The sequence below is a fragment of the Brevibacillus borstelensis genome (genome assembly GCF_037834415.1).
Classification (GTDB): domain Bacteria; phylum Bacillota; class Bacilli; order Brevibacillales; family Brevibacillaceae; genus Brevibacillus; species Brevibacillus borstelensis_A.
The window spans coordinates 1-57,671 of record NZ_JAUMSJ010000030.1 but is presented as its reverse complement, the minus strand read 5'-3'; the positions used below and the strand labels follow the sequence as shown (position 1 = coordinate 57,671).

Here is a 57,671-nt window from a genome sequence, read left to right as displayed (position 1 = left end):
ATACCAGAGCCATAAAGATGAGAAAGATGAAAACAGCTCCCCACACAGACACATCCCCCCTCCCCTTTTACTGCCACTATATGAAGAGAAGGTAGGATTGATTCGACCTAAAAACCGGTCGTGCAGCGCGGCTTTTGACTGACGGCAAACAGCTGGTCTATCACGTCTGCATATTCGGGCCGAGACAGCTTGGCCAAGCCGTACTGGTATAAGCTGTGAAAACGGACTGCGCCCATGGCGAGAGAAGAGAAGTCGGATATGTCCAGCGATACTTCCGCGTCTGCTCGTGCCGCCGGTTCCGCGAGCAGCTCAGGCTGCCCATTGTGAAAGCGAATCGGATAAGAGCTTTCGTTTTCCGGCAAGAAGCCGTCGCGAATATGGAAGGTAATCAGGCAGCTTTCGCGCCCCATTCGGCGATCGGCCATCTGACGGAAATAACCGGCTACATCAATAATCCGATACATGAGCCCTACGCCGGAAGCATGGCTTTCATGATAGTAAAAGGGAATCAGACGATCCGAGCCATTTCGCGGATCAGCGAGCAGAAAGTGAAAATCTTCTTCCTGCGTGTAAAACACAATCCGCCTGACCTGATCCGCCTGGCTCCGCAAAAAGGCGAGAAGGCCCCGCATCGCCTCCGGCGTTTCGCAGATAAACTCCCTGACATGCAGATCGTGGATGCTGGCGTTCTCCTGGTTCACCTGCTTGAATTGAAAGACCAAATAGCCGCTCAGATGTCCGTCTTTTCGATAGCCAAAGGCATTATGCTCCGGGCGGTCCAGAAAGGCGTCCAGCTCACGTGCCGTCTTTTCGATCATCCCGTGTGTTTTCGCCGCATAGCGGTTGTAGCAGCTCAGGATGTCGGCGCGATCTTCCTTGGCAAGGGATACGACGTCTTGTTTGTTTCCGGCAGGCAGGTCCAGCGGTGAAACCCGGTATTCATTCATCTTGGTACCGGCCCCGAACCCCATTTGTTTGTAGAAATCGACGCGAAACGGATAAAGGGAGACAAGACTGACTCCCCGATCCCGGTATGCCTGCAAAAAATGGAACAGCATAGTTTTGGCGATTTTTTCTTTCTTGTGCAAGAGGTCAACGGCGACCGTGCCGATCCCCCCGGTGAGCAGCCGTTTCCCGTGAACATTCATGTGAAAATCAAACCATTTCATCACACCGACCATCCGGCCGTCGCGATAACAGCCGACAAAGGAGGCCGCCTCGTCTTCCTCTATGCTTTCGCGTATCCGATTGATCCAGCGTTCCTTCACATCCAGCGCTTGCATTTCCAGTCTCGGATATGCCATTCCGACTATTCTGGCGAATTCCTCCGCTTCGGAAGGCTCCAATGCGCGAATCTCGTCCATCGCCCTTTCCCCCTATTCCTTGTCAGTTGCGATAATCAATTAAAAATATTTTATCGAACATTTCCGTCTTCTGGCAAGGAAAAAACGAACCGTACTTCTAAAAGCTGAATCCGCATGATCTGTATACTTTGGGTTATTTTTTCTATCGCTGGTTTGAAGGCAGTTCGTTAATTGGCAGTTTGAGCCTTGTGTAACCCCCACCAATCCCGCACTGTTCCTCGCTTTTTGGGGAGGCGAATAAGGAAAGGGCGTTCCGAAAGTCTCGCCGAGACCCGGAACGCCCTCATGTTGCGTCCATACGCTTTCTCATGATTTGCCTGCCAATTCTCTTACTGCCTCGAATACAGTCTGGTAGTAGTGCCGCTCATGTGCGACCAGGTCCGCCATGCCAACCTCTTCGCTGACTCCGGAAACGCTCCCGTCTTCGTCGCAGACGAATCCGCTCGCACGAACCGCAGAAGTCTCACCGTCAATCAATCTCATCAGCTCATCGAGTCTTATCCAGAGCAATCCGGTCAGCTCTTCCCGCTGTATTCGGTACGCTTCCAAAGGCTGGTCCGACTCATACCCGTATACGTGGCAAATCTCCCTGTCCACAATTCCCGGTTCGCTGGAAGCATCCCGGATGACGCCGATACGCTGCAAGCTCTCAAATGAGACAGCCAGTCCCAGCTCTTCCTCCAGCTCGCGGACACCGTCTCCTGGGCCTTCGCCGGCAAGCAGATGGCCCGCAGAAGTGATATCCAGCTTGCCCGGCGATGTATCCTTTCGGGGATGGCGTTTTTGAAAAAGCAGGTAGACTCGCTCCCCTTCCTTCCGGTATATCCAGCAGTGGAACGTCTGGTGCCACAGCCCGAGCCGATGCACTTCGCTGCGAGCTTCCGTACCGATCCATTGTCTGTTCTCGTCAAAAATATCCAGCGTTTCTTCTTTCATTTCTTTCACCTCTATCGAGCAAATTGCTTACGGGAGAGTGCGAAAACCGTCGACAACCACCTTGCCTGCAATGGGTTGCCATTTTCCAATTTTCCATGTCAGAAAATATAACATAATTCTGACATTTAGGGAAGTCTCATTTGTCGAGCCAATGTCCTGCTTTCTGTGAACACTTACTGATCCGAACGAAGAAACGCAAAAAAGAGCACCTCCCCAAACAGAAGTTCTCCCGCTATATGCGTGTTGTCAGGAGCGAGGTGGTCATTACCGGAAAACGCCCGAACCGGTCCGGCCAGATCCCGCCCAAAAAGCTGCTGCATGTGCCTAGAGAAAACCGACGCCGAGCAACGGCCCCGACAAGAGCCGCCTCCATCCCTTGCGCTCGATACAAGTAAATGGCCAAAAACGGCATGGTCATATAGGTTGCGAGTCGGGACAATTTTTGCGCAGTCTGCGTTCCCATCATACAACAAAAAACAGGCCCTTCGCCTGTCGATTCCAGGGAAGGGCCCGTTGGCCGTTTACGCCGCTTTGGATGTGGCTTCACGGATGTATTCCTTTGCTTTTGCCTGGTCAAACTGCCCTTCCCAGCGGGAGATGACAACGGCGGCAAGAGAGTTGCCGACGACGTTTACCACTGTGCGGGCCATGTCCAGCAAACGGTCGATTCCGGCGATGAAGGCGAGTCCTTCAAGCGGAATGCCGACAGATCCGAGAGTCGCCAGCAGGACGACAAAGGATACGCCAGGCACGCCCGCGATCCCTTTCGAAGTGACCATCAATACGAGCATCAGCGTAATTTGCGCGCTGATCGGCATGTGAATGTCATACATCTGGGCGATAAACAGGGCTGCCAGCGCCTGGTAGAGCGTGGAGCCGTCCAGGTTGAACGAGTAGCCCGTCGGAATGACGAACGACGTGATGGCTTTTGGACAACCAAGACGTTCCATTTTTTCCATGATCTTTGGAAGCACGGACTCCGAGCTGGCTGTAGAATAGGCCAGGAGCAGCTCGTCCTTTAAGATCTTGATGATGGAGAAAATCGAAATCCCGCTCATCCGCGCGATAGCACCGAGAACGACCAAAATGAAGAACAACATCGTAACGTGCACGAGAATGACCAGCTTCCCGAGCGGAACGAGCGAAGAAAGACCAAATTTGGAAACGGTTACGCCAATTAATGCAAAAACACCAAACGGCGCGAACTTCATGATCGTATTGACGACCCAGAACATGGCGTCCGCCACACCCTGGAAGAAGCGAAGAACAGGCTGGCCTTTTTCTCCCGCAGCGGCAACCCCGAGTCCAAACAGAACAGAGAAGAAGATGATCGCCAGCATGTCGCCTTTGACAATCGCTTCGAAGACGTTTTTCGGCACGATGTTGACAAAGGTATCAACAAAGCCGTGGCTTTGCGTCGATTCAGCCGTCTCCACGTATTGGTGGATATCGGTTTTGGTCAGATGCGTCATGTCAACCCCGACACCGGGATGGAACAGGTTGGCCGCAACAAGACCGACGATAATCGCAATCGTGGTAACGATTTCAAAATACAGAATCGTTTTTCCGCCGATCTTCCCCAGCTTTTTGATGTCTCCCACTCCCGCAACCCCGACGATCAACGTGGAGATGACGATCGGAACGACGATCATTTTGATCAGCCGGATAAAGATGTCGCCAATCGGCTGCAGGTAGCTCGCCACCGCAGGATTGCCGTAAAAGATAGCACCTACCAGAATACCAAGGAATAGACCGATTACAATCTGAATGGCTAACCCGAATCGTTTCATCCTGACACCTCGCTGTCCTTTCATAAATGTGTTTATCAGTACAAAATCGACAAGAATTTGTCGAAATTTGTCGAATCAACAATGATATAGTAGCAGACCCGGGTTTTTTTCCTCAATGTCAACAAATTCCTTTTCACACTTTCCGCCCGGCTTGCTGGCGCTATTTGGATGATGTTGAACATTTACATAGTTGACCAGTATATTTTTCGCTACGTTATCATAGCATAACTTTGACAAAATGCATGTTTTTTGTATTTTTATTTATTTTCTTATAATTTTGATATGGTTGAACTTGTAAGCAAAATTTGCAGGTCTCCCCTCTCCCTGGAAAAATAAAAAAACCGGAGCGTTCCTCCGGTTTGGGTACGATTTATCCTATCTAGACTGTCGTGTTCGCGATTCTTTTGTTTTACCCTGTTGTTTACGCTCCGGCCAGGCAATCGTCCTGCCGGTTTGCCATTTTACTGACAGAAACTCGCGTACCGCTCTTCCCTTCCAAAGCGAGGTCCGCCTTGTCGAGAGCGCAGATGATGGACGTACCGCCTTGTTTGGCAAAATTGCGTGCGGCCTCGATCTTCGGTCCCATGCTGCCCGCGCTGAACTGTCCTTCCGCGATGTACGCCTCCAGCTCGTCTACCGTCAAATCGGTCAAAGCCTGCTGGTTCTCCTTGCCGTAGTTGATGTAGACATGCTCGACGTCTGTCAAAATGACAAAGATGTCAGCCTGAATTTGCTCCGCCAGCTTGCAGCCGCTGCGGTCCTTGTCAATCACAGCCTCAACGCCCTCATACGTGCCGTCTTCCTTGCGAACGACAGGAATGCCTCCTCCGCCGCAGGATATGACGATGTGACCAGCTTTGATCAAGTCGACGATCGACTCGGATTCGACGATGTTGAGCGGTGCCGGGGACGGAACGACACGGCGCCAGCCGCGGCCTGCGTCCTCCTTGACTACCCAGTTTTTCTCTTCGCTCAGCTTCTTCGCCTCTTCCTCTGTGTAGAAGACGCCGATCGGTTTGTCCGGGTCCTGGAAGGCTGGATCGTCCAGCGCGACCTCGGTGCGGGTGACGACGCTGACCACATTTTTGCGAATCCCGAGACGCTTCAGCTCGTTGAACAGCGCCTGCTGCATCATGTAGGCGATAAATCCCTGGCTTTCCGCGCTGCAAACGTCCAGCGGCATCGAGGGAACGACGTGGCTCGCTTCTTCGTTTTGCCGCAGAATCGTCCCCACCTGCGGTCCATTGCCGTGGGTCACGACGAGATTGTACCCGTTTTGCACCAGCTTGGCGAGAAACTCGCAGCTTGTCTTTACGTTTTCGTACTGGTTCTGAAAAGTAGCCTCCTGCTTCGGCTGCAGGATCGCATTTCCGCCCAGAGCGACCAAGATTGTCTTTTTACCCAATCGAATCCTCTCCCATCCATAGACTTATCCACAAAATCAAACCCATTACCGTATCGATCCCCGATGTGTGGCCGACAGCCAGCGTTTCCTGCAGCGCTGACTGCAATTCCTCCGGGCTTCCTGCGAACAGCGCGTCCGCAAGCCTCCGAATCCGCGACCCAAAGCGGTTATCCAGCGCGTACAGCAAATACTCCTGGCTGACCTCGGTCGTCAGCCTTCTGCCTTCCTCCAGCAAGAGCTCCCGCAGGCCGTGGCAAAACGATTCGCAACGGGTTCCACCGTACACGGCACCGATCAAGCAGCCGACCAACAAATCGTCGCCGCTCGGAGTCAGTCCCTGCCCCCGTCCGATAACCTTTCGCAGAACCTGTTTGATCCGGATAGGATCTTCTGACAAAATGACGTTCTTCAGTTCGCCGGTCAGTCTGAAAAAATCAGGCGGCTCCTCTTGCAGCCCGAACAGGCAAAGGGCAGCGTCTTCCGCATTTACCCCAAATCCGGTCACAGCGCCGTCTGCGGCCAACTGCCCGATCAGACAGGCTGCATTCCGTCTGAGAATCTCCCCGGAAAAGGAGAGAGAGCGGGGCACCGAGGAAAACGGCACCCCGCCCGAGAGCGAAACCGTCAGACCAGACGCGAACCGAAACGTACCAGCTGCCTTATCCCAAGCAACAGCTTCCCCCAGGGTGATCATTGCCAGCAGCTCTATCATTTGCCGGTCTTGCAGCAGCACCCCGTAAGGCAAATCGCCTTGCCGGGACGTGCCCAGATGGACCAGCCGCTCTCCAAATTGCAGATTGGCGCTGCTGGCAAACACACTGTGGACCCTGCCCGTGGAGGGGCAGGTCCGCAGCACGCCTTGCAGCACATCGCTGTACGCCTGTGCGTTCATGGTCCGATCCGCAGTCTTACTCGGCGGAGACGCCGTATTTTTCCGCCAGGGCGACAAGCGCTTTTTCAAAGCACGCGAGCGGAGCGCGTACGGTCCCTGCACCGACCTGACCGATTCCCGCCTGCTTGTGCGCGATACCGGTGTTGATAATCGGGGTGATGCCGGTTTCGACGACCTTGCGAATATCGATTCCTACAGGAGCGCCTTGGAAGTTCCAGGTCGGGATCGGCAGGTTGGAGTTGTTGCCGATGCAAATTTCCTGCATTTCGTCACTGATCGCCAGCGCATCGTCGAAGCCGCCTGCGCCGACAAAGCGGGTAACGCCGGGCGCTGCGACCATGGTCATGCCGCCCACGCCAAATGATTCGGTAATCGCGCTGTCGCCGATATCCGGGTTGGCGTCTTCTTGGCTGTAGCCGGTAAAGAACAGGCCTTGCGGGGTATTGACCGGCGCTGTGAACCATTGATCGCCCATGCCGCTTACACGGATGCCGAACTCTTTCCCGTTGCGGGTCATCGCGGTCACGATGCTGCCTTCCTGAATGGTGCGGGCAGCGTCCATGACAGCTTTGCAATGAGCCATCATCACATTCAGATAGAACTGATCCGTGTCAGCAAGGAATTTGGCGACAGCCGTCAGGTCTTCCGGCGCAATATCGGCGCGCAGCAGATACGGCAGAATTTCCTTCAGGAACAGCGCGGATGCGGCGATGTTGCGTTGGTGGAACTCATCCCCCATGGTGATTGCCTTGGCAACGAGCACGTTCAGATTGAGGCCGCCGTCGGTCAGCTTCAGCGCTTTCGCGAGGCTCGGTCCGAGAACTTCGGCCATCCACTTCAAGCGGTTTACCACTTCTTCGCTGTACGCGCCGAAGCGGAGCACCTTGCCGATTCCTTCATTCATCGTGCAGTAGGCGCGGTTTCCGTCTGTCTTGTTTTCCACGACCAGCACGGCCATGTTTGCCGACGTGATGCCGCCCATCGGACCGACTGCATTGACGTGATGGCACGGAATGAAGGTGATTTCGCCATTTTGCAGAAGCGCACGGGCTTCCTGTTCGTTTTGCGCCCAGCCTTCAAACAGGGCGGCTCCCACGCAGGAGCCTTGCATCGGGCCGGTCATCTCTTCGTACTTGATCGGCGGACCTGCGTGCAAAAGCACTTTGCCGTTCAACTCCGGAATGACGCTTTTTGCCGTAACGACATCGATCAGGAATGGTTGTGCATCTGTGATTTTGGACACGACCGCTTGGTTTGCTTCGTCAATGCTGTTGTATTTCATAGCAATTCCTCCCAGATCAAGTTGTTGGTTATTTCAAAAGAGCAAGCAATTTCGCCAGTTTCTCGTTGCCGCCTGCGGCTGGAGCCCAATCGTACTGCACGACCTGGCCGCCGTACTGAAGAATCGTCTCCGAGAAATGGCGCAGACCGATATTGACCACTTTTGGCTTGGACGCAAGCAGGGCTTTGACCGCTTCCGAGACGGATGCCTCTTGGTTCTCCGGCGCTTTTTCGCCTTGGAGCTGTTTGACGATTTGGATAGCCAAGCGAACAGCGCTCGCGTTGCTTTCCTTGATGATGACGCCGACGTCGTTGAGCTTCTGCACCTGCTCGTCGTACTGCTGCGGGTCTTTTGCCGTCCCGGTGACAGAGGCGATGAACAGCACGCCGCGACCTGCTTTCGCCGCTTCTTCCTTGGCCTGTTCGATCGCGGAAACCAGCGCTTGCGCAGGGTCTCCGAATGCTCCGTAACCGATCACCACGTCGAGGAGGATGACCGCCGTCCCCGAGTCCTTCGCGGCGTCGACGATCATTTCCACGCGCAGGCGCGGGTCGATCATCGGGTGGGCGCGTCCCTGCGTATACGCGTCGTCTCCCAAGTCGATGACTTCGTGACCATCAAGCTTCAGCATGACGCCGTCCTGGTGATCGCTTTCATCCGCGCCTTCCAGCCCGTCGCTGATGAGCATGGCCGCCTCGTAGGCAAGCGTTCCGCCGGAGTACAGTCCCTTGATGTACTGTTGGGTTCCGGACGCCTTGATCTTGTCCAGTCCGGCAATCTCCGGCATGGCAGGCGCTTCCGCTTCCGCCGCGGCCTGCTGGGCCAGCTCCATCGCTTTTTTCGCCGTATCCTCCAGCGTCCAGGCGTAGTGGATATTCTGCTCCTGAGCCACCGCAGGCTTCTCGCCCATGAAGACAGCCACAACCGGCTTGCCGAACGTTTTCAAGACGGAGATCACGCGGTCGCGCACGGCAGGAGCCGGCGGTTTGGAAATTAGCACGATGACCTTTGTCTTTTCGTCTGCGGCCAAGCCTTTCAGCGAGTCGATAGCCGTGATCGCGCCGATGCCCTCAGAAAGGTCGCGGCCGCCTGTTCCGATCGCGTGGGTAATTCCTCCTCCCATGTGGTCGATCAGGGTGGACACTTCCTGAATACCCGTACCGGAGGCACCGACAATTCCGATGTTGCCCTCGCTCACGACGTTGGCAAACGCGAGCGGCACTTCGCTGACGATCCCCGTCCCGCAGTCCGGCCCCATTACCAGCAAGCCTTTTTCTTTCGCCAGTTCTTTTACTTCACGCTCTTCCGCGATGCTTACGTTGTCGCTGAACATGAAGACGTGCAAGCCCTTCTCCACAGCTTTTCTCGCTTCCTGGGCGGCGTATTTCCCCGGAATGGAGATCAGCGCCAGATTGGCGTCAGGCAGCTTTTTCAGCGCAGAATCCCACGTCCGCACAGTCGAAAATTTGGAGCCTTGCCCTTTGGAAGCCTGGTTTTTCAGGAAGTTGTCCACTTCGGCGACGACCTGGGCGATCATCTCCTCGCTGTCTGTGTCGATGACGATGCAGATGTCGCTTGGATTGGCCGCTTCCAGCTCGTCAGTATAAAGACCTGTGTTTTTGAAAATGTCCTTGTTGGCCGGTGTCCCCATCATGACGGAGATGCGGTTGATTCCCTCCATTTCGGAGAGCTTGTTGGTCAACAGCATCAGGCTGACAGAGTCCTGGTAGGAATTGCTCTTGATCACGGTGTATAACATGTCTTCCCCTCCGCTAACTCAGAATGGTTTAGGCTTGCGGCACTTTATTCTCTTTGGCGAACAGCATGGTGATGAAGCCCACACCCAAGAGGAGCGCCGCCAGATAGAAACCTGCTGCCATACTGCCCGTAATATCCGCCAGATAGCCGGTGATGTACGGAGCAATGATGGACGAGCACATGCCGATGAAGTTAAACAAGCTGAAGGCGGTGCCGTAGCCCTCTTTCGGTGCGTTGTCGGCCACGATCGAAACGAGGATCGGGTCAAGCGCCAGCTTTCCGGTCAAGCCGTAGAAGATGAGCGACAGGATCAAAACGGTGTAGTTTTGAATGTAGACCGTCAGCACGATGGAAAGAATCGCGCATGGGATCAGCATCAGAGCCAAAATTTTGCGCTTGCCCAGCTTATCCGAGATCCGGCTGATAACCAGCGCTCCGGGAATCGAGGCCCAGGCGACGAGCGAAGAGATGAAACCTACTTCGCTGCCTTGCATGCCGCGTTCCGTTTGCAGGTAGAACGGAAGCCAGGTCAGGATCATGAAAAAGCCGTACAGGGAGCAAAAAACAGTGATATAGGTAACGACCAGATTTCGGTTTTTAAACAGCTCGGACAGTTTTACCTTGCGTGCGGGAGCGGCGTTCTCGGCACTGTCTTCCGCTTTTTTCTTCGGCTCTTCCTTCACGATCCACCAGATGAGAAAGCCCACGATGATCGTCGGAATCAGGAAGAAGTAGAAAGGTGTCCGCCAGCTCATGTTCCACTCGAGCGTGATGATGCTGGCCGCAATCAGACCGATCGCGGTACCGAAAGCCTGACCGCTGTTGATAATGGCTGTACCCAGTGTGCGGTATTTGGTCGGAACCGCTTCCGAGGAAAGAGCGTACTGCGGGCCGTAGTAAGTGCCTTCGCCAACTCCTACCAATGCGCGGGCGATCAGGAAGACCGCGAAAGTCGTCGCCAGGCCGCTGATCCCTGTAAATACACCGAACAAAATAAATCCGGGAACGAGGATCAGTTTTTTTCCGATCTTGTCTCCCAACATGCCTGATGGGATCTGCATCGCTGCATAGGCAAAGAAGAAAACGCTATTGATAAGCCCGAGGTCGGCCTTGCTTAAACCAAATTCCGCCTGCAAGTTTCCCATGACCGGATTGAGAATGGTCCTGTCCGCATACATGAAGAGCCAACCGAGGAAAAACACGGCGACTACCTTGATCCAGTACGGGATGCCTGTGCTTGGCTTGGTCGCAACTGCTGCATCTGGCTGGGACATAATGTACCTCCTTTTTGTCATTCGTCTGTTGACTAAAGATTTCTCTGGCTGATCAACCACTGCCATGGTACCGCTTGCAGCATTACAATCGAATAAAACAGAAACGAAAAGCATTACAAAAACATTAAAAACGTCAGGAACATTCATTGCTTGCAAAACAAAAAACCTCGCAGCGCTCAATGTCGCTGCGAGGTTCACTATTGAGTTTACGATTTACGAAGCTTGTCCCCTTGGACAAATTTGCTGTTACTTGATCATATACCCGACGCCCGGATAGGTCACAATCAGCTTCTGATCACTGTCGATCTGCTTCAGTTTTTGGCGGATACGGGCGATAGCGACGCGAAGGTACTCGACCTCGTCCCTGTATTCGCTGCCCCACACTTCCCCCAGAAGCTGCTCATGGGTCATCACCTTGCCGCTGTTTTGCATCAACAGGATAAACAGGTTGTACTCTGTCTCCGTCAGCTTCAGTTCGGTCTCCTTTACCCAGATCCGGCGCTGAGCCAGATTGACGGTGACGTCCCCGCTGACCAGCTCGCTGGCCTCGGGCTCGATCGGCAGACGGCCTTCGTACCTTCTGAGGACAGCATTGACGCGGGCAAACAGCTCATCGAGGGAGAACGGCTTGGTCAAATAGTCGTCCGCCCCGAGGTTTAGCCCATACACTTTGTCATTGGCATTGCTGCGGGCGGTCAGAATGATGACCGGCACGTCGGAAAAGCTGCGCAAACGCTTCAGCACCTCAAACCCGTCCATCTCCGGCATCATGATGTCCAGCAGCACGAGGGTAGGATTGATCAGATCAAAGTTTTCCAGCGCCTCGGGACCGCTCAGACAAGTAGCCGTTTCATAGCCGAGCGACTTGAGGTTGGCCGAGATGAACCGGAGGATTTTCTTTTCGTCATCCACGATCATAATCTTCTGTTTCAGCATCTTTATCACCATCGTTTACCTTGTAGATTGGCAGAGAAACCGTAAACGCGCTCCCCTCTCCCGTCTTGCTTTGGACCGTGATCATGCCTCCGTGGGCCTCCATAATCCCCTTGCAGATCGCCAGGCCCAGTCCCGTGCCCCCGGTCCGCCTCGTCGCCGACACATCGACGCGGTAAAAGCGGTCGAAGATTTTGTCCAGATGCTCGGCATGTATTCCGATCCCGTTATCCTCTACGCGAATATGCACAAATTCTTCGTCTGCATCCGCGGAAATGCGTATCCGGGGCAGCTGGTCGTTGTAGCGAATCGCATTGGTGAACAGATTGACCAGCACCTGCTCGATCCGAAGCTTGTCTGCAAACACCGCAGGCAAGTCCTCGCGGATGTCCGCATCCAGCTGCGTTTCGGAGTGCTGTGCGGTACGAAGCCGCCCGACAGCCTTCTCCACGATTTTCGCGACGCGGATCGGCTCTCTCTGGATGCCCATGGCCCCTGCATCGATTTTGGAGATGTCCAGCCAATCGTTGACCAGTTCCTGAATCCGGCGTATGTCCTCGTGAACGCCTTCCAGCAGCTCCTGCTTGAACTCCTCGTCCCACTTTGCATCGGAGCGGAGCAGCGTTTCAATGCTTCCCTTGATGCTTGTGATCGGGGTTTTGAATTCGTGAGACGCCAGCGAGATCAAATCATTTTTCAGGCGATCCACTTCATGCTCCTTGGTAATGTCCCGCCACACGTAACCGCGGCCGAAAACGCGGTCTTCGCCGGATACCTGGAAGGCGGCGAGCTGCAAATACCGCTCCTTCCCGTTTTCCCGCATCTCCCGGCATACGACGACTACATTTTCTTTTCGGATCAGCTCGGCGTAGTCCATATTGGTAAAATTGACGCCGATCCGGCTGAACAATTCGCTTTCCTTCATGCCCGCGACCTCTTCTTGCGGTATGCCGAACATCTCGGACATGCAGCGGTTGGCGTAGACCACGCGCTTTTGGATATCGACCAGCACGACCGCGTCGGACATGCTTTCCAGGACCGCATTGAGGGTCGCGTGCCTGTGCTGCACGCCTCGAAGCAAGATCTCGTTTTCCAGGACGATGGTGATCGAATTGGCCAGCACGTGCAAAAATTGTTGGTCGTAGAGCGACAATTCACCCTCCTGTGCAAATTCTACCGCCAGATAGCCAAATGATTTGCTGCCTGATCGCAGCGGAATGAGAAAGCTGGAGACTCCTTGCATCCTGCTCTTTTCCCATGTCTCGGGCTCTCTCCAGTCACCGACGATCCCGATCGTCGCTGAACCGCTGTCCGGCCGCAGATACAGCTTCACTTTTTGATTCAGCAGCTGCCCAGCCTGCTCCAGGCTCTTGTTCAAAATATGATTGATTCCCTGCGATGGAACAATTGGTGTGATCAGCGTATTCACGATTTCCAGTTCGTTGTTTTTCCGTGACAGACTTAGCGTGCGAGCCTCGATTCGCCGCTCCAGGTCTGCATTGAGCTCAAGCAGAGCCTGCCTGTTCTCCTCTATCTGCTCGCCCATGATGGAAAAATGACGGGCCAACAGGCCAAGCTCGAGAGGAACTCGCCGATTGGTCATCTCCTCATAGGAAACGTCAAAATTCCCCTCCGCCAGCCGCTGCGTATAGTCGACCAGGAGATGGATCGTCTGGTTGAGCCGCTTGGCGAGCAGCGCTCCCAAGCCGAACGTTACCAGCAAGGTGACGATAACGATGACGATCGTGGACTGGATCAGGTTGAAGAACAGATTGTTGATTTCCTGAACCGGTCTGCTGATGGAGACCACCCAGCCCAATTCGGGAATCGTTTTGTACGTGACGAATTCGGACTGTTTGTTCATGGAGGAGTAGTAGATTCCCGAGCCGACCGGTTCGGCATAGGCGACGCGATAGACGGGTTCACTGTGCAGATCGTGCATGCCCGAGCGGATCACAGTGTCCGGGTGATAGACGGCACGACCGGTCTGGTCCAATACAACGGGATACGTGTCGCTGCCGTAGTCGTACTTCGTGACCAGCATCTCCACCTGGGTCAGATCAAGCGCACCTAGCACATATCCGTCAAACTGCCGCTGCTCGTTAAAAATCGGGACAGCGATGGTGATGAGCGGCTTGTAAGTCCCGCTCCTGCCGAGAAAAACGGAGGAGATGGTCGTTTTCTGTTCTGTCGAAACTTTTTTGAAGTAGTCCCGATCGCTGAAATTTTCACCAATCAGCGACTGACCGATACTGTTCGTCTCCGGGTAAAATGCGACAGTAATTCCTCGCTTGTCGGCGACATAAAGATTGACGAACCCATGCCAATTCTCCCGTACAGCACGCAGAACATGGACAAGGCTTGCGGTATCGTGACCGCTCCTTGCGCTGAGCGATGCGGCCAATGTTTCGACAGCATTTTTATGCTGGTAGACGTAAGTCTCCACCGCATCGGCAAGCTGGCCTGTGCGCAATTCCTGCGATTTTTCCGTCTCTCGCATAACACCGACCAGCTGGGTGACCTGAATTACCCCCATCACCAGGATCGGAACAAGCGCAATCAAAGCAAAGGCAAATGTCAAATGGTAACGCAATCGGAGTTGGTTTTTCATCGGTGCCCACCAGTTTCCAGAAGTATAAAAGCGATCCAATCGGAAGACGCTCCGATTCAGATCGCTTTCTTTTTGACCATTATAACAAATCTTTCAAGTTACCCATCATTCATTGTTTTTCCATTGTGTGAACGGCTTTTCCATTGGTCGCTTCGGTCATCGCCAATCACGACGGCAACCGGCCGCCGGCAAGCGCACGGCAAATTTCTGCTGGCGACCATCTGGTCAGGTCCGGCAAAGACGATATCTTACCCGTACAGACGGATGGCGTCACGAATCCTGCCATTCGTTTGTCTCAACAGCTGCATCGCCTCATCCCTGCTGGAGCCGGTCAGCTTCATCAAAATGGCTGCTTTCGCGTCTCCTTGGGCCAGCTCAGCCAGATGCTCGGCCTCCGCGTACGTGACACCTGTCACCTCCATCACGATCCGCTTGACCCTCTCCCGCAGCTTTTGATTGGTCGCCTGGACGTTGACCATCAGGTTCCCGTACACCTTGCCGAGCCGAATCATCGTCGCTGTCGTCAGCATGTTCAGCACCAGCTTCTGCGCCGAGCCCGCCTTGAGCCGGGTAGAACCGGTCACGACCTCCGGCCCTACCACGACATTGATGGATACATCGACTCCGCCATCGATAAGCGCTGTTTCATTGCAGGACAGCGAAATCGTTCTGGCCCCGATCTCCTGCGCCGTCCGCAACGCCCCGATCACATAAGGCGTACGTCCGCTGGCGGCTATTCCCACCACCACGTCTTTAGCCGTCACTTCGTGTTTGCCAATGTCTTTCTCGCCGAGCTCCTCGGAGTCTTCCGCTCCCTCTACGGCCCTGATCATCGCCGAAGGCCCTCCGGCGATAACCCCTTGGATCAAATCAGGGTCCGTACCGAATGTCGGCGGACATTCCGACGCGTCCAGAATGCCCAGACGGCCGCTCGTCCCGGCTCCGAAGTAAAACAGGCGCCCCCCGTTTTCAAGGGAATGAACGATGATTTCGACCGCCTCCGCCACTTGATCGAGGACGTCCTCGACCGCGTGGGGCACCTTTTTGTCCTCGTCGTTCATCACCTGCAGGATTTCCCGCACCGACAGCTGATCAAGGTCCTTTGTTCTCTCGTTTTTTCCTTCTGTCATAAGTTCCTTCAAGTTCTCAAGCATCCCGTTCGCTCCTTCCCTGCATTTGCTATACTGGCGGTCTTTCCCGTCACTCCAGATGGCATGAGACCCAATGCCCTTCTTCCTTTTGCCTGAGCAGCGGGATTTCGCTCTTGCAAACCTCCATGCAGGAGCGGCAGCGAGGGTGAAACGTGCATCCGGCTGGCGGATTGGACGGACTGGGCAAATCCCCCTCCAGAATGATGCGCTGCACCTCTCTTTTGGGATCGGGGACCGGAACGGCGGACAGCAGTGCCTGGGTATACGGATGGGTAGGCTTCTCGTACAAGGACGCTTTGTCCGCCACCTCCACCACTCTGCCCAAATACATGACCGCCACCCGGTCCGATATATGGCGCACGACGCTCAAATCGTGGGAAATAAACAAATACGTCAATTGAAATTCCTTTTGCAGATCCTGCATCAAATTGAGAATTTGCGCCTGAATGGACACGTCGAGCGCGGACACCGGCTCGTCGGCGACGATCAGCTTTGGGCGCAGGATCAAGGCCCGGGCGATCCCGATCCGCTGTCTTTGCCCGCCGGAAAATTCATGCGGGAAGCGGCCCAGATGCTGCTTGGACAGACCGACGATTTCGATCATCTCCTCGACCCGTTTTTTCCGTTCCGCGGGCGTGCCGATTCCATGGACGATCAACGGATCTTCCAGAATCCGTCCGACTGTCTTGCGCGGATTGAGCGAGGCAAACGGGTCCTGGAAAACGAGCTGCATATCCCGGCGCGCCCCTCTAAGTTCAGCGGGGCTGAGCTTGCATATGTCCCGCCCTTCGAAATAGACTTCTCCCGCTGTCGGTTCGATCAGCCGGAGGATGCAGCGCCCGGTCGTCGATTTGCCGCAGCCTGACTCTCCGACAATGCTGACGGTCTCGCCGGGGTAAATCGTCAAATCGACTCCGTCGACGGCCCGGACCACTTTTTCCTGTCCAAAAAAGCCCTTTTTGCTGATGAAATGCTTCGTCAGCGATTTGATTTCCAGCAGCGGCTCAGTCATCGTACATCCTCCTCCCGATACAGCCAGCACCGGCACTTTTGATTGCCTCCGACGGGCAGGAGCTGCGGATTTTGCTCGCGGCAAATGTCCATGGCATGGGAACAGCGCGGAGCAAAGCGACAGCCCGCAGGCATCTCGTGCAGCAGCGGCACCGAGCCCGGGATAGCCTCCAGCCGCTCCGAATCTGTGCCGACGCTCGGCATGGAATTCAGCAGCCCTCTGGTGTAGGGATGCTTCGGATCGTCGAACAGCTGCGTGACTTCCGCTTCTTCCACGATTTGTCCGGCGTACATGACGATGACCCGATGGCACATTTCGGCTACGACTCCCAGGTCATGAGTAATCAGGACTATGGAGGTATGCTTTTCCGCCCTCACTTTTTTCATCAGCTCGAGAATCTGCGCCTGGATGGTCACATCGAGCGCTGTCGTCGGTTCATCGGCGATCAACAGCTTGGGCGAGCAGGCCATCGCCATGGCGATCATCACGCGCTGCCGCATCCCGCCGGACAACTGATGCGGATACTCTCCGACAATCTCATCCGCCCGGGGAATTCCTACTTCTCTGAGCAATTCGACCGCCTTCTCCTTGGCTGCTTGCTTGGAGAGCCCGAGATGGCGCCGAAGCGGTTCGCCGATCTGTTTGCCGATCGTCTGGAGAGGATTGAGCGATGTCATCGGCTCCTGGAAGATCATCGCGATCTCGTTGCCGCGAATCTTTTGCATCTCTTTTTCCGACAGCGCCAATAGCTCTTTGCCTTCAAACCGAATGCTCCCGGTCATTTCCACGTTTTTGCCCAGAAGGCGCATGATCGACAGACTGGTGACGCTCTTGCCGCAGCCCGATTCTCCGACGATTCCCACTGTTTCACCGGCTTCGACCGTCAGACTGACGCCGTCGACGATCGTCAGGCTTTTACCCGATTGGGCAAAGGATGTGCGTAATTGATCGATGTGTAGCATCGCAGCCATTGTAGTTCCTCCTTTTGCTCAGGATGAGCCTGCGGGCGTGAGCAGCGAAAACAGCTGATTGTGGATAGAGCGCCTCCACGTGCCGATCAGGCTGCTGACAGTCGGATGGACCCGGTTTGTCAGGGCGATCAGCGTCGCTCCCCTGACCGGATCCCGCCAGATGGACGTTCCGGTAAATCCCGTATGGCCAAAGGCGTGGCTGGAAAGGACATCCCCGCCCGTGCATCCTGTCGCCATCTGCTCCAGCGTGCCTCCCGTCGCGGAGGCCTCCCAGCCAAGCGCTCTCATCGGAGCAAGCTCCCCCGTATGCGAACGGATTGCCGTCGCCCGCAGGATGGGATCGATCCGCACAGGCGACTCGCTCGAAGTCCAGATCCGCATGTACCGTTCGGTATCCGCGCTGGTGGAAAACAGGCCGGCATGGCCGCTGACGCCTCCCAGACCGTAATAGGCATTGCAGTCATGTACCGTTCCCCGGATGATTCCTCTCCGCCAGGCAAAGCAGGCCAGACGCTCCGACAGCTCCCGCGCGGACGGCAGCCCGAGCGCTTCCTCCTGGATCAGCTGCTGCCTGGCCATGTCGTGCTCATATGCGTTGCCGTCCTCCGTCGGCGCGATCGCACTGAAATCCAGTCCGGAACGCCGCAAGGGCAAATAGCAGGTGCGCGTCATCCCGCTCGGTTGAAAGATGAGGCGCTGCGCCAATTGATCCAGCGGCTCATCCCATACGCGTTCGAGCGTAAAGCCTAGCAGCATAAATCCGAGATCGCTGTAGACAACCTGCTGTCCAGGCGTCCCTGTCATCGGCTCGTCCGCGATCAGCCGCAGGTATTCCCGAGAGCTGCCCGCGTAGAGGAAAAAAGGGCGCCAAGCAGGCAGACCCGACGTATGCGTAAGCAAGTGAAGCAGCGTGATCTTGCGCTTGGCAGCTGCATCCTTCCCCTCTTCCAGTTCAGGAAGATGGCGCGTGACGGAATCTGTCAGGGACAGCCTGCCTTCTTGTACGCCGAGAAGCACGAGCGGCAGCGTAACCATCACCTTCGTCAGCGAAGCCATGTCATACATGGTGTTTGCGTCGACCGGCAAGGGGGTTTTTACCGAGCCATTTGCCGACTCCGCTACGTCCCGTCCGCCCTCTGTTTTCCCTGCCGCCACGGTTATGACAGGCAGACCGGCTCTCGCAAGAGCGGCAATTCCCCCCGGGAAAATCCCTTGGCTGATGCCCGTCTCCAGACTCTGTTTCAAACGCTCCCGTAGTATGCATTCGATTTGATCATGACTCATCTTTGTCCCCCCGTTACTTGCCGCGGTGGCGCGGATCCAAAATATCGCGCACGGCATCCCCGAACATATTGCAGGACAGGATAGTGATCGTCATCGCCACGCACGGCCAGATGATCATCCCCGGCGCCAGCTCCATATAGCGCCGCGCTTCCGAAATCATCCCGCCCCAGGACGGGTCCGGCGGCTGAATGCCGAGACCGAGAAAGCTGAGCGCCGATTCCGTCAAAATCGCGCCCGAGATCGCCAGGGATGCCTGGACCAGAAGCGGCGCCGTCACATTCGGAAAAATCTCCAGAAACAAAATCCGCGGCGTGCTCGCTCCGATCGCGCGGGCGCTTTCCACATACTCCTGATTTTTGATCGAGAGGACAGCGCCCCGCACTGTTCTGGTAAAGATCGGGATATTGACGATTCCGATCGCCAAAATGGTATTGAAAGCGCCGGGGCCAAGTGCCGCTACAATCGCCAAAGCGAGCAAAATTTCCGGAAAAGCAAACAAAACGTCCATCACGCGCATGATCAATCCGTCAATCCAGCGGCCAAAGTAACCCGCGATCAGCCCAAACAGCGTGCCAAAGGCCGCACTGACCAGTACGGAGGACAGCCCCACCATCAGCGAAACCCTGGCTCCATAGATGATCCGGCTCATGATGTCCCTGCCGAACTGATCCGTGCCCAGCATAAACTCGCCGGAGCTGCCCTCCATGCGGTGATCCTGAAACATCTGCGTCGGATCGTATGGAGACAATACGGGAGCAAAGACAGCGGCCAGAGCGAGCAGCAGCAGGACGATCAGACAGACGACTGCCGTTTTGTTCTCGAAAAAGCGTCTACGAAATGTGCTCATGTCGCATTCCCCTTGTCAATACTTGATTCGCGGATCAATCCAGGTGTAGATCAGGTCGATGATCAGATTGACCAGGACGAACACCAAAGCGACGAACAGGACGCCTCCCTGCACGACAGGATAATCCCGCTGGTAGATTCCATCCAGTACGTACTGTCCCAGTCCCGGAATGGAAAACAGCTGTTCCACAATGACCGACCCGCCCAAAAGGTAGCCGATCTGCATACCGGCAATCGTCACGATCGGAATGGACGAATTTCGCAGCCCATGCCCCATCACCACAGTCCACATACTGTTTCCTTTTGCGCGTGCGGTGCGGATGAAATCCTTGTCCATCGTCTCCAGAAAGGCCGAGCGGGTCATCCGCATCACCCCGGCTGCGACGGCGATCCCCATCGTTACGGCCGGGAGAATAAACACTTTGAATGCCTCTGCCGGATCATCCCAAAAACTGGTCACGTCGATCGGCGGAAACCAGTTGAAGTAAAGCGAAAGGCCGAGCAAAAGAAGCGTGCCGACGGCAAAGTTGGGCACCGAAATCCCGAGCAAGGTCAGGATGCGAATCACCTTGTCCGTTTTGGAGTGGGACCGGATGGCCGACAAAATGCCGAACGGAATGGCCAGGGTCCAGCCGATCAGCACAGCCATGAGCGTCAATTGCAGCGTAATCATGAACCGCTTCAGAATCTCGGGCAGAATTTCTTGGCCGGTGTGCACAGAGACGCCGAAATCTCCCTGCAAAAGCCCGCCTACCCAGTGCAAATACTGACTGACCAGCGGTTTATCCAAACCCATTTCGGCTCGCAGCACAGCCACCGCCTCTGGGGTCGCTTCCGTCCCGAGCATGATCGACGCCGGATCGCCGGGAACGAGATGGAGGATCGTAAAAACGAGGATCGAAATGCCGAAAAGGATGGGAATCAAGCTTATGATTCGTTTGACCAGGTAACTTCCCATTAGATACCCCTCCACAAAAGAAGAAATCGGGGAGATCGTCTCCCCGACTCCCTCCCTATCTCACTTACTTCTTCACCGATGTTTTCACCAACGCGGTTGACTCGCCCGCAGCCGTCGGCGAAAAATCGACGTTGTCGCGGACCGCGTAAAAGTTTTTCGGAGAAGCCAGGAACAGGTTTGGTGCGTCTTCTACCAGCAGCTTTTGCGCTTCGTCATACAATTTCTTGCGCTCTTTCACATCGACCGCTTCCAGCGCCTTTTGTACGAGCTCATCGTATGTCGGGTTGGAGTAATTCCAGACGTTGGCCGAGCCAGTGGTGGAGAAGAAGTAGCGCATTGAACGGTCGGAGTCTACGCCGGATGTATTGCGGCCGACCATGATGTTCATGTCCTTCGATTTCCAGGTATCGATGTAGTTGCCCCACTCCAGCTGGTTGATTTTCGCGTTGATGCCGATCGCCTTTAATTGCTGCTGGATGACTTGAGCCGACTCAACCATATCCGGGTAAGTGGAAGCTGTTTCGATCACGGTGTCGAATCCGTTCGGATAGCCGGCCTCAGCGAGCAGCTGTTTCGCCTTCTCTACATTTGTCGAGTAGCTGGGATAGCTTGACGGGTCCAATGCCCAGCTGGTGAGTGCCGGCGCGATGGGGCCAGTCAAAGATGCCTCGCCCTTCCATACGGTTTGCACGATTTGATTGCGGTCTACCGCATAACTGATCGCCTGACGAACGCGCGGATCGTCAAACGGCTTTTTCTTCACGTTGATGCCCAGATAGCTGTACTCCAGAGACTGATAGCTCTTTACCTGGATACCCGGCTTGCCCTCCAGAAGCTTCGCCGAATCCGCCGAGACCGCGCTGATGTCGATTTTGCCCGCGCGGATCGCTGCCATGCGCTCTGCTTCGTCCTTCATGATCTGAAACTTGATCGCGTCCACCTTCGGCAACTCCTTGCTGAAGTAGTCCGGGTTTTTTTTCAGCAGAACGTACTGTCCGGGCTCGCTTTTCTTCAGGATGAACGGTCCTGTGCCGTTGGCCTCCTTCGTCAGATCTGTCGATCCCTTGGAAACGATGGAAGCCGAAGGAGCGGACGCGTTCGTCAGGAAGGCGGCATCCGGGGTTTTCAGCTTGAAAACGACAGTTGCAGGGTCCGGCGCTTCAATCGAATCGACGCTTGCGAAGTACGACTTGGCGATGGAGCCCGTGTCCGGATTCAAAATGCGTTCAAAGGTGTACTTTACGTCTTCCGCAGTCAGTTCTTGTCCCTTGTGGAACTTGACACCCTTTCTCAGATGGAAGGTAATGCTCTTCCCATCAGGGGCCGTTTCCCACGTTTCCGCGAGACCAGGGACGAGATCGAGATTTGCGTCCAGTTTGGTCAGGCTGTCGTACACCAATGAGTAAATACGGGAACTGGAGGCCGCAGGCACTTTGTGAGGATCGTACCCGACCGGATCTTGATCAACGGCGACAATCAGTTCCGATTTCCCTTCTGTCTTTGAAGCTTCCCCGGACTGCTCTTTGGAATCGCCCGCAGGTGCGCTCCCGCCTCCGGAACAGGCTGACAGCATGAGGGACAGCGATAGGAAAACACTTGCCAATACTCTCTTTTTCACGTTTTTTACCCCCCTGAATTTTCCGTTAATACAAGCAGATATTGCCGAGCGGGACTGCCCGTTTCGCGCCGGTTACCGACGGTACGTTGCTCGGGCGGCCCATCAAGGTTTCATGTCCCAATACGGCAAAGGCAATCGCTTCCTTGGCATCGTCCGGCACGCCAAAAGCCTGTGCCGTCGTCAGCGCGATGCCGGCGGGCAGTTCATTCCGGAGCATGCGAAGCAGTGTTTGGTTGTGGGCTCCTCCCCCGGAAACGATCACCTCGTGGACTTGTGCATGTGGAAAGACGAATCGGGCATATGCATCGGCGATAGAAGCAGCCGTAAGAGCTGTGGCAGTCGCCGCTATATCCTCCGCAGCAAGTCCGAGCGCCCCCGCGTCGCTGCAGAGCCGGGCCGCAAACGCCTTGCCGTACACCTCACGCCCGGTGCTTTTGGGCGGTTCGAGCCGGTAATAAGGGTCAGACAACAGGCGCGAAAGCAGCTCCCGCGACACCGTTCCGCCTGCCGCCATTGCCCCGCCCTCGTCATAGCGAACTCTGCCGTCCGTAACGAGCTGGACAACCTCGTCGATCACCATGTTTCCCGGACCGGTATCAAAAGCTTTCACTTCTTCAATGGCCGCACCGGCAGGCAAAACCGTCACGTTGGCAATCCCTCCGATGTTTTGCAGCAAACGGCCTTTCTCCGGGTGCCGGAAAAGCACAAAATCCGCATAGGGAACGAGCGGAGCGCCTACCCCTCCGGCAGCCAGATCGCGAGCCCGAAAATTCCCGACTACAGGGATTCCGGTACGTTCCGCCAAGGTAGACAGTTCGCCGATCTGCAGGGAAGCCCGGACATGGGTCATTCCTTCCGGCCCCGGAAACGGCGCAGGCCCGTCGATATGCCAGACGGTCTGTCCATGAACGCAGACCGCATCAATTTCTTCCGAGGAATTACCAGCCTTTTTCAGGAGCCCGTGTACGGCGTGAGCGTACCATTCCGCCAAACCGAAGTGTACCGCCGTAAGTTTGTCCAGACGTGCGGTATCGAGGCTGCACAAGCTCTTTACCCATTCGCGAAGCTCGTCTGAATACGGCAAATAATGAAACTTTTGCAGCCGTACGCTTGCGATTTCCTCCCGCTCGTCCGTCTGAATCTCCACGAGCGCGGCATCCACTCCGTCCAGCGAAGTCCCTGACATCAATCCGATCAAAACATGCTTCTTCCTACTCCGATAGTCTTGCAGCCTGGCAGTTTGATTCACGATTTCACCTCGCCTCATCCAGCTTATCTTCAATGATTTTCTCTCTAACGAATGTTTGGAATAGTCAATCCTGTTATCGCTTTCATTATATGAAATAAAATTACCAAGGTCAATTGAAATACAGTAAATATTATTTCAGCAAAAAGAGTAGAGTTTCCCGCTCCGCTGTATATTCTATCAAGAGAACTGTCTAGAAATGGAGGGCATACCTTTGATTCCTTCTTCAAAGTGGAGCTTGCACAAATTTTTTGACAGGCACCCGATTATTCGCAGCTACCTGCCTGCTACCTCGTTGTATCAACCGGCGCTGCTTGATTCATTTCTGCAAAAGTACGATACCGTCTACATCAAGCCGAGTTCAACACACATGGGAAAGGGCATTATGAAGGTATGGAAAACAGACGGCGGCTATGCCTTGGTCAAGGAGCGCGGACAGTCGGTGACCGTCTCCACGCTTGGGGAGCTAAAGCAGCTGGTCGATCAAAACGCGGGCAATGCCAAACACATCATTCAAAAGGGGATTCCTCTGGCCGAAGTCAACAGACGGCCGTTTGACATCCGCGTGATGATGCTGCGAAACGGGGCAGGAAAATGGCAATACGCCGGCATGCTGGCCAAGGTGGCAGGTCCCGACAGCGTCATTACCAATGTGGCGCGAGGCGGCGGCTATGTCACCACGGTTCGGCAGGCCCTGCTGCAATCCGGTGCGGTAAAACCGGAACAGGCAAGCTCAGTCATACGCGAGCTTGTTCGCTTGAGTCACCAGGTATGTACCCACTTTAACAAATACAAGCATTCGTCTCAAATAGGCATTGATTGGGCGATAGACAAAAAGGGGACTCTTTCCGTTATCGAAGTGAATTTTGATTTTCCCTCGCACGGCCTGTTTGCGAAGCTGCCCGACAAGACGTATTATCGGACGATCAAGCGTTTGCGCTCGCAGTATCTGGCTCGGCGCGCCCGCCTGAAAAAAAGAAAGCCGGCCTCTCGCTAGATGAGAGGCCGGCTGTGCAAATGCGATGGCCGCAGCTTTTCATAACGCTGCCGGCTATCGCTTTTTCCCCTTACCCTTTTGCCGCTTCTGCCTGCGCTTCGGTCAAGGGCGATGTACACTGCGGGCAGCGGGTCGCCTTGATCGGAATGGAAGAGATGCAGAACGGGCACTCCTTCGTAGTCACAGGCGGTTTTTCCGGTTCGTTCTTTTTGCGGAAACGATTCACCTGTTTCACGACAATAAAGATGGAGAACGCGATAATCAGGAAGTCGATGACGGTATTGAGAAACAAACCGTAGTTGATCGTAGCAACCCCTGCCCCTTTGGCAGCCTCCACTGTCGCGTAGTCTTTGCCGTCTAAACTGATGAACAGATTGGAAAAGTCCACCTTGCCCAACAGCAAGCCCACCGACGGCATGATAATGTCGTTTACCACGGACGTTACGATCTTGCCAAAGGCTCCCCCGATCACAACCCCGACGGCCAGGTCAACCACGTTTCCTTTTAATGCAAACTCTTTAAACTCTTTCAGCATCGGTCTCACCTCTCATGCTAGCTCAATCCTCGTTCTTCTCGAATACGTTTTGCAAAAAGTGTTCAACAAACCGCTCGCGGTCGACTTCCAGGCAAACATCGACGTTGGGCGCAGCAGCCGGATGCTTCCGCCTGTCGGCAATCGTCCGCGCGTCCGACAGCCCGCCCGATGTGTCTACCACGACATGCATCGGTACCGCGGTCACAAAGGTCGGATCAATCACAACCCCGACAGCCAACGGATCGTGGAGAGCGCACCCCCGGACATTCCCTACCTGCGCGTAGGCGTTCATGTAAAATTCGCACATGTCGGCAAACGCACGGCAAACTTCCGTCCCTTTTTCACGCCAGGACGCAAGATGCGCTCTGGTCAATAGCGTCTGCATCGTCACATCGAGGCCAACCATTGTGACCTTGATGCCGGACTGAAACACCAGCTCCGCCGCCTCCGGGTCTGCGCAGATGTTCGCTTCGGCTACCGGCGTCCGATTGCCCGGCACAGTCACGGCTCCGCCCATCACTACGACCCGCTCGACCAGCGCAGTCATTTCCGGTTCATCTCGGATCGCGGTAGCGAGGTTGGTCAGGCTCCCCACTGTAATAATGGTCAGCTTGCCGGGATGCTTTTTAGCCTGCTCAATCATGAACGCAGACGCCGCTTGCTTCTGAACGGAAGCCCGGGGCGGCGGAAGCTCGATGTTGCCCAATCCGTTTTCTCCATGAAACAGCTTCGCTTTTTCTTTCAGCTCGCGAAACAGCGGCCGCTTCGCTCCCGCATAGACAGGAATCTGGCCGGCCCCCAAAAGCTCCAGAATTTGCACTGTATTTCGCGTCGCTTCTTCTACTGTAATGTTTCCAAAGGTCGTGGTGATGCCCAAAACATCGAGAGCCGGCGAATGAACGGCGTAGGCGATGGCGAGCGCGTCATCTATCCCTGTATCTACATCCAGTATGACTTTTTTCATCGTACGTCCCCCGTCCCCATGACTTCCTTGGCCCGCGTGGCGACAGGCTCGGCCTGAATGTTGAGGCACACCTCTGTGTCGACTCCGACGCGCGGAATCGCTCGCAGATCGGCTATCAAGGCGCCTCTGGAAAGCTCGCTTTGGCATTCGACGGAAAGCTTCATCGTCTGCTTTTCAGCTAGTTCCGGATGGATTGCTGCCATCATCGCCGCAAAAGCATCCAAACCGTCTCCGCCCTCCAACTGCATGCAGACTCGTTCGGCGGCATCGAGCGGAACGAGGAGCAGGGGCAGCCCGGATGCCAAAACAAGCGCGGCCGCTTCCGGATCGGCGTGCATGTTCGCTTCCGCAATCTGAGTGACATTCCCCGGTACCCGGATCGCTCCTCCCTTGACGATGACAGCCGCAAACTTCTCCGGCAATTCCTTGTCCCTCTCCAGTGCCTTGGCCAGTTCTGTCAGCGGACCGACAACAACCAGGGTCAGCTCGTCCTTGTACAGGTCTGCCTGCCCGGCGATCAGCCCCGCCCCTTCGCCAGCGGTTGCCAAAGGCAAGGCGCTTTTTTCGGCACTCTCCAGCACTTGTCTCGTCAGGTTCACAGCTTCTGATTGACCGGGACCGCCAAGGACGATTCCCGTCAGCTCTATATCAGGTGACGCCAAAGCGAGACGAAGCGCCGGAATATGGTCTGTTCCCGCTCCCGCCACCAACAGTATTTTTCTTGTCAGTTTCATGCCTTCACCTCGATTTCTACTCGTCCCTAATCCTAATCGAATCTGAAAAAGCCGTCAATTGATTGCCGTGCACGCATTCAAAGAAACGAACAAGAGAGAAGCCGAAGTGTCAGCAAACCAGTTGCTCTTCCCGCTTGCAACTTGACAGGTATTCTTTTACACTATTCCGTAAGCTTCGAAAAAAGGAGTTTGCACTCTACATGTCCCAGGAAATCGCCAGCCCGCAACAGGAATTGATTGTTTGCCTGCAAAAGCAGCTTGTCGAAACATTGCTGCGGCACAAAAAGAAACCATACCTCCCCGTCTGGGGCGAACTCTACTCTACTCTGAGAGAATTTATCAAAATAGCCAGACAATCCGGGCAGAATCTTCTGCTCTATCCCATTTCGCCGACCGGCTCCCTTCATTTTATGCACCAGACAGGCCTGTTCCGCGTCGATATTCCCGATCCCGGCCTGACGATCTCGCTTTCGACCGACGAATTGATTGAGGCGCTGATCGCCGGACGCTTTTTTCCCGCGAAGCCGAACTGCGACACAACCTCCCGTTTTCCGGAGTAACATCCGATACAGCGGGAGGTTGTTTTCATTTCCTGCGGGGGGAAAAATCTTTTCTTCCTGTTATCACTTGCAAAAACCGCTGCGAAAGAGAAGCATATTCCAGACGAAGCGACTAGCGAAGTCCAACCCAGCGGAACAACGATTCGCGGGAAAAAGGAGCGTAACCCTATATGAGCTTCGGAGCGGCTACTGCTTTTACGCTCCCCCGCGAATCGTTGTGGAGCGGACAGTCCCTGCTCCCTTGCAGGACGAAGACCGGAGCGCAGTCTGGAAATATGCTTCTCCCCCCAAAGCCACTTAGCAAGCACCTTGAGGAGAAATCTTTTCCCATTCATCCCGCAAATAAAAAAACCCGGCTTTCGCCAGGCAATTGAGGGTAGTACTGAATTATTCACGTGAATAATATAGTCCCATCATAATTCTTTCGGCCTATTTTTGCTACACGTATTTATAGGTAATAATACCTGTTTTCTCCAATAAAAGCATAAAAAATAGAGCGGCCCTCCTGCACAGTTTCGAGCCGCTGCTGTAAAGTTACGAACTCCCCAAGTTCGCTTACACTAGATTGTACTATGTAATTCGAATATCGAAAAGTGTCGTCTTTTGAAATTACGATAGAAAATAGCAAAAGTGCGAGGCGTTAGGAAAAACAGACCAGGAAACAGGAAGCGAATCACCTTGCAGAAGTACAGGATTCATGCTTGGTGAACAGCATCCGCTCCCTTGACTATCCATTATCTGCTTGCGATGCGGCTTTCATGACACACCGGCTACCGCCATTTCGACATAAGCAATCTTGGCAGGCAGAGAAACTGCTTGGCGGCCTTTCCGACCCGATGATGAAAAAGAGGGTGTCCCCGTCTGCGAAACCCTATGAGAGACGGAGGAGGATCCTCTTTCTTGCGTCTCATATCCCTGACCTGTGCGTGCCAAATAAAATGCAGAGGTAGACGTACTGGCTGATACTCACCTCGGGAAAGAAAAAAGCGAGATTGCTTTTGCCCGGCGTTTGTCTGACTGAATACCGCAGCTTGCTGTTTCGCAGAGATTGGGCCATCCGGTACGCCTCGCTCCAGGTCGCATGGAAGGAAATATTTTTTGCCATATTTGTCTACACCTCATTTTGATAGTACCAAACCGTATGACCATAGCATGTCCAAAAAATGGGGGATGATTTACGGCTCTCTTGGAACCGGCTTTGGGGGAGGAGATGAACAAGGAGAAAAACGCTGGCGGTTCGGTGGGACATCCTCGCGGGATGTACTGTCCGGCTGCACTTCCGAAAGCGGAACGCGTCCAAAAGCAGCTGGTTCCACGAAGTCTCTCAGAGTTGGACGCTAAAGGCGTGTTCCGCTTTCGGAAGTGCAGCCTGGGCAGGTGTCCCAAAGACCTTTGCGTTTTTCTCCTTGTTCATCTCACGAAGCTTTGGCTGTTTGATTTGTCTGGGTGTGCAAACCAACCCCCTAAAATAGTTGCCGATAGGAAACCATTTTCGTAAGATTACCAAATAAACGCTCCCTCAACCAAAGGAGGCCTTTCCTTATGCAGACAGACCAAACTGGCGGGCTGGAAAACGCTTTGTCGCATCTGCAATGCGTGCTGGTCGCCAGACGGGCGCGCATCAATCCGGAGCAGATCACATGGGCACAGTATGACGTACTGGAGATTTTGCGCATTCGCGGTCCGCTGATGCCCTCCGCCATCAGCGAGGCTTTGGGGATGTCGCGCTCCGCTGCGTCGAAAATTCTCAGAGTGTTAAAGGACAAGCATTTGATCGAGCAAACGGCGGGCAAGGAGGATCGACGAGAGCAGATCACATCGTTGACAAGGTCCGGGCGAGAGCTTCTCGATCGGGCAGCGGAAAGCCGCCGGGAGGCTGCGGAACTTGCCGCCGAAGTACTTACGCCCGGCGAACAGAGCATATTTGCTGAACTGTGTGAAAAGGTCGCGGCTGCTCTCAGCGACAGTCACTTGAAATCGGTGTAACATAATTGCCTGAAGGAAATTACTTTGCTTCATACAATGCATAGCAGGAGGGAGATCGCGATGACGGTCAACAAAGCGGAGCCGGAAAGCCGCCACGACCTGATTATTGTTTCGGGGGCGAGGGAAAACAATCTGAAAAATATCAGCGTGAGCATTCAAAAAAAGAAAATCACCGTTTTTACGGGAGTATCCGGCTCCGGCAAATCTTCGCTCGTCTTTGATACGATCGCCGCGGAATCGCAGCGGCAGTTAAACGAAACATTTACAAGCTTTGTCCGCCACCGTCTGCCCCACTACGGCCAGCCCGACGTGGACTCGCTAAAAAACTTGTCCGTGGCCATCATCGTCGATCAAAAGCCGATCGGGGGAAACGCCAGATCGACCGTCGGAACGATCACCGACATCTACTCGCTGCTCAGGCTGTTGTATTCGCGAATCGGACAACCACGCTCATAAAGCGGCTCCGGGACAAAGGGAACACCGTTCTCGTCGTCGAGCACGATCCCGATGTCATAGCGATTCCCGACCATGTCATTGACATGGGACCAGGAGCCGGCATCAATGGAGGCGAGATCGTTTACCAGGGCGACCTGGCGGGCTTGGCCGCTTCCGATACGCTTACAGGCAGACATCTCAGTAAAAGGCCCACGCTCAAGATGTCGCCGAGGAAGCCGAACGGTTCGCTCGTCATCGAGCACGCTTCGCTGCACAACCTCAAGGATGTGAGCGTGAAGATCCCGTGCGGTGTGATGACAGTCGTCACCGGAGTCGCCGGTTCGGGGAAAAGCACGCTGATCAACAGAGTTCTCCCCCTGCGCTATCCGGACGCGAGCTTCATTGACCAGGGAGCGATCCGCGGCTCCAAGCGTTCCACCCCCGCTACCTATACAGGCATCTTTGACCCGATCCGCAGCCTGTTCGCCAAAGCAAACAAGGTTAGCGCATCGCTTTTCAGCTTCAATTCAGATGGCGCATGCCCGGAATGCAAGGGGCTTGGCATTACGCATACGGATCTGGCCTTCATGGACCCGATTGTCAGCGTTTGCGAAGTGTGCCAAGGCCGCAGATTTACTGATGACGTGCTTCATTTGACTCTGCGCGGCAAAAACATCAGCGAGGTTTTGCAGATGAGTATTGCGGAGGCGAAAGCTTTTTCCCGGAAGAGGAGATTCAATCGGTACTCCAGCGTCTAGGCGATGTGGGTCTGGACTACTTGACGCTCGGACAACCGCTGGACACTCTATCGGGCGGTGAAAGACAGCGGACCAAGCTGGCCACCGAGTTGGAAAACAGCGGCCGCATCTATGTGTTCGACGAACCTACGACCGGTTTGCACATGTCCGATATCGACAGACTGATCAATCTGTTAAACCGGCTTGTCGACAACGGCAGTACCGTGATCGCCCAAGGATATCCCCGAGACATCATCAGAAATGAGGGCTCCGTTACAGGCGTTTATTTAAAGCGGCATGTGACGTTTGATTGAAAGACAGGCATTTCCGCGATCCACAGGGCAACCGTGAAACGCGAAAAAGAGGCTGCTCCCCAAGGTCGTTTTCCTGCTTGGAGAACAGCCTCCGGCAACCATTACTTCGCAGACGGTCTAGGCTTGGCTTTGCTGGTGGGCGAAGCTTGCATGGGATCGTCCGGCCAATAATGCTTCGGATAGCGGCCCTTTAAGTCCTTTTTCACATCAAAATAGGCACTCTGCCAAAAGCTTGCCAAATCTCTCGTTACCTGGACCGGCCGGTGCGCCGGCGACAGGAGATGCAGCGTCAGCGGCACACGTCCGTAGCAGATTCGAGGGGTCTGCATCAACCCGAACAGCTCCTGCAGCCGAACAGAGAGGACCGGTGCAGCCGGATCGCTGTAATCGACCGGAACGCGCGAGCCGCTGGGCACGCCGATATGGGTAGGCGCTTCTTTGTCCAGTTCTCTTCGCTGCTCCCAAGAAATCAAACCCAGCAAAATATCGGCCAGAGAGAGGCGCTGCAGGTCCGCTCTTTTTCTCATCCCGTGCAAATGAGGGCCGAGCCAGTCGGATAGCGTTTCCCGCAGCTCCTCATCCGATACATCCGGCCATTTGCTTTCCCCCTGCTCCTGCCCGTGCATGAATTGCAGGCGCTGCTGCAGCTGCCGGGCTTGTTTCGTCCACGGCAGCAGCTCCAAGCCTTCCGAGGCGATGCCGGAGAGAAGCGCATGCATAGTATCCTCGGGATCAGGGTCGGGCAAGGGGGCTTCCTGTACGACGAGGGCCCCCAGCCGCTTTCGGACGCGGGCCCGCACGCTTTGCTGGTCCGAGTCCCAATAGACCAGGCGCTCTTTCTCCAGCTGGTCGACAAAATACTTCTCCAGCTGTTCCGCTTCCAATGGTGCCGCCAGGTAGATCGTGCTTTCGGTTCCATGGTCATCCAATTCAGCCGCCACCAGATAGGGGACGTTGGCGAGAGGCTGCATTCCGGTAAATACTGCCCCTCTGCCGTTTTGCAAAAGAAACCGGCCGTTTGCCCTGCGCTGGGCGATCCGGTCCGGAAATGCATGCGCGAGCAGCAGACCGCACGCTGCCGTGTCCGCATCCGCCTTCCGCTGTATGCCAAACACATGCTTCCAGTGCTCGGCTTCCGCCAAAACGCTTCGGCAAAGTGAACGATTGAGCGGAATTCCCGCGTATTCCTCCGTCTGATCCACCCCCGCAGCCTGTGCAAAGCGCAGCGCTTCGACCCGTGTCCGCACATCAACGTCCACACCTGCCCGCAAGCCGCGGAACAAATCCCGCTCGCCCAAAAGAGCAGCCAGCTCGCATGCCAGCCCGCCCAAGCCCAGCGGGATTGCGGCCAGAATCATATGCGCCAGTCTTGGAGACAAGCCCGTTTCCGCCATCCTTTTTCCGTTGGCTGTCACAGCCCCTGACTCATCCAGTGCCCCCAGCCTGGTCAGCAGCTGGCGGGCTTGTCGGAATGCCGCTGCCGGCGGGGGATCCAGCCAGGAGAGCTCCGCAGGATCGGATACGCCCCATACGGCCAACTCCAGCGCGAGCGCCGAAAGATCCGCCTCCTTGATCTCCGGCGTCCGGGCCGCATCCAGCTGACGCTCCTCTTCCTTTGTCCACAAGCGGTAGCATGCGCCCGGCCCCAGCCGGCCTGCACGTCCCCGCCGCTGATCCGCAGACGCTTTTGCCACGCGTACGGTCTCCAGTCTGGTCAGTCCGGTACGCGGCGAAAAGCGCGGGACTCGCATCAGGCCGCTGTCGATGACCGTCCTGACGCCTTCCACCGTCAGACTCGTCTCCGCTATCGAGGTAGCCAGCACGATTTTCCGCTCCCCCGGCGGGCACGGCGCAACCGCCCGATCCTGCGCCTCCGGAGGCAAGGTGCCGTACAACGGCTCTATTCGCACACGCCTGCTTGCGTCCCCATGCCCGCCCAGCCCCAATTCTTTCAGCCGGGCTTCTACCTTGCGAATTTCCCCAGCTCCCGGCAGGAATGTAAGGATATCCCCTTCCTCCTGCTTTAACGCAAGCTGAATGGTTTGAACCACTTTCTGCTCAATCGGCCCTTCCCAGCGCGCGTCCAGATAGTGCGTTTCCACGGGGAACGAACGCCCCTCGCTCTTCAAGATCGGGGCACCGCCCAACAGGGCAGACACAGGCTCCGCTTCCAGCGTGGCGGACATGACCAATATCCGCAAATCCTCCCGCAGCAGCTCACGCGACTGGATGCAGAGAGCCAATCCCAGATCAGCCTGAAGACTTCGCTCGTGATATTCATCAAAAATGACCATGCCTACGTCTTCCAATGCCGGATCAGCCTGCAGCATGCGGGTCAGTATCCCTTCGGTAATGACCTCGATCCGCGTTTTTGGGCCTACCCGGCTATCCAGCCTGACCCGATACCCCACTGTCTCCCCCACCCGTTCTCCGCGGGAAGCCGCCATGTACCGGGCAGCCATGCGGGCGGCCAGACGGCGAGGCTCCAGCATCAGGATGCGTCGCCCGGCAAGCCAGGGCTCATCCAGAAACGCCACCGGCACGCGCGTGGTTTTTCCTGCACCGGGTGAAGCGATCAGCACCGCGCTGGTGTGGGAGCGGTATGTCTCCAGCAAGTTGGGCATGATCGAATCGATCGGCAGCGTCTTCATCTCATCACCTCATCCGATTGCGAAGAAACCTTCTCTCTCTTTTTACCCTTCAATTTCGATATAAGCATCTGCGGGAACGTCCGCCAAAAACGGACTCTTTTCCCCCTGAAAATACAGATGCAGCTCGTGCATGGCGCGGGTACAAGCCGTGTAAAAGAGTTTTCTCTCCCTTTCCCAGCCGTATTGCGCCCGGGAAGCATTGTAAATGATAACGCCGTCAAATTCCACCCCTTTGGCAAGATAGGCCGGGATGATGTGAATCCCCTCTTCGAAAGAAACGGTCTCTTTGTCAATGAGCCGAACCGGCATTATTTCGCGCAACGCTTCATGCGCTTCCCGGCTCTCCCCGGCCGTTTTGCAGATGACGGCAATCGTCCGGTGACCAGCCGCTTTCATTTCCTCGATCCGGGCAGCGACTCTCTTCGCCAAATCCTGCTGATCGCATGCTCTCGTCAGCGTCGGTTTTTTCCCGTCGCGGTTAAACGGTTCGATCTCATGGTCGCCGCGAAGCATGGCGCTTGTAAACTGAACGATAGGTCTCGTAGATCGATAGCTTCGCGTCAGGATGATTTTCTCCGTCTCTTCTTCTCCATACAGGGTGGCAAGCTCGGCAAAATCCTGACCGCTTGTCGAATGGGCGTAAATGGCCTGATTCAAATCACCCAGCACGGTCAGTCTGGCATGAGGAAACAGCCGTTTTAGAAAGGCAAACTGAAAAGGGGAGTAATCCTGCGCTTCATCAATGAAGACATGGCGAACAGCCGTATTGGTCTGAAAGCCTTCCACCCTCTCCTTCAAATATAAAAAGGGCGTGGCATCTTCCCAGAACAGGTTCCCCCCATCCAGGCTTTCCATTGTCTGCGAGCAAATTTCCGGCCAGCTTTCGGGAAGCCGGAGGTTGTCCGCGAGAGCTTGCGCGAGCTGCGGGTCTTCAAACAACTGCCGGTACAGCCCCACAAGATCGATAAAGCGCAGCTGCTTGGCTTCCCTGCGCAGCGGTGCAAAGTGCTCCTGTACAACCTTTACCGCGAGCAGCTCCCGTTCCCGGTCAAAATCGTTAAACGATTCACCAGAAAACTGTTTCTTGCGCCTCAGCTCTTGATACACCCGCTGGTAATCATCGCGATCCAGCAGCTCTATCGCATCATCCACCCAGGGACGGTTGATTTCCTTTCTCACGAGCCGTTTCAGCTCGCCCAGGAGCCATTCTGCCAGCAGCCTCATCCGGTTAGGAATGCGCAGAGGAGCATCCATCTCGTAGAACCGCTGTTTGATCGCATCCGCGGAAATCAGCGTTCGTCCGCGGAATTTCACGTCGCGAAAGCACATTCCTTGCGTCCGAAGCGATTCGACGTAAGCGTCGATCACGCGGAGCCATTCACCGCTTGCCTTGTAGCGGATTCCCTGCTCTCGCGCTCCATATCCCGGCTCGTTCATCGCTGTGTAGATGTACTCCATCTGTGAAAACGGATCCTCCACGGCGAACCAATCGCCCAGCCTGTGTTCCACGTATTCCTGAAAGGTAGTCTGCTGCATGTTTTCCTCACCCAGCTCGGGCAAAACGGTAGAAATATAGCTGTTGAACATCGGGTTCGGCGAAAACAGGACGATTTGCTCGGACCGGAGCGTCCCGCGATAGCGATAGAGCAAATAAGCGACGCGCTGAAGCGCTGCAGATGTCTTTCCGCTGCCTGCTGCCCCCTGGACGATGAGCACTCTTTTTTGCGTGTTGCGGATAATTTTGTTCTGTTCCTTCTGGATGGTGGCGACAATGCTCTTCATCTGCCCGTCGGCTTGTTTGCCCAGCACCTCCTGCAAGAGCTCGTCACCGATCGTCACTCCGGTGTCGAACATCGAGCAAAGCACGCCGTCCCGGATGATATACTGCCGCTTCAGCTCCATGGTGCCGCTGATCAGACCGCCGGGCGTTTCATACTGCGCCGGACCCGGGGAATAGTCATAGTACAGACTGGAAACAGGCGCTCGCCAATCGTACACGAGAAACCCCACTTCGTTTTCATCCAGAATCGAGCCGATCCCGAGGTAAATCCGTTCCGCAGTCTTCTCCCCTTCTTCGCGAAAATCGATCCGGCCAAAATACGGGGATTTTTGCAAGCGAATCAACGTTTTCAACTGATTGCTCGCATGCCGGTGAAGCCGTTCCCGTTCGGAAAGCACCTCTGCCTGCTGCTTGATGCTGGCGTAGGTCTCGACTGCTTCGATGGCATCGTCAAAGTTGACGGTCACATCCTCCCAAAAGTTTTTGCGGATGTGGACGATGTCTTCTTTTACATCGCTTACGTGCTGTTCCAGGGAGGCGATACGCCGGGAAATCTCTCCTGCAACCCGCTCGACCCGTTTTTCTTCTTCCTGTCGGTCCGCTACTTCTTTTCTGTCCACCTGTTCTCTTTCCCGTGCTTCTTGTCTGCCTTGATCCGCCTGTCTGCTTTGGTCCGACATGCTCATCTGCTTTCCCCTTCCTGCTTCTTTTTTTTTGCAATGATGGGTTTGACAAAACAAACGCTCTGTGGTAAGATATTATTGGGATATTATTTTGTTGTTTTGTCTATGAGGTGCAATCACTCTTCATTTTAACATAGGACTGTTTTGGTTTCAATTTCCCGATTCTTCCTTTTGCAAAATATTACGTTGAACGAACAAAACGGAGACGCTGAGACGGCTCCGTTTTTTTATGTCCATATCACGTAAGATCATACTGTTTTTCCAAAAGAGAGAAGGGTGATTTCAATCATGATCCAGTTCCCCCGCGCTCCCGAAATGGTTCCGATGTTTGGACCGTTTCCTCATTGCTTGTTACTATGTAGTGCTCCTCTTTGATATCGAATGTTCTGTCGTTAAAAAGTTGGTCCCACTCCATCCGAATGGCTCCATTCTTGTGCACCGGATCATCGATCCAAAGCCCGTACAGCTCTACCGGGCGAATCCCCTCATCGCTCAGCGCCCAGCAAAATTGCCTCAGCGCATTCATCCGCCGGACACTGTGCTCGTACAGCTCTCTTGTTTCTCGTTTCAGTTCTTCCCATTCCTCCGGTGACAGCTTTTGCAGCCGCCTTTTCTTTTCCCGCTCTCTTTCCAGCTTTTCGGGAGATTTTGAAGTGGAAAACCGGCATGCGCATCCTTCTTCTGTACAGATATTTACAATCTGTTTTCCCGGGAAAAGTCTTCGCACCCGGTTGGGGACACGATTCGGCAAGAGACCCATGGACAAATAGGGAGAGGCTTCGAATGCCGAAATGACTTCATTTATTTTTTCTTTCGACTGATTGCTGATTACGAATAACTCCATGCACATCGCAAGACCTCCTGCATGTCTTCATTTTTTACAGGATGGACAGGAAAGGTTTTTTTACGGAAACCTCTGTTTGCTCATTCGGTAAAAGGACAATGTTTATCCTCCCTCTGTACGCCTTGTTATTTCCGCCTTCTATGTAACCAGCCAGCGTATGCCCGTGGTCGGCCTCTTCACTGTCTGAACCGCCGCCGGGTAGAGACTGGCCGGCATAATGGAACGTTATGCTTCCCTCTCCGGTTTTGTCGCTAATATCCCCCTCTGCCCCGTTCGCATTTTTTTCGAGGCTGCCTGCCGCCGCAAGGAGCACCTGTCCCATTCTTGCCGCTTCGATCTGGCAGAGCTCGAATTCAACCTCGCCGGAGACGTGCGAGACCAGTTGGATGATTTCGGAACAATCGTGGTTGCAGATCAAGAACTGCTCCCATTTTGCCTGGGAGCGAGGCACTTTTTGCGCGTGAAATCCGCTTTTGAAGCCGCCTATCGCCATTTGTTTCCCCTCGTCATCCTGCTTGAAATTGAACGTCCATTACACCGGAAAACTCCGGCCTTTGTCTAGCCGAAGAACAAGTCGATCACATCGCGCGAAACCGACGCGTCCTTCCGGTAAAACTCGCTGTAGCCGCAGCCGTTGCAGCTCACCACATCAAACCGCTGGTACTGCATGTTCAGCACGCGTGACAGCGTTCCTCCCGTCGCGGACATTTCCGCTACAGTCGCAGACGTGCCTCCGCATTTGGGGCAGCCGTACAGCTTGCCTTCCTTCTTATATAGGCTATTCCCTGATTGGCGGGTACAACCGCACTGAAGATTATAGTCGAGCTTCTCCTTGCAAATATTGCATTGCTTTCGCATGAAGATTTCCTCCCGTCAAGGGCCATTCTCCCTGTCACTTGGACACATTCGTATTCTCAACCCCCGGCGGGCTTGTATCGGGTTCTTCGTCTGACGTAATGATCTTCGTGATCATCCAATACCCATGCTCGTGTTTTTCCACCATGAGTGTATACGCCGCTTTACCCGCACTGCCCTCCGAGGTCTGGAGCGCGAACTCAATCGAATATTTCATTTGCGTGTCACTCAGCTTCTCTTCCTTTGCAAATCGCATATCGGCCGCCCACGGGCTGGAGACGCCGGTCACCCAATGCCCCTCCTCAAACTCCTTCCTCGACTTTTCCTGCAAAGCCGGGGACATTACAACATATTGAAGCGCACCGCTTCGATTCTGAATCCCCCTGCTCCACAGCTCGACCGCTTCTTTTGCCGTTTTCGGTCTCAACCCTTGGGCAAATGATTCGATCATCGCCAGTTCTTTTGTTGCTTCGGGCATTTCCACCTCTGCGAGGCGTTCTTTGTCGTTCCACGCAACTTTCGCACCCAGACGTTCAACGATCCAGGCAAGAGGGACGAGCGTTTGCCCGTTCTCGATTCTCGCTTCCGGAGGCAGCTTCCAATCGACGCCATCGAAGCGAATGATGCCACCCTGCTTTGCAAAAATGCCTGCAGCCGCCGACAGAGCAAGGATCCCCGCTGTTCCGGCTACAACCAGTCGTTTCCCACTGAATTTCATCTCGCATTCCTCCCGTTTTTCCTCTATGAGATTGACGTTTCAAAAGAGCAAACCGTTTCGCCTAACCGCTGGCATTATCCGTCTGCACATCCCCCGCTCACGCGAATACATTGTCAAGGTAAACGCCTAATGGAGGTATGAGCATGTTTCCGATGTTTCAACCGCAGCACCAGGATTGCCAGCCTGGTCTGGAATATTTGATGGTTCCCCTGCCGATCGCCGAAAATCCCGACTATATCGGCTCAGGCAAGCTGCAGGACAAAGTCGCCGTCATTACCGGTGGAGACAGCGGCATCGGGCGGGCCGTCACCATCGCCTTTGCCAAGGAAGGTGCCGATGTTGCCATTGTCTATCTTTGCGAACACGAGGACGCGGCTGAGACAAAACGGCGTGTCGAGGAACTGGGCAGGCGCTGTCTGTCCATCGCGGGAGACCTGCGCCATCCGGAGACGTCCCGGAATGTCATCAGCCAGATTATCGAAGCATTCGGCCGAGTTGACATCCTCGTCAACAACTGTGCTGTTCAGTATCCGCAAAAAAGCATACTCGACATCTCGGACGAGCAATTGGAAAACACGTTCCGTACCAATCTTTTCTCCTTCTTCTACATGACGAAAGCAGCCCTGCCTTACATGCAGCGGGGAAGCGCGATCATCAATACTGCCTCTGTCACTGCTTATGAAGGTCAAAAGGAGCTGATCGATTACTCCTCGACCAAAGGGGCAATCGTCTCGTTTACCCGCTCTCTCTCCTTGTCGCTGGCCAGTGAAGGCATCCGGGCAAACGCCGTTGCTCCCGGTCCGATCTGGACTCCGCTGATTCCCTCGAGCTTTTCGGCGGAAGAAGTCATGACGTTAGGACGGGAAACCCCGATGAAGCGAGCCGGTCAGCCGTTTGAACTGGCGCCGACTTACGTCTATCTCGCTTCCGACGATTCCAGCTACGTCAGCGGTCAAGTCCTGCATGTAAACGGCGGGACGATCTCTTCTACGTAAGGAATGCTGTCATTCCCCTGCTTTTTCGCCACCTGCCCGCAGCGGATGAGCGGGCAGGTTTTTTTAATGATAATGAATAAACCAAAAATAAAGAAAGTGACATGAAACATTCCCAAGTTTGCCAAGCTATGTTATTTTAATTTAGTTAACTTTTTATGTTATTTATAAAATTTCATTTCGAAAAGGGGGCAATCATCCATGCCAGATACGACGAAAAACAGCAAAGGATTTTCTGTCCGCTTCAAGCTGATCCTGTCCTTTGCCCTCCTCCTTATCGTTCCCACCCTCGCGATTGGCGGATTTTCGTTTCAAAGCGCCAAGCAAAACATGGAGCAGGAAGTTCTTCAGGGAGCAAAAAAGGATGTAGAGCTCCTCAACCTCATCATCCAGGATACCATCTCCCCCAAAATCAACGATGTGGGTTACTTTTCCGATCATCTCGCGAAGCAGGATTTTGCGGCAAGCGGCCCTTCTCTGGTCAAAAGCCGGCTGGATCAATACCACGGCCTGCATCCCGAATTGGTGAGCATTTACGTGGGGACGGAGAACGGTTTTATGATCCAGTCTCCTGACAAAAAACTGCCCGACGGCTACGATCCTCGGACAAGGCCGTGGTACCAGCAAGCAATGTCCCAAAAGGGAAAGGCTGTCATTACCGCTCCTTACATAGCTGCTTCCACCGGCGATATGGTAGTGACGATTACACAAAGCCTGCAGGACGGCTCAGGTGTCGTTGCCGTAGATCTGGATCTCGGCAAATTAAAAAAACTTTCGTCCGAGATTCGCATCGGAGAAGACGGCTACGCTACTCTCCTCGATCAAACCGGGAAATACATCGTCCATCCGACGGAAAAAAGCGGGGCGGAGGCAGATCACTCCTGGGCCACTGAGCTGCAAAAACAGGAAACGGGATTTCTTCACGAAACGATAGACGGGACAAGCTGTTGACATTTTGTTTGCAACCAATTCTCTCACGGGCTGGAAGATCGTCGGAGTGATGTACGTCGAAGAGATTGAGCAGGCCGTTCAGCCGATTTTGGATCGCACCCTGCTCGTTATAAGCATCGCGATCATCATGGGTAGCCTTGTCGTCTTTGCGATCATCCGCTCCATTACCACGCCCTTGAAAAAGATGATGGACACGGCGGAAAGGATCAGTCAGGGAGACTTGACCGAAGACGTCCAACTCCACAGCCGGAACGAGTTCGGACAGCTCGGACAAACGATCCAGCACATGCAGGTTACGCTTCGCGAGCTGCTTCAAGAAGTGGCAAGCAGCTCACAGCAGGTAGCCGTGGCGGCGGAACAGCTGACGGCAAGCGCCGAACAGGCCAGCGGCTCGACCGAACAGGTTTCCATGACCATGCAGGAAATCGCCTCCGGCGTAGACAAGCAAGCACACAGTGTTGAGCAGGCTTCGGCAACGATTGGGCGGTTGTCCGAGCGCGTCCACCTGATCGCAGGAAGAAGCGAGCGCGTTTCCTCGCTCACTGCGGAGGCATCGACGCAAGCGTCCAGCGGTGAAACGGAAATAAAGGACGTCGCGCAAAAGATGACGGACATACACACTGCGGTTCGCGATCTCGCGGCCGTCATTCAAGGACTTGGGGAGCGCTCACAGGAAATCGGCGACATTCTCGATGTCATTACCGGGATTGCCGAACAGACAAATCTGCTGGCGCTGAACGCCGCGATCGAAGCTGCTCGGGCAGGCGAGCACGGCCGAGGCTTTGCTGTCGTCGCCGACGAGGTACGGAAGCTGGCCGAGCAGTCAGCCCAATCGGCGACGCAAATCTCCCGCCTGATCGCGGCGGTCAGGGAGGAGACGACGCAAGCAGTCCAGTCCATGGCCCAGACAACGACGGGCGTGGAAGAAGGACTCTCTTCTGTGGACAAGGCTGGCCGTTCCTTTACCCACATCGAGCAATCTGTCCAGACCGTCAATCACAGCATGCAGGAAGTCGCCGGCGCCATTCAACAAATCGCCGACACCGCCGAGGAATTGGTCTTTGCCATAAAAACAATCAGCGGCTCGGCTGAACTGGCCGCCTCTCGGACGCAAGAAGCCTCGGCAGCGTCCGAAGAACAGCTCGCTTCCATCGAGGAGATCGCTTCCTCTGCAACGTCCTTGTCCCAGATGGCGGACCGTTTGCAAATGCTCGTCGGCAGATTCAAGCTATAGCGTCATGATCATGGGAAAGCAGCAAAAAAGGGGTATCTCCGTTGCCGGGGATATCCCTTTTTTAGTAGTCGCTCCTGGGACTTTATTCCGTTCAGCATTTGCTTGCCGGGGCTTGGAACGTCGGTTTCTCGCCCATAGACCGTATGTCAAGTCGGGTCAACTCTACTGTTTTCCCTGCAGCACATAGTCGACTCCCGTGCCGCGCAGCAGAGCGGTGACGCCCTCGGGATGGTAAGGCAGCAAGCGGTCGGCCTCGGCCAAGTCCACCCATTTGACTTCCATGATCTCCGAATCGTACGGAATCGTCGCGGGGGATTGAAGAACTTTCCCGCGAAAGGTGATAAAATGCACGTGCTCATCCTCGATAAAGGCTTCATTGACCGCAACGATTTTGTTTACGTCCACCACGTAACCGGTCTCTTCCCTGGCCTCGCGAATGGCGGCTTCCCGCAAAGTCTCTCCTGCCTCTACCGCTCCGCCCGGCAGGCTCCAGCTCCCTCTTTTGTTGTAGACCAAGAGCACTTTGTTTGTTTGCTCGTCAAATAGCAGCGTATATGCGACGTCTACTCTTTTCAACTGTTAGCCCTCCGCTTGCTGATAGAATTTTCGCTTCTCTTTGATCATGTTCCTGATCCAGCCTTTTTGCTCCCATACCTACTCCCGAAACTTGGATGGCTTTTCCACATAGCTTTCCAGAATGTATCCGCAGTTCGTGCAAATGATGTGGATCAAAGCAGAATTGAGAGAGAAGAATTTGTTTATGGGGGTTATGGAGGCATGCCCGCCTTGTCTTCCTCTTCCCCATACGGTTGCCTTGCATTTAGGGCAAGGTGTGGCTATCTTTTCCATCCTCATCATCCTCCTTTTTCGTTGGGGTGATCCGACTGGAAATCGTTTACACAAGCTAAGCATATCATAGATTTGGCCGCCCTTACTCTGTTTGCATCACAATGATCGGATATTCCGCTATTTTCCCAAAAAGAAAGAAAATCGATTATAATAGAAAAAATGGAAAAAGGAGGGTATATCCTTGAAAAAGGGAATCATCTTTCTTCTTTTACTAGTCTTCCTGTTCTCGATTCTTCCAGCTTCCTTTGCCCATCCGGGCAGGACGGATGCCAATGGAGGTCACACCTGTCGAACCAATTGCGAAAAATGGGGGCTTCGCTATGGTGAATACCATTACCATAATGGCGGGGGTTCCAGCTCCGGCAGTGCGAGCGGGTCCCCAAAGCCCAGTACTCCCAAACCTGCCGCTCCACAGCCAGCTGCGCCTGCCCCTGTCATCATTCCCATCATAGCGGTCCAATCGGCAGTGGTTTACATTCAACCCGTTCAGCATGATGATTACGTCATCGGTCAGTTGGAATACGGAGCAATTGCCCAGGATCACGGGTCGCTCGACGAGTGGATCACGTTCCATTTTGCCGATGGACGCATCGGGTATATTCCGAAAACCGTAATCACCCAGTACGAGTCGATTCAACCGAAAAACATCACCGTGCAAGTGGACAAGGCTTATGTTTTTCCGACTCCTTCCTCTGCCGGAAACGCCAACGGGTCGCTGACCAAAAACGCAACCGTCCAAGCCCTGGGGAAAAACGGGGAATGGTATTATATCTCGGCAACAGATAACGAAGGGCACCCAGTAAAAGGGTTTATTTCCGGCACTGTCGCCTGGTAGCCAAAATACCGAATCAGCATGGGACACCTTCGCGAGGTCGGACGCAAATGCACCTTCCGGCCCGGGGTGTCCCTCATGTATAGGTGAGCAGATTCCTGACCCAGTCGGTTTCACCGTATCGAGCCTAAAAGAGAGACAACCGCTCGGTTCCCCCAAAACCTTCCTTTGATAAAACAACTTTGGACGGTCTTGGCTCAATCCTTGTACGGATCGAATTCATCCGCTCCCGCCATGCAGACGCCGACAGGCTTCAAAACGTGCAGCACCTCTACAGTCTCCTCGTGGGCGGAGAGCACCTCGGACAGCTTTTTGTACACGAACGGGCTCTCATCCGTTCCGGCTCCGCGAAGCTCCACGCCAAACTCGCTGATCGCCTGCCTCATTTGTTCCATCGTAATTTTTCCGCCGCTGCGTTTGCGCGTTTTCCAGTTCATCCTGCCCGCCGCTTCCGTGCGGCTCATGACCCGGCCTGCGCCGTGCACCGTGCTGTAGTATGCCGCCTTGTTTTCCTCTGAATCCTTTCCTTTCACAATGACAGAATAATCCCCCATGCTTCCGCCGATAAACCCCAGCTGCCCCGGCGCGGAAGGCGTCGCCCCTTTTCTGACGACAACGTACTCTTTGCCGTCGTGCATTTCCTTCCACGCAAAATTGTGATGGTTGTGAACCTCGAACGTCAATTCCGCGCCGAGAATGCCCAAAACCTGATCGATCACGTAGTCGCGGCCGGCGTACGCATATTTGCCCGCGAGCGTCATCGCCTTGAAGTACATCTCTCCCAGTTCGCTGTCCAAATCGAGCAGCGTTGGTGGTTGGTCCATGCTTTCACCGGGTGCCTTGTCTGAAAACTTCCGCCCGTTCGCCAAATTCAAAAAACCGCTGGCCGTCTTGTGTCCAAAGCCGCGGCTGCCGAAATGGTTGGCGATCCACACGATTCCTGTCGCTTCCTCCACGAAAATGTCAACGAAATGGTTCCCGCTTCCGACGGTACCCAACTGGTTTTTGGCCAAAGTCTTCAAGGAGTCGTGCTCGTGTTTGCCGATCTGCTTGTACACGTACCAGTCCTCTTCTTCGAATACGTCATGCTCCACCTTCTCGTTGTTGACACGCCCGATTCCAAAGGAAATGCTTTGGGCGATCTGATCCATGATTTGCGGAAGCCTCGTTTTGATATCCTCGTAGCGAAGATCGGTGCGGACGGCCTTGTTTCCGCAGGCGATGTCGTACCCGACGCCGGAAGGAGAGATCTGCCCTTCGTAGACGACCACTCCGCCGACAGGCTGCGAATACCCTTTGTGATGGTCCGCCATGAGCAGCACCTGAACGACGTTTCCGTATTGCGAGCAGGTCACCGCCTGCGATACCGCGTTTTCCAGTGGGGTTCCCCATACCCTTACGTTGTCGATTGTTTGGTACATGGTGCATTCTCCTTTTGTTTTCATCTTTTTTTCCATGCTGTTTACGTATTCTCTCTATCGGGATCAAATCCGGTATTCTACATTTTTTTTCCGGTTTTCCTGACAGTCTGGTTTTTTCCAGTCTCTTTACTGACCGTATTTGTCAGGAAAGTTCCGCTACGATAATAGAGTAAAAGGGTTTTGCTAGAAAGCGAAAAATCCGCCGAAAAAGGAGCTGTTTTTTCATGAAGGCCAGTTTCCAAGCGATTTTCGAACCATTTGCACTTCCTTGCGGCGTAAGGCTGAAGAACAGAATCAGCATGGCGCCGATGACCATCTCCGCGGCAAATTCGGATGGCTCTGTCTCGGAAGACGATTTGCATTACTACAGCCGACGAGCCCGCAGGGTCGGCATGGTGATCACGGCATCCACGACGATTAGCGCCCAAGGGGGATTCCCCGGCTCGGGAGCGATTGACCGCGACGAAATGATCCCCGGGCTGTCCCGGCTCGCTTCCACGATCAAGGAACATGGCGCAAAAGCCGTACTGCAGATCGTCCACGGCGGCCGTCAGTGTCCTCCGTCCAATGGCGACGTCGTCAGCGCAAGCGCTGTCCCAATGGAAAAAGAAGGGGCCGTCGTCCCGCGCGAATTGCAAGGCGATGAGATTGTCGACATTGTTCACGCCTTCGGCGAAGCGACAAGACGGGCGATCGAGGCAGGATTTGACGGAGTGGAGATACACGGGGCCAACGGCTTTTTGATCCAGCAGTTCTTTTCTCCGCACTCCAACAGACGCGAGGACCGTTGGGGCGGGACGCTGGAAAAGCGCATGACCTTTCCGCTGGCGGTCGTGGATAAGGTGCATCGGATCGTCCGCCAGTACGCCAAAGAGCCTTTCATCGTCGGATACCGCCTCTCTCCCGAGGAAGCCGAAACACCCGGCATTACAATGGCCGAAACATTGCCCTTTGTAGAAGCTCTGGCCGCAAAGCCGCTCGATTATCTGCACATTTCTCTCAATGATTTCTGGTCTGTCCCGAGGCGCGGGATCGACGACAACCGCCCCCGCATCCAGATCATCCAAGAGCGTATCGGCCATTTGGTTCCCGTCATGGGCGTCGGTGCCATCCGCACCGCGCAGGATGCCGCCCGTGCCCTGCAAACAGGAGTTCCTCTGATTGCACTGGGGCGTGAGTTGATCATGGAGCCGGACTGGATCGAAAAAATCGCAGAAGGACGGGAAGACGAGATCAAGACGTCCATATCCAGGGGCGATCAAAACAGACTGGCAATTCCTGATTCGCTCTGGAGAATGATCTCGGGCGTCCCTGGATGGTTTCCGATTGATCAAGGAAACCCGGACTGACAGCTTTCCCGCAAATAGCTGGGAGGGATTGGGGCCCGGCTCTATCCCTCCTTTTTTCAAATACGTGCAGACGTCCATTTGCGAATGTCCTCAGCCATGCCCTTTTCGGGTACTCCTGTTTCACTTTGAAATGCCGAATCACCCCAACCTTCACCACTTGTCATCCTTTCCGGAACCAAAAACCGGAGGCAACTGAGCTCCGTCCCCCGCCCGCATACAAATTTTGGTATACTCTACTATGTACAAGTCAAAATCATCTGAAACTGCCGTACCATCTATTAACAAAGCAACAGAGGTGATCCTGTGAGCAATAAAATCATTCTCGCCGGCGGCTCCGGTTTTTTAGGGAACGCCCTGGCTTCCTTTCTGTCGGAAAAAGGCTATGAAGTCGTCATCCTCTCACGCGGCGCCTCCGGAAAAAAGCCGCATGCAAGGTACGTTTCCTGGGACGGGGCTACGGCCGGCGAGTGGACGGCTGAGGTCGAGGGATGCGCTGCTGTCGTCAACTTTACCGGAAAAAGCGTCAATTGTATTTACACCAGGAAGAATAAAGCGGAAATTATGCAGTCCAGGCTCGCCTCCGTCAAGGTTCTGACAGATGCCATACTGGCATGCAAAAATCCGCCTCCCGTGTTTATCCAGGCCGGCTCCCTTGCCATTTTCGGAGATACGCGCCAGCTTTGCGACGAAGAAGCTCCGCACGGGGAGGGCTTTTCCGTAGAAGTTTGCAAACGGTGGGAAGAGGCTTTTTTTGCCGTGGAGCTGCCCAAAACGAGAAAAGTCTTGCTGCGGATCGGCTTCGTCTTGGGAAAAAACGGGGGCGCGCTGGAGCCGCTCATGAAGCTTGCAACATACAATCTGGGCGGCACGGTCGGCTCCGGCAACCAATATATCAGCTGGCTCCACATAGATGATCTGAACGAGATGATTTTCGCCGCGATCCAAAACGACCGACTGCAGGGAATCTACAACGCGACCGGCCCCACCCCCGTAACCAACCGCGAATTCATGCGGACGCTGCGGAAGGTGATGAACAAGGGATGGGCTCCTCCTGCTCCGGCCCCGTTGGTATGGCTGGGCGCTTACCTTGTCATGAGGACAGAGCCGAGCCTGGCCTTGACCGGGAGAAATTGCGTCCCCAAAAAGCTGCTCGATGCCGGGTTTACTTTCAGGTATACGGATTTGGAAGCCACACTCAGGGATATTTATCGAGAACAACTAAACGTCTCCCGGCATTCCTGATAGCGGCACACGCTTTCCGCCTCTCCCCTTTTTCATGCAGCAGGCGAGGCGGATTTTTGCAGCCTAGTCTGGCTTCATCGGATTACGGCTCCTGCTGGACATGAAGCAAATTCCCGATGGAAAACCTGTTGGCCGTCCTCCCACTGTCCTTCGTCCTCCAGCTTACCTCACAATAAGACGTCTCAAACATGCCGCGAATCGCTTCCTCGTCCAGCCCTCCCGCATTAAAGATGACGGACTGTTCAGAGATCGCAAAGGCTTCCGCCCCGACATTGTTTTGTTCAAACGCACTGCCGGAAATCACCCGTGCCTCGTCGTACCGCTTGATCACTGCAGGCAGGTGCGGAATCTCTATTTTCCTGTCTGTTGCGCCTTTGGAATCATCTATGCGTATTTTGACCTCAAGTTTTCTGAGGTCTTTCTTATTGGCTTTCGGAACTGCTGCTGCGTTCTGCTCTTCTTCGGATAAATGGCTGAGCGTCACTTGTACGGTCACTTTCGGCCTCTCTTTGCCAAAGCCAAAAATGAACATAGTGATGACAGCAATGGACCAAAGGAGGATGATCACGGTTCTTCTGATAAGCTCACATCCTTTACATGTACCCGGAGTAAACATAGGACTGCCAAAGGGTATCGACCATACCACTTCAAGAAACACCGCATAACCGGGCAAGGTCTAATCGATTATAACAAATGGTGGAAAAAGAGTTAACTTTCGCAAAGAAAAAACCCCACCGATCCGGTGAGGTCCAAATGTATGAATGCCTTCTTCCAAGCCATGCCAATCGCTTTCGTACACGCCTATTTCCAGACCCGCCCAAGCTTCAGTGCTTCCTGAAAGTATCCGCAGACAGACACCGGACTCATGATCATCTGATAAAAAAGGACAAAGGCGATAAAGCCCCAGCGGTTCCGCCTGATCTTCAAATCCAGCGTGCGAAAGACATATCGCTGGTAACGGTACAGGATGTAATTTTGCAGAAGCGCCAGCGGCAGGACCAGGATCGTAACCGGCCCTACAATCCAGTAGTGTCCGAAAAAAGCCGCGATCAGGCCGGGAAGCCAACAAAACGTGTACACCAAGTCGAGATAAGGCATGATCAGATTGTAACCGGTTAGAAACCGGGCAAACATAATGGGCTGCTGCCACGGCTTTATGACTTGCAATGCCTCGATCATCCCTCTGGCCCAACGGCTTCGCTGCCTGAAAAAGTGCTTGCAAGTAGTGGGCACCTCGGTGAAGGCTACAGCCAGCGGTTCGAAATAGACCCTTTGATTCGTGCCAAGCAACCGCCAGGTCAACACGATATCTTCCCCGATGGCATCAGGCCATCCCCCGATTTTTCTTATGGCTTCCGTTTCGTAAAGGGAAAAGGCACCCTGCGCTACAAGCGTTCCCTGGTATAACCCTTGCAATCGCTTGATGCTGGCGATGCCCAAAAAGTAATCCCATTCCTGAATTTTTGCCAAGAAGTTCTCACGGCTGTTGCGAACGAGGACTGCTCCGGCCACAGCGCCGACATCTTCGGGCGCGGACAACATACGGGCAACGATGTAGCGTATCGCTTGGGGGTGCAGAAGCGTATCGGCGTCGAGTGTCACAATGTACCTTGTCTTGACCTGCGGTAGAGCCCGATTGAGGGCGTTGTGTTTTCCGGGACTGTTCTCGGTAACGACCAGAACAGACAAACCCAGCTGATCGCCGACTTCTCGGGCTGTCTCCGCCGTTCGGTCGCTGGAGCCATTGTCTGCTACGATGACATATATTTTTCCCTTGTAGTCTTGTTTGGCAATCTGTTTCAGCGTTTCCCCGATGCCTTTTTCCTCGTTTCGGCAGGCAATCACAATCGTAATATCTTCCAACGGTGCTATCGTCTTGAAGGCCGGCTGTCGGTCGATCAGCAGGCTGGCTACCATGAATGCATTCATATATCCGGGTATGTAAGAGATGCCCGCAATGATGGCAATAGCGGCAAAAAGCGGGATCAATTGAGCCAGGTCATCGAGCCACGGCAAAGACAGGACTATTGAAACCAGCATCCACGCGATGGCAATCAACTGACTGATCCAAAATTTCATCTTCACAGAAATATATCTGGAGGTTGCCGCCCGATTCCGCAGTTTCTTCTGGTAATTCATGTTGGACTGCAAAGTTGGGACCCCCTGCCACCGGAAACGTGACAGTTTCCGAGATGTTTGACTTAGGATGAAAAGCAGGTCTAATTACCAGCATACCTCACAGCTTTACACGCCCACAAATGAAATACTTGGATTTTCAGGATGCGTTTTACAGTTTCGTCTGCTTTCTTATTGCTTTACCGGGTGCCGGCTTACGCGAGGGGAGTTGAAACATTTTGCCCATTTCTGTCGTACTATTAACGAATGGATCTCTTATCAAATTTAATCGTTCAACGAGAGGAGGTTATCCGTTGTGAGTTTTCCTTCGCGTCTGGTCGTGGTTCGCGGATTTCCTTTTGACGGAGGATCAACTTTTCAGCTTCACCGTTCCAACACCCTGTTGGGAAGAAAGGATGGGCAGTGGGAACCGGATCTTGCATTTGATAATGTCTACGTCTCTCGAAAACAGGCGTCGATTTACCTTGAAAACGGTAACTATTACATTATGGATTTAGATAGCAAGCACGGAACAGAGGTCAATGGGAGTCGGCTGATCCCTTTTATGCCGACGGTTCTCTCAGCTTCCGACAGTATCACATTTGCCAGAGGAATGGTCATTCTTGTCTTCTCTCCGATCAATTTGGAAGAGACTCTGGACTTCAAGCCTTTGCCCCTGCCAAGCAATGACTCTGCTCCGGACAGGATGGACCCTGTACGGCAGATCATTCGGATTCACGGAAGCAGCTATCACTTTTCCGAAAAGGAGTACAGATGTCTGGAATTGTTGCTGCGAAGGGAGCGGCACTTTGTAGGAAAAGACGAAATTATCCGCTATGTATGGCCGGAAAGGCCCGCAGACTCGAAGCTTCCTCCTGTCAGTTCGGAAGAGATCAATTCTCTCCTCTATCGAATACGCAAAAAAACGAATCATGCGATTTCCATTGAAAATATCAGAGGCAAAGGCTACATACTCCAGCAGTTGCCCGCGCAAAAAACAGAATCGCCAGCGGCAGCCCATGTCCGCTTTTAAGATTGCAGGACCGGTCAACATCGCCGGTCCTCACTCATTCGGAAAGGGAAGCTGACGCTTTTGCCAGTCACTTGTTCTTCAAGACTTGCTGAAAGATGCGTTTGACCTTCTTCGTGACGACGCTGCTTCCTCCCCGCCCTTTGACGTCTTCGACCATCATGGACAACAGCAGCTCGGGAGCATCTGCTTGAAAACCGACAAACCATCCGTTTTCCTGGCCGTCCGCGTCTTTGCTTTGCTTCAATTCCGCCGTCCCGGTCTTCCCGGCGATAGACTTCCCTGGAATATATGCACCGTGTCCCACTCCATCCGGACTGCTAACCGCTTGAATGAGATCTTTTTTCAATATGGCCGCTGTCTCCGGAGTCATGGCTTGCTCCTTCCAGATGTTCGGATGCTTTGTCTCATTTTCTTTTGTTAACAAGGGATATACGATATTGCCTTCATTTACGAGCGCCGAGAAAACCAGTGCAACATGAAGCGTGGTCATCTTTACTTCCCCTTGTCCGTAGCCGGTATCGGCAAGCAGGATTTCATTCTCAATGCCGCGGTTTGACAGCTGGGACTTGCTAAAAGGATAAGGGATGGGCAATGCCTCGCCTATGCCGAATTTGGCGCTCTCCTTCTCAAAGGCGTCGGCCCCGATGCCCAGTGCTGCTTGAGCGAAGTAGATGTTGTCCGAATAAACGAGAGACTTCAACAGGTTGACGGATTTCGCTTCATGGACGCGCTTGACGAAATAGTTGCCCCATGACCCGTCTTTCGCCCATGTCAGGCCGGAAATCGGTTTCTCTTCGCCAGGATCGATGGCATTCGTATCCAGCCCGATCGCAGCTGTCACGATCTTAAATGCCGAGCCCGGCGAATATCCCTTCGAGAATCGGTTTAAAAAGGGATTCCGCGGGTCGTTCTTCCACTGCTCGTACTGCCGACTGGAAATTCCGCGTATGAAAGCATTCGGATCGTAAGACGGACTGCTCGCTAAAGCAAGGATTTCGCCCGTTTTCGGCTGAATCGCCGCGACAGAAGCCGATTCTTGCTTCACCTCGTCATAAATGGTTTTTTGTAAATGTGCATCGATGGTCAGCTTGATCGTCGTTCCGGATACCGCTTTCGATTCGGCTATCACCGCTTTTTGATTGCCTTTGTCATCGGTAACCGCAATAAAGGCTCCGTCTTTTCCTCTCAAACGTTCTTCGAAGACTTGTTCCAAGCCGGCTTTGCCGATCAGATCGCCGCTACGATATCCCTGATCCTTATGCCGCTCGAGCTCCTCGGCGTTCATCTCTGCAATGTATCCGGTTAGATGGGCTGCGGCATCGCCATACGGGTAGACACGCAGTTTTTTATCTTGGAAATCCACCCAAGGGGTATTGCTGTATTCGGCTACGGTTTCTTCCGGTACAAATGCGATGGGAACAAACAAGTCAGGCTTGACCCAGGCAGCGCTCAGCTTTTTGTCGATCTCTTCCACGCTGATGTTCAATTTCCGGGCCAATTCCGCTTTTTTATTTTCCGCGGAGTCGCCTAATTTCCCCGGAATGATCCCAAGCTGCGGAGCGGTTCCATTCAGGGCCAAGCCGTTTCCGTTTCTATCCAGAATCTCTCCACGTTCCGCCTTAATGGTTTGCACCCGGACCTTATCCCCCTTCTCCATTTGCGGGAAAATAAGCGAGGGCTCCCACTCTACCAGCCACTTCGTTTCCTTGTCAACCTCGGTCTTTTGGAGCTTTAGTTGATGCTTGAAATCCAGCGGACCCGCGACCGTATCCAGTTTGACGTGGTAAGGGACAATCCTTTCCACTTCGTCTTCGCCAGGAGGTGGAGTCTGTTGAGAGGTCTTCGCGATCGATATGTGTTTCGCTTCGATCCCGTCATAGATTTTCCTGTAGCGTTGAGCGAATTCTTCAGCGGTCATCGCGGATTTTGCCTCAGGAGTCAGCCGATCGTACATTTGCGAAAAATGCTGCTGCTGCCAGTCGGATAGATAAGCCTGTGCGACATCCTCAGGGTTTTCTTCCTGTTTGCTGCATCCGCACAGAACGAAAACGAATAGAAAGGCAGCCACGGACCATATTTGTTTTTTCACTGTTCTTTCACCCTGCTTTTGAATTCTTTATTCATTTCATATCACTGAAAACAAGATACCGCTGGTTAGTCTTCCGATCATCAAGGCGTTTCTCCATCCTGCGACAGCTCCATCATAGGTCAAGGCATTTCCCCGATCAATAGACGAACAATAACAGCAAAATGATAATGTCATTATTTCTACGCAGAACTATTTCGTATTATCAGGTATAACAAATGACAAAAAAGCATATTTGTCATTTGTTATTTTTATGTTATTCTTACACAAGGAGGTGCATGACAGTAATATGGAAAAATCTCCATCCGTTTTAACCAAACAACAAATTCTACATGCAACGGAAGAAACTCTAAGGCGCTTTGGCCTAGACAAAATCTCGGTGACTGACGTCGCGAAAGTATTAGGAGTCAGTCACGGTACCATTTATCGCCACTTCAAAAGCAAATCAGAGCTTCTCGAAGGCGCTACGGAAAAGTGGCTAGATTCAAAAATTGTAAAACCGCTGACGGAGGTTTATCAAAAAGCTGAGATGAGAGGAATGGATCATCTACAAGCGTACATATGGACACTGATCCAACTCAAACAACACTATGCCCGCGAAGATGCAGAGTTGTTTAAAATTTATGCCAAAGTAACCGAGGACTCAGCCGAATTAGTTTCCAGGCATATAGGCATCATCATCGAACAAATGAGCGAAATCATTTCACGCGGCCCGATCAAAACCAATCGTCCTGATCAACTGGCTCGTGCTGTTTTCCATGCAACAATGCGATTCCATCATCCCGCCCACGCATACGAATGGAAAAGCGCTGCGATTGAGGACGAATTTTTGGAAGTATGGGGCTTGATCAGAAAAGCATTGTCATGACAGATCAGCAGGAATGAAAAGGTCGTTTTTACAAGCATAAATTGCAGAAAAGCAACCCGAAAAAGGAGGAACACATATGAAACAATTGGAGGGTAAGGTTGCCATCGTCACCGGATCTTCTAGAGGGATCGGACGTGCCATCGCCGAACGCCTCGCTGATCTCGGCGCGAGCGTCGTGATCAATTACGCGAACAGTGCAGAAAAGGCGGCAGATGTGGTAGAACGCATCAGCCGAAAAGGCGGAACAGCAATCGCTGTGCAAGCTGATCTTGGCAAGATGACCGACATCGAAAAATTATTCGCCGCAACCATTGCAGAATTCGGCAAGGTGAATATTCTCGTCAACAATGCTGGACTCATGATCAATGCGCCGCTTGCAGAGGTCGGCGAGGAGGATTTCGACAAGCTGTTTGCGATAAATGTAAAGGGGACTTTCTTTGCTTGTCAGCAAGCCATGAAACATATGGAGAACAACGGAAGGATCGTGAATTTCTCCACCTCCGTCACCGGGCAAATGTTTCCTGCATACAGCGTTTATGCGGGCACCAAGGGAGCAGTCGAACAATTCACTCGTCAGCTGGCGAAGGAGTTTGGCTCCAAAAGCATTACCATCAATGCGGTAGCTCCGGGTCCGGTCGATACCGAACTGTTCTCAACCGGAAAAACAGAACAGCAAATAGAGGCAACGAAAAAAATGAATGCATTTGGTCGACTTGGTGAACCGGAGGACATCGCGAATGTCATTGAATTTTTGGTTAGCGACAAGTCGCAGTGGGTAACCGGACAAACTTTGCGAGTAAACGGCGGGTTTATCTGAAGCAGCCATATACCGAAACAGCCACCTGAAACAAAAGTGCTTCCAAATATGTCATGATCGGAAGCGGATCGAGAAAACGCTTGGAAACCCAAGCGTTTTTTCACTAATGTCCATTAAACCATGATTTTGCACATATCGTTCGTAAATTCGACCGGATCTTCAATTGGCAAGCCTTCGATCAAGAGCGACTGATTGTAGAGCAGAGCCGTATACAGATTCAGCTTCTCCTGGTCTTTGGCAAAGGCGTCTTTCAACGATTGGAACACGTCATGATGAATGTTGATTTCCAGCACTTTGTCCGCCTTTACGTTGGGGTTGTTCGGCATGGCGTTCAAGATTTTTTCCATCTCGATCGTCACTTCCCCTTCGGTCGACAGGCAGACAGGGTGGCTCTTCAATCGCTTCGATGCTTTTACTTTTTTGACTTTGCCGGACAACAGGCTGGTCATATAGTCGAAAAGTTCTTTGTTCTCGTTGTTCTCGGCGTCTGCATCGCCTTGGCTGTCATCTGTTTCAATGCCAAGATCGCCGCTCGATACGGATTTGAACTCCTTGTCTTTGTATGACCGCAGCATTTTGATGGCGAACTCGTCGATGTCATCGGTGAAATACAAAATTTCGTAGCCTTTTTCGGCTACAAGCTCTGTATGAGGGAGCTTCTCGATTCTTTCATTCGATTCTCCTGAAGCGTAGTAGATGTATTTCTGCTCTTCCGGCATTCTCGCCACATATTCATCCAGCGTAACCAGCTTTTTCTCCTTGGAGGAATAGAACATGAGCAAATCCTGGAGGACATCCTTATGGCTTCCGAAATCGCTGTACACGCCGAATTTCAATTGTCTGCCGAACGATTTGTAAAATTGCTCGTACTTTTCTCTTTCATTTTTCAGCATGCTTTGCAGTTGGCTTTTGATTTTGCTGGCGATATTTTTCGCGATCAGCTTCAACTGCCGGTCATGCTGCAGCATCTCTCGGGAAATATTGAGGGATAAGCTTTCCGAATCTACCATCCCTTTGACGAAGCTGAAATGGTCCGGCAGCAGGTCGGCGCATTTGTTCATGATCAATACGCCGTTGGCATACAGTTCAAGACCTTTTTCGTATTCCCTGGTGTAATAGTCAAAGGGAATGCTCTCCGGGATAAAGAGGATGGCCTGATAGGATACCGCGCCATCCGCGTTTATATGGACGTACGCGAGCGGCTTGTCGAAGCCGTAATGCTTTTCGGCGTAAAAATTCTCGTAGTCTTCGGTCGACAGCTCGCTTTTGTTTTTTCTCCAGATCGGGACCATGCTGTTAATCCGCTGTTCTTCCTGGTAATCCTCGTACTCGTTGTCGCTGCCCTCCTTCAGCCTTCTTCCGGCAACGTCCATCTTGATCGGGTATCGGATGAAGTCGGAATATTTTTTGATGATCGCCCGCAAGCGGTACTCGTCCAAAAACTCGTCGAAGCTCTCCTCGTCGGTATTTTCCTTGATCTTCAGGATGACATCTGTACCGACGGATTCCTTTTCCCACGGCTCAATCGTGTAGCCGTCCGCCCCGGAAGACTCCCACTTGTACGCGCCGTCGCCGTTCAGCGCTTTGCTGATCACGGTCACCACATCCGCCACCATAAACGCGGAATAGAAGCCGACGCCGAATTGACCGATGATCGCATGGCCGTCCTTCGTTTCATTCTCTTTTTTAAATGCCAAAGAGCCGCTCCTCGCGATGACGCCGAGATGATTTTCAAGCTCGTCCCGGGTCATGCCGATGCCGGTATCCCGCATGGTCAGTGTTCTGTTTTTCTTGTCGGGAATGACCTTGATGTAATAGCTGTCTTTGTCAAAGACCAGGCTCTCGTCAGTCAACGCTTTGTAGTAAATCTTGTCGATCGCGTCACTCGCGTTTGAAATCAGCTCCCGCAAAAAAATCTCTTTTTGCGTGTAGATGGAATTGATCATCATTTCCAAGAGCCGCTTCGATTCCGCTTGAAACTGCTTTTTTTCCATGGCGCATTCTCCCTTCTCCATTGGGTAGGTACAGCTATGTAGCGAAGCTTTTTGTTAGCACTCGACCTCATCGAGTGCTATTCAATATTTTTTATAGCAATACTCGCTGTTTGTGTCAACAAGGTTTAACAATGGACGCGACACCTACCGCTTTGCCGGATCGGCAATCGGCGTATAGCCGGTCTTTTCCACAAGCCACTGTCCTTGCGGGGACAAGATCCATTCGATCAGTCTGGATACATTCGGATTGTCGCTGCCTGCCGTCACGGCGTAAAACTCGGCCGTCAACGGGTACTGCTTGCTCATGATCGTGCTTTTCTCGGGCTTCACCCCGTCTACCTCAAGCAATCGAATATTGCCGTTGCTTGCCATTTCGGTCGCAAAATAGAGGAATGAATAGCCAATGGCATTCTTGTAGTTCCGGTAGTTTGCCGTTTGCTCAATGATTCTGCCCATCCCCTGTACGACGTCCTCCTGGGGAGGGGTCATCAGCTCCTTGTCTCCCATGAACCTCTGCAGCATGCTCTGGCTTCCGCTGTTCTCCGGCCGCTGGAAGGCGCGAATCGCCTCGTTTGGCCCGCCGACCTCCTTCCAGTTGGTGATCTTGCCCGCGTAAATATCCTGGATTTGTTCGGTCGTCAGCCCTTTCACCGGATTTTCCGCGTTGACGAAAAATACGAAGGCTTCCCGTCCAATCGGGGTCAGCTTCAGCTCTTTGCCTTTGCTTCTCGCGTCTTCCAGCTGCCGTTCGGACGGAGCAAAAGCGAAGATGACATCTACAGAGCCCTCGATCAAATTGTCGTATGCCCGCGGGGTCTTGTTCACCATCACCTCGCCGTCGTACAGATCGTACCGCTTCTCCGGATAAACCGCTTGCGCAAAGGCGGCATACAAAGGATAGAACGCTGTCGCTCCATCGATCCTGGGCAGTTCGGATTCAAGATTGAGAGTCGAGGGCTCTTCCAGCTTTACCGCTTTCGTCAAGGGCTGAAACGGCCGGTACTGCTCCAAATCTACATCCTGCTCGCCGACAGTCTCGATGCTGTTATGGTAGGCCTTGTTTATCTCGTAGCCTGCCACGGTCAAGAGGCCCAGGCCAAAACAGACCGCGAGCGAGCGATAGAGCACGCGCGGCTTGATCGGAACGAACATTCGCAAAATGACGAACAAAATGAGCACAGCTGTTACCACAGCCGCAAGCGGCGTATAAAATTTCGCTCCGCCTTGCAGCGTTGTTAACAACATCGCCAAGAACCCGAAAAACAACAGGCCAAAGATGATCACGATGCAGCCAATCACTTTTCCGATGAGATTTACGTTCATGTCTGCCCCCTTGTTCTTTTCTCTCATGCTCATTATAAGCGAATTTGAGACTCCCACCCCTATAGGGGCAAGCTGACACCTTTGGTATCAGTGGGATTCTTGGGTGGTAGTCGGAAGTGCATTTCTGCTATTCGTAGTTCCCCCAAGTTCAGGGCTATCTCATTAGCCCGTCCTAAGACAGTGCCTTATAGCATCTTAGGCTGACAGACTGTTACCATCTGCCACAGGTTGGTTCATGATATTGATAGCTCCAACTTGATCGCGATGAATTTTGAACCCACAAGGACATTCGTATTTTCTATCTTTCGCCTTATTCTTGTCTCCACATGCAGGGCATGTTTGGGATGTGTAGGCAGGATTCACCTCCACAATTTGAATGCCAACAAGATTTGCTTTGTAGGAGATAAACTGCTGAAGCTGATAGAAAGTCCAACTATGCAA

The 57,671-nt window shown here is 53.7% G+C and carries 49 protein-coding genes and 1 pseudogene (1 of these 50 running past the window's edge); 13 read left to right on the top strand and 37 right to left on the bottom strand.

The genetic code is table 11. From position 1 onward, the window contains the following. The 19 genes from Q3F21_RS20100 to Q3F21_RS20010 all read right to left on the bottom strand — a co-directional run. On the bottom strand, positions 1–52 hold the 5' portion of the coding sequence (locus tag Q3F21_RS20100; protein WP_340257081.1) for a hypothetical protein. 128 nt of this gene lie to the left of the window's left edge; 52 of the gene's 180 nt are visible here — the first part of the coding sequence; its start codon is at positions 50–52; the stop codon falls past the left edge of the window. A gap of 55 nt (positions 53–107) precedes the next feature. Beyond that, entirely contained in the window at positions 108–1,364 is a 1,257-nt protein-coding gene (locus Q3F21_RS20095; RefSeq protein ID WP_340257079.1) for a GNAT family N-acetyltransferase, read from the bottom strand. Positions 1,365–1,670: 306 nt separating this feature from the next. Next, the gene (locus Q3F21_RS20090; RefSeq protein ID WP_340257077.1) at positions 1,671–2,300 is read right to left on the bottom strand and encodes an NUDIX hydrolase; all 630 of its coding nucleotides are present in this window, start codon (positions 2,298–2,300) and stop codon (positions 1,671–1,673) included. 521 nt (positions 2,301–2,821) lie between these two features. Then, a complete protein-coding gene (locus Q3F21_RS20085; protein WP_340257075.1) occupies positions 2,822–4,090 on the bottom strand; it encodes a cation:dicarboxylate symporter family transporter in 1,269 nt (422 codons plus the stop codon). A 421-nt stretch (positions 4,091–4,511) separates the two neighbouring features. Then, positions 4,512–5,495, bottom strand: coding sequence for a carbamate kinase (arcC, locus tag Q3F21_RS20080; protein WP_340257073.1), 984 nt, complete (start codon positions 5,493–5,495; stop codon positions 4,512–4,514). Beyond that, positions 5,488–6,387: a DUF2877 domain-containing protein gene (locus Q3F21_RS20075; protein ID WP_340257071.1), complete on the bottom strand. Its 900-nt coding sequence runs from the start codon at positions 6,385–6,387 to the stop codon at positions 5,488–5,490. The genes arcC and Q3F21_RS20075 overlap by 8 nt, the downstream gene beginning before the upstream one ends. Positions 6,388–6,403: 16 nt before the next feature. Further along, positions 6,404–7,669, bottom strand: coding sequence for a DUF1116 domain-containing protein (locus tag Q3F21_RS20070; protein WP_340257069.1), 1,266 nt, complete (start codon positions 7,667–7,669; stop codon positions 6,404–6,406). 28 nt (positions 7,670–7,697) lie between these two features. Further along, on the bottom strand, positions 7,698–9,428 hold the full coding sequence (gene fdrA / locus Q3F21_RS20065; protein ID WP_340257067.1) for an acyl-CoA synthetase FdrA: 1,731 nt from the start codon (positions 9,426–9,428) through the stop codon (positions 7,698–7,700). 28 nt (positions 9,429–9,456) lie between these two features. Next, positions 9,457–10,701, bottom strand: a complete 1,245-nt coding sequence (locus tag Q3F21_RS20060; protein ID WP_340257065.1) for an MFS transporter — start codon at positions 10,699–10,701, stop codon at positions 9,457–9,459. A gap of 246 nt (positions 10,702–10,947) precedes the next feature. Further along, the gene (locus tag Q3F21_RS20055) at positions 10,948–11,637 is read right to left on the bottom strand and encodes a response regulator transcription factor (protein ID WP_340257063.1); all 690 of its coding nucleotides are present in this window, start codon (positions 11,635–11,637) and stop codon (positions 10,948–10,950) included. Then, positions 11,606–14,245 (bottom strand): ATP-binding protein, encoded by a 2,640-nt coding sequence (locus Q3F21_RS20050; RefSeq protein ID WP_340257061.1) that lies wholly within the window; start codon positions 14,243–14,245, stop codon positions 11,606–11,608. Before Q3F21_RS20050 ends, Q3F21_RS20055 begins: the two co-directional genes overlap by 32 nt. A gap of 248 nt (positions 14,246–14,493) precedes the next feature. Further along, positions 14,494–15,399 (bottom strand): N-acetylmuramic acid 6-phosphate etherase, encoded by a 906-nt coding sequence (gene murQ / locus Q3F21_RS20045; RefSeq protein WP_340257059.1) that lies wholly within the window; start codon positions 15,397–15,399, stop codon positions 14,494–14,496. A gap of 46 nt (positions 15,400–15,445) precedes the next feature. Further along, positions 15,446–16,408, bottom strand: a complete 963-nt coding sequence (locus Q3F21_RS20040; protein WP_340257057.1) for a dipeptide ABC transporter ATP-binding protein — start codon at positions 16,406–16,408, stop codon at positions 15,446–15,448. Continuing rightward, a complete protein-coding gene (locus tag Q3F21_RS20035) occupies positions 16,405–17,379 on the bottom strand; it encodes an oligopeptide/dipeptide ABC transporter ATP-binding protein (RefSeq protein WP_340257055.1) in 975 nt (324 codons plus the stop codon). Before Q3F21_RS20035 ends, Q3F21_RS20040 begins: the two co-directional genes overlap by 4 nt. An 18-nt stretch (positions 17,380–17,397) precedes the next feature. Then, positions 17,398–18,663 carry a serine hydrolase domain-containing protein gene (locus Q3F21_RS20030; RefSeq protein ID WP_340257053.1) on the bottom strand — a complete coding sequence of 422 codons (1,266 nt, stop codon included), beginning with the start codon at positions 18,661–18,663 and terminating at the stop codon, positions 17,398–17,400. 13 nt (positions 18,664–18,676) lie between these two features. After that, positions 18,677–19,510 carry an ABC transporter permease gene (locus Q3F21_RS20025; protein WP_340257052.1) on the bottom strand — a complete coding sequence of 278 codons (834 nt, stop codon included), beginning with the start codon at positions 19,508–19,510 and terminating at the stop codon, positions 18,677–18,679. A gap of 15 nt (positions 19,511–19,525) precedes the next feature. Continuing rightward, complete coding sequence (locus tag Q3F21_RS20020) at positions 19,526–20,467, bottom strand: ABC transporter permease (protein WP_340257051.1); 942 nt, start codon at positions 20,465–20,467, stop codon at positions 19,526–19,528. A 64-nt stretch (positions 20,468–20,531) separates the two neighbouring features. Beyond that, positions 20,532–22,085, bottom strand: a complete 1,554-nt coding sequence (locus Q3F21_RS20015; protein ID WP_340257049.1) for an ABC transporter substrate-binding protein — start codon at positions 22,083–22,085, stop codon at positions 20,532–20,534. Between the two features lie 25 nt (positions 22,086–22,110). Next, a complete protein-coding gene (locus tag Q3F21_RS20010) occupies positions 22,111–23,334 on the bottom strand; it encodes an anhydro-N-acetylmuramic acid kinase (protein ID WP_340257047.1) in 1,224 nt (407 codons plus the stop codon). Positions 23,335–23,545: 211 nt separating this feature from the next. Between Q3F21_RS20010 and Q3F21_RS20005 the strand changes: the two genes are divergently transcribed. Next, the gene (locus Q3F21_RS20005; protein WP_340257045.1) at positions 23,546–24,328 is read left to right on the top strand and encodes a YheC/YheD family protein; all 783 of its coding nucleotides are present in this window, start codon (positions 23,546–23,548) and stop codon (positions 24,326–24,328) included. A gap of 70 nt (positions 24,329–24,398) precedes the next feature. Here Q3F21_RS20005 and mscL read toward each other — a convergent pair whose 3' ends face one another. Genes mscL through Q3F21_RS19990 form a run of 3 tightly spaced genes read right to left on the bottom strand, consistent with a single transcriptional unit; the run spans position 24,399 to position 26,561 of the window. After that, positions 24,399–24,863: a large conductance mechanosensitive channel protein MscL gene (gene mscL, locus Q3F21_RS20000; RefSeq protein WP_340257042.1), complete on the bottom strand. Its 465-nt coding sequence runs from the start codon at positions 24,861–24,863 to the stop codon at positions 24,399–24,401. Between the two features lie 22 nt (positions 24,864–24,885). Then, on the bottom strand, positions 24,886–25,827 hold the full coding sequence (locus Q3F21_RS19995; protein ID WP_340257040.1) for a nucleoside hydrolase: 942 nt from the start codon (positions 25,825–25,827) through the stop codon (positions 24,886–24,888). Then, entirely contained in the window at positions 25,824–26,561 is a 738-nt protein-coding gene (locus Q3F21_RS19990) for a nucleoside hydrolase (RefSeq protein WP_340257038.1), read from the bottom strand. Before Q3F21_RS19990 ends, Q3F21_RS19995 begins: the two co-directional genes overlap by 4 nt. Positions 26,562–26,761: 200 nt before the next feature. Between Q3F21_RS19990 and Q3F21_RS19985 the strand changes: the two genes are divergently transcribed. Continuing rightward, a complete protein-coding gene (locus tag Q3F21_RS19985; protein WP_340257036.1) occupies positions 26,762–27,121 on the top strand; it encodes a hypothetical protein in 360 nt (119 codons plus the stop codon). Positions 27,122–28,028: 907 nt separating this feature from the next. On the opposite strand, the gene Q3F21_RS19980 is transcribed toward Q3F21_RS19985, so the two are convergent. Next, positions 28,029–28,226, bottom strand: coding sequence for a hypothetical protein (locus Q3F21_RS19980; RefSeq protein ID WP_340257033.1), 198 nt, complete (start codon positions 28,224–28,226; stop codon positions 28,029–28,031). Positions 28,227–28,663: 437 nt separating this feature from the next. On the opposite strand from Q3F21_RS19980, the gene Q3F21_RS19975 reads away from it, so the two are divergent. Beyond that, on the top strand, positions 28,664–29,107 hold the full coding sequence (locus Q3F21_RS19975) for a MarR family winged helix-turn-helix transcriptional regulator (protein WP_340257031.1): 444 nt from the start codon (positions 28,664–28,666) through the stop codon (positions 29,105–29,107). 60 nt (positions 29,108–29,167) lie between these two features. Next, positions 29,168–30,593, top strand: a pseudogene (locus tag Q3F21_RS19970) (ATP-binding cassette domain-containing protein). Positions 30,594–30,694: 101 nt separating this feature from the next. Here the strand turns inward: Q3F21_RS19970 and hrpB are convergent. The 6 genes from hrpB to Q3F21_RS19940 form a co-directional block, all read right to left on the bottom strand. Next, a complete protein-coding gene (gene hrpB / locus Q3F21_RS19965) occupies positions 30,695–33,244 on the bottom strand; it encodes an ATP-dependent helicase HrpB (protein ID WP_340257029.1) in 2,550 nt (849 codons plus the stop codon). 42 nt (positions 33,245–33,286) lie between these two features. Then, a complete protein-coding gene (gene helD, locus Q3F21_RS19960) occupies positions 33,287–35,710 on the bottom strand; it encodes an RNA polymerase recycling motor HelD (RefSeq protein WP_340257027.1) in 2,424 nt (807 codons plus the stop codon). A gap of 283 nt (positions 35,711–35,993) precedes the next feature. Next, positions 35,994–36,557, bottom strand: coding sequence for a hypothetical protein (locus Q3F21_RS19955; protein WP_340257025.1), 564 nt, complete (start codon positions 36,555–36,557; stop codon positions 35,994–35,996). Positions 36,558–36,585: 28 nt separating this feature from the next. Then, positions 36,586–37,044, bottom strand: a complete 459-nt coding sequence (locus tag Q3F21_RS19950) for a hypothetical protein (protein WP_340257023.1) — start codon at positions 37,042–37,044, stop codon at positions 36,586–36,588. 65 nt (positions 37,045–37,109) lie between these two features. Then, positions 37,110–37,409: a zinc ribbon domain-containing protein gene (locus Q3F21_RS19945; protein WP_340257020.1), complete on the bottom strand. Its 300-nt coding sequence runs from the start codon at positions 37,407–37,409 to the stop codon at positions 37,110–37,112. A gap of 34 nt (positions 37,410–37,443) precedes the next feature. Beyond that, entirely contained in the window at positions 37,444–38,124 is a 681-nt protein-coding gene (locus tag Q3F21_RS19940) for a stalk domain-containing protein (protein WP_340257018.1), read from the bottom strand. Between the two features lie 143 nt (positions 38,125–38,267). On the opposite strand from Q3F21_RS19940, the gene Q3F21_RS19935 reads away from it, so the two are divergent. The 3 genes from Q3F21_RS19935 (at position 38,268) to Q3F21_RS19925 (ending at position 41,301) form a co-directional block, all read left to right on the top strand. Further along, the gene (locus tag Q3F21_RS19935) at positions 38,268–39,119 is read left to right on the top strand and encodes an SDR family oxidoreductase (protein ID WP_340257016.1); all 852 of its coding nucleotides are present in this window, start codon (positions 38,268–38,270) and stop codon (positions 39,117–39,119) included. 198 nt (positions 39,120–39,317) lie between these two features. Beyond that, complete coding sequence (locus Q3F21_RS19930) at positions 39,318–40,067, top strand: cache domain-containing protein (protein WP_340257014.1); 750 nt, start codon at positions 39,318–39,320, stop codon at positions 40,065–40,067. Positions 40,068–40,071: 4 nt separating this feature from the next. Further along, positions 40,072–41,301, top strand: coding sequence for a methyl-accepting chemotaxis protein (locus tag Q3F21_RS19925; RefSeq protein ID WP_340257012.1), 1,230 nt, complete (start codon positions 40,072–40,074; stop codon positions 41,299–41,301). A 162-nt stretch (positions 41,302–41,463) separates the two neighbouring features. Here the strand turns inward: Q3F21_RS19925 and Q3F21_RS19920 are convergent, their stop codons facing one another. Continuing rightward, positions 41,464–41,877: an NUDIX hydrolase gene (locus tag Q3F21_RS19920; protein ID WP_340257010.1), complete on the bottom strand. Its 414-nt coding sequence runs from the start codon at positions 41,875–41,877 to the stop codon at positions 41,464–41,466. Positions 41,878–42,331: 454 nt separating this feature from the next. Between Q3F21_RS19920 and Q3F21_RS19915 the strand changes: the two genes are divergently transcribed. Then, the gene (locus Q3F21_RS19915) at positions 42,332–42,985 is read left to right on the top strand and encodes a YHYH domain-containing protein (RefSeq protein WP_340257008.1); all 654 of its coding nucleotides are present in this window, start codon (positions 42,332–42,334) and stop codon (positions 42,983–42,985) included. A gap of 194 nt (positions 42,986–43,179) precedes the next feature. On the opposite strand, the gene Q3F21_RS19910 is transcribed toward Q3F21_RS19915, so the two are convergent. Beyond that, positions 43,180–44,403, bottom strand: a complete 1,224-nt coding sequence (locus Q3F21_RS19910) for an RtcB family protein (RefSeq protein ID WP_340257007.1) — start codon at positions 44,401–44,403, stop codon at positions 43,180–43,182. Positions 44,404–44,627: 224 nt separating this feature from the next. Between Q3F21_RS19910 and Q3F21_RS19905 the strand changes: the two genes are divergently transcribed. Then, a complete protein-coding gene (locus tag Q3F21_RS19905) occupies positions 44,628–45,752 on the top strand; it encodes an NADH-dependent flavin oxidoreductase (protein WP_340257006.1) in 1,125 nt (374 codons plus the stop codon). Positions 45,753–46,055: 303 nt separating this feature from the next. Next, positions 46,056–46,994, top strand: coding sequence for a TIGR01777 family oxidoreductase (locus Q3F21_RS19900; protein WP_340257004.1), 939 nt, complete (start codon positions 46,056–46,058; stop codon positions 46,992–46,994). An 82-nt stretch (positions 46,995–47,076) separates the two neighbouring features. Here Q3F21_RS19900 and Q3F21_RS19895 read toward each other — a convergent pair whose 3' ends face one another. Then, the gene (locus Q3F21_RS19895) at positions 47,077–47,490 is read right to left on the bottom strand and encodes a hypothetical protein (RefSeq protein WP_340257002.1); all 414 of its coding nucleotides are present in this window, start codon (positions 47,488–47,490) and stop codon (positions 47,077–47,079) included. 305 nt (positions 47,491–47,795) lie between these two features. Beyond that, positions 47,796–49,145, bottom strand: a complete 1,350-nt coding sequence (locus Q3F21_RS19890) for a glycosyltransferase family 2 protein (protein ID WP_425341283.1) — start codon at positions 49,143–49,145, stop codon at positions 47,796–47,798. Positions 49,146–49,425: 280 nt separating this feature from the next. On the opposite strand from Q3F21_RS19890, the gene Q3F21_RS19885 reads away from it, so the two are divergent. Next, a complete protein-coding gene (locus Q3F21_RS19885; RefSeq protein WP_340257000.1) occupies positions 49,426–50,142 on the top strand; it encodes an FHA domain-containing protein in 717 nt (238 codons plus the stop codon). 67 nt (positions 50,143–50,209) lie between these two features. Here the strand turns inward: Q3F21_RS19885 and Q3F21_RS19880 are convergent, their stop codons facing one another. After that, complete coding sequence (locus Q3F21_RS19880) at positions 50,210–52,231, bottom strand: penicillin-binding transpeptidase domain-containing protein (protein ID WP_340256998.1); 2,022 nt, start codon at positions 52,229–52,231, stop codon at positions 50,210–50,212. Positions 52,232–52,517: 286 nt separating this feature from the next. Here Q3F21_RS19880 and Q3F21_RS19875 point away from each other — a divergent pair, with 286 nt between their 5' ends. Both Q3F21_RS19875 and Q3F21_RS19870 read left to right on the top strand, forming a co-directional pair. Then, positions 52,518–53,096: a TetR/AcrR family transcriptional regulator gene (locus tag Q3F21_RS19875; protein WP_340256996.1), complete on the top strand. Its 579-nt coding sequence runs from the start codon at positions 52,518–52,520 to the stop codon at positions 53,094–53,096. 76 nt (positions 53,097–53,172) lie between these two features. After that, positions 53,173–53,913, top strand: a complete 741-nt coding sequence (locus Q3F21_RS19870) for a glucose 1-dehydrogenase (RefSeq protein WP_340256994.1) — start codon at positions 53,173–53,175, stop codon at positions 53,911–53,913. 113 nt (positions 53,914–54,026) lie between these two features. Here the strand turns inward: Q3F21_RS19870 and htpG are convergent, their stop codons facing one another. From htpG to Q3F21_RS19855, 3 genes are all read right to left on the bottom strand, one after another. Then, positions 54,027–55,907, bottom strand: a complete 1,881-nt coding sequence (gene htpG / locus Q3F21_RS19865) for a molecular chaperone HtpG (RefSeq protein ID WP_340256992.1) — start codon at positions 55,905–55,907, stop codon at positions 54,027–54,029. 144 nt (positions 55,908–56,051) lie between these two features. Beyond that, positions 56,052–57,230, bottom strand: coding sequence for a PstS family phosphate ABC transporter substrate-binding protein (locus tag Q3F21_RS19860; protein ID WP_340256990.1), 1,179 nt, complete (start codon positions 57,228–57,230; stop codon positions 56,052–56,054). 195 nt (positions 57,231–57,425) lie between these two features. Next, on the bottom strand, positions 57,426–57,671 hold a 246-nt coding region (locus tag Q3F21_RS19855), incomplete at its 5' end, for a zinc ribbon domain-containing protein (RefSeq protein WP_340256988.1).

Excerpts from the sequence above, each read along its gene's own strand:
- Q3F21_RS20095 (WP_340257079.1), bottom strand. The coding sequence starts at position 1,364 with ATGGACGAGATTCGCGCATTGGAGCCTTCCGAAGCGGAGGAATTCGCC.
- Q3F21_RS20090 (WP_340257077.1), bottom strand. The coding sequence starts at position 2,300 with ATGAAAGAAGAAACGCTGGATATTTTTGACGAGAACAGACAATGGATC.
- Q3F21_RS20085 (WP_340257075.1), bottom strand. The coding sequence starts at position 4,090 with ATGAAACGATTCGGGTTAGCCATTCAGATTGTAATCGGTCTATTCCTT.
- Q3F21_RS20075 (WP_340257071.1), bottom strand. The coding sequence starts at position 6,387 with ATGAACGCACAGGCGTACAGCGATGTGCTGCAAGGCGTGCTGCGGACC.
- Q3F21_RS20070 (WP_340257069.1), bottom strand. The coding sequence starts at position 7,669 with ATGAAATACAACAGCATTGACGAAGCAAACCAAGCGGTCGTGTCCAAA.
- fdrA (WP_340257067.1), bottom strand. The coding sequence starts at position 9,428 with ATGTTATACACCGTGATCAAGAGCAATTCCTACCAGGACTCTGTCAGC.
- Q3F21_RS20060 (WP_340257065.1), bottom strand. The coding sequence starts at position 10,701 with ATGTCCCAGCCAGATGCAGCAGTTGCGACCAAGCCAAGCACAGGCATC.
- Q3F21_RS20055 (WP_340257063.1), bottom strand. The coding sequence starts at position 11,637 with ATGCTGAAACAGAAGATTATGATCGTGGATGACGAAAAGAAAATCCTC.
- Q3F21_RS20050 (WP_340257061.1), bottom strand. The coding sequence starts at position 14,245 with ATGAAAAACCAACTCCGATTGCGTTACCATTTGACATTTGCCTTTGCT.
- murQ (WP_340257059.1), bottom strand. The coding sequence starts at position 15,399 with ATGCTTGAGAACTTGAAGGAACTTATGACAGAAGGAAAAAACGAGAGA.
- Q3F21_RS20040 (WP_340257057.1), bottom strand. The coding sequence starts at position 16,408 with ATGACTGAGCCGCTGCTGGAAATCAAATCGCTGACGAAGCATTTCATC.
- Q3F21_RS20035 (WP_340257055.1), bottom strand. The coding sequence starts at position 17,379 with ATGGCTGCGATGCTACACATCGATCAATTACGCACATCCTTTGCCCAA.
- Q3F21_RS20030 (WP_340257053.1), bottom strand. The coding sequence starts at position 18,663 with ATGAGTCATGATCAAATCGAATGCATACTACGGGAGCGTTTGAAACAG.
- Q3F21_RS20025 (WP_340257052.1), bottom strand. The coding sequence starts at position 19,510 with ATGAGCACATTTCGTAGACGCTTTTTCGAGAACAAAACGGCAGTCGTC.
- Q3F21_RS20020 (WP_340257051.1), bottom strand. The coding sequence starts at position 20,467 with ATGGGAAGTTACCTGGTCAAACGAATCATAAGCTTGATTCCCATCCTT.
- mscL (WP_340257042.1), bottom strand. The coding sequence starts at position 24,863 with ATGCTGAAAGAGTTTAAAGAGTTTGCATTAAAAGGAAACGTGGTTGAC.
- Q3F21_RS19995 (WP_340257040.1), bottom strand. The coding sequence starts at position 25,827 with ATGAAAAAAGTCATACTGGATGTAGATACAGGGATAGATGACGCGCTC.
- Q3F21_RS19990 (WP_340257038.1), bottom strand. The coding sequence starts at position 26,561 with ATGAAACTGACAAGAAAAATACTGTTGGTGGCGGGAGCGGGAACAGAC.
- Q3F21_RS19985 (WP_340257036.1), top strand. The coding sequence starts at position 26,762 with ATGTCCCAGGAAATCGCCAGCCCGCAACAGGAATTGATTGTTTGCCTG.
- Q3F21_RS19980 (WP_340257033.1), bottom strand. The coding sequence starts at position 28,226 with ATGGCAAAAAATATTTCCTTCCATGCGACCTGGAGCGAGGCGTACCGG.
- Q3F21_RS19975 (WP_340257031.1), top strand. The coding sequence starts at position 28,664 with ATGCAGACAGACCAAACTGGCGGGCTGGAAAACGCTTTGTCGCATCTG.
- hrpB (WP_340257029.1), bottom strand. The coding sequence starts at position 33,244 with ATGAAGACGCTGCCGATCGATTCGATCATGCCCAACTTGCTGGAGACA.
- helD (WP_340257027.1), bottom strand. The coding sequence starts at position 35,710 with ATGAGCATGTCGGACCAAAGCAGACAGGCGGATCAAGGCAGACAAGAA.
- Q3F21_RS19955 (WP_340257025.1), bottom strand. The coding sequence starts at position 36,557 with ATGTGCATGGAGTTATTCGTAATCAGCAATCAGTCGAAAGAAAAAATA.
- Q3F21_RS19950 (WP_340257023.1), bottom strand. The coding sequence starts at position 37,044 with ATGGCGATAGGCGGCTTCAAAAGCGGATTTCACGCGCAAAAAGTGCCT.
- Q3F21_RS19945 (WP_340257020.1), bottom strand. The coding sequence starts at position 37,409 with ATGCGAAAGCAATGCAATATTTGCAAGGAGAAGCTCGACTATAATCTT.
- Q3F21_RS19940 (WP_340257018.1), bottom strand. The coding sequence starts at position 38,124 with ATGAAATTCAGTGGGAAACGACTGGTTGTAGCCGGAACAGCGGGGATC.
- Q3F21_RS19935 (WP_340257016.1), top strand. The coding sequence starts at position 38,268 with ATGTTTCCGATGTTTCAACCGCAGCACCAGGATTGCCAGCCTGGTCTG.
- Q3F21_RS19930 (WP_340257014.1), top strand. The coding sequence starts at position 39,318 with ATGCCAGATACGACGAAAAACAGCAAAGGATTTTCTGTCCGCTTCAAG.
- Q3F21_RS19910 (WP_340257007.1), bottom strand. The coding sequence starts at position 44,403 with ATGTACCAAACAATCGACAACGTAAGGGTATGGGGAACCCCACTGGAA.
- Q3F21_RS19905 (WP_340257006.1), top strand. The coding sequence starts at position 44,628 with ATGAAGGCCAGTTTCCAAGCGATTTTCGAACCATTTGCACTTCCTTGC.
- Q3F21_RS19875 (WP_340256996.1), top strand. The coding sequence starts at position 52,518 with ATGGAAAAATCTCCATCCGTTTTAACCAAACAACAAATTCTACATGCA.
- Q3F21_RS19870 (WP_340256994.1), top strand. The coding sequence starts at position 53,173 with ATGAAACAATTGGAGGGTAAGGTTGCCATCGTCACCGGATCTTCTAGA.
- htpG (WP_340256992.1), bottom strand. The coding sequence starts at position 55,907 with ATGGAAAAAAAGCAGTTTCAAGCGGAATCGAAGCGGCTCTTGGAAATG.
- Q3F21_RS19860 (WP_340256990.1), bottom strand. The coding sequence starts at position 57,230 with ATGAACGTAAATCTCATCGGAAAAGTGATTGGCTGCATCGTGATCATC.